We start from the raw sequence: 49,025 nt of genomic DNA, 5'->3' as shown, positions 1-49,025 counted from the left end.
TAGTGAAACCAGTCAAACAATGCGTTTACATGCAGCCTGATGGCTCGTGCTTGATGACAGGTCGTGGTAACTTTGAATGCCCAGTTCATGAAAATGGTGAATGTGGGCTATATGACAAAGAAGAGCACCGAGAACTAGAAGACACTCTTTGATTGGTGTGTTTATTTTTGGTTTGTTGTAAGTAGATTTAAAGCGAGTTTTAAAAAGGATCATGAATTCGCTTTAAATCCCTCTAACTCCTTATAGAATGGCACTTCATTCACTCTCTATTAAAAATAACATTCTAGTTAGTTTTGATTTATCACCCTCAACGCCAGCACAAACAGAAGGGCCATTTTATCCAGTAGTGGACATTCCTCTTCGTCAAAACTTGATTCTGCAATCAGAAGGCTTGGTCGGTGAACCTATCGTGTTACAAGGCAAAGTCGTGGATACAACGGGAAATCCTGTCTCAGGCATCAAAGTAGAAATCTGGCAATGCGATGGGCAGGGGATTTACGATCATCCTAAGCAGCCAAATAATGATAAGTTTGATGCTCACTTTGCAGGCTTTGGCGCTGCAGAAACTCAATCGGATGGTCGCTACTTATTCCAGACTTTGTATCCTGTGCCTTATGCCTCTCGTCCGCCGCACACTCACGTTAAGTTGTGGCAGGATAACCAAGAGCTTCTGACCACTCAGTTGTACTTAAAAGGCAATACTGGTGATGAATGGTGGGGTGGCAAAGCCCGTGATTATTTACAGTTTGAAACTATACGAATCGACGGGCGATTAACGGGCGAATTTAACTTTGTGATTGGTTAGCGAATCCAGTTAAGCCATTAACTCAACCAATTGCGCCAAGCATTCTTTATCCAGTATTGGATGAGGCTCGACGCCCGTGACCAAAACGATATCCACGGAAGGCAGCGATGGCATATCGTCTAAGATCTTGAGATCCTTGCTAACGCTAATACTGCCCATCGCACCGATAGCCATGCCTGAACGTACAATCGCTCGTTGTGCAGAGGCCGTATTGCAACACGCCAGTAGTTGATAAGGAGTGCCACGTTTGGTTAATCCGTCTACCGCTGCTGCGTGGTATTTGCAGTCGGTTTGGAATAGGGCGAGAGGGAGAGGTTGGGCGGCCTCGATGTTAAAATCAGGGTGAGTAATCCACACACCTTTGTCGCTTGCTAGCCAGTAACCTTCTTCACCGTCCGGTGCTCTTGTCACAATAGCGGCGTCTAGCTTTCCTTCATCCAGCTTTTCTCTCAAGGTGATGCTTGGCTCACTGAAAACTTGGATAGAGCATGTCGGTTCAGATTGCTGCAATACGCGGATGACTTTAGGCAGGATATTGTCGTTGTAATCTTCTGGGCAACCTAAGCGAAGAGGGCGCTTGTTTTCATAACGTTTCACTTGTTTCAGCGCTCGATTGTGCAAGCTGACCAATCGCTCGGCGTGAGAGCGTAGTGCTAATCCTGCTTCACTCAATACTAGGTTGCGACCTTCTTTTTCAAACAAACTGACGCTGAGTTCGTCCTCCAGCTTACGCATTTGTGCACTGAACGCTGATTGGGTGCGATTGATCTGCTTGGCTGCACGAGTGAAACTACCCGTTTCTACAAAAGCCAGAAAGCTGCGTAACGCATCGATATCCATATCTAAAACTCATCCATCGTTTTTGTTGAAGTGTTCCATCAAAACTATCCGTTAGTCCCATTAAATACAATCAGATATTGTGAATGGGTACTCAAAACACGAACCGCATGGAGGCGTCATGAAACTGTTTATTGCTAACCAAAACTACTCAAGCTGGTCACTGCGCGCATGGCTGATCTTTTCTCAATTCAAACTGGATGTGAAAGTCACCAAGCTCAAATTATTCACGGAAGATTTTTATAAGACCTTGGAAGATATTACACCAACGGCCAAAGTACCGACCTTGGTGGATGGCGATGCAACCGTGTGGGATTCATTAGCGATTTTGGAATACGTAAACGAGCAATACCTGCAAGGTAAAGCATGGCCAAGCAACTCCGCAGAACGGGCTAAAGCACGCGCCATCGCTTCAGAAATGCACTCGGGTTTCTTTGATTTAAGAAACGAACTCCCAATGAACATTCGCGCGCGCAGAAAAGTCGATCTAACGGATGGCGCACGTAAAGATATTGCGCGTATTGACGCCATTTGGGCAGAGCAAGCCAAGCTGCATCCGAATGGTTGGCTATTTGGAGAATGGTCAATCACCGATGCCATGTATGCACCAGTGGCATTGCGTTTCCAAACTTATGGCATAGAGCTATCGGAAGGTGCCAAAGCCTACCAACAGAAGGTGCTAGCAAGTGAAGCTTTACAGCAATGGCTGGAAGAGGCGAGCCAAGAAACGGATATCGTAGAAGAAGATGAAGCAGGGGTAGAAGCTTAACGGCACTAGAGCCTCACTTGATGGGAGGCTCTATTCAAAAACACCTTATTTACTTTTCATACATTGAAGTACTTCTGTTCGCTCGAAATGATTTTCTTCTGCGTAGCTCCCCATTAAACACCCTGTATAAAAGAGAAAAGCATTTTTCAGAGCGTCTTTACTGTCAAACTTGCCCTTTTGTTTTTTGATTTCTCGCGCCATTAATGACTGGCAGCTCTTGGTATAAGGCTCAAGAGCTTGTTCACATTTACTGGTACTATCGAACCCAAAACAGCGCTGAAAGGCGGTTTCTTTACAAACATAACTAGAACCTTTGCTGAATAAGTTTTGCATGACCAGAGCTTCCTTGATTGAGGTGAGTTCTTTCGGATCATCCATATTGACTAGCTGGAAGGCTTTTTTTGCTACCACGCTATCGCGGTAAAGTATCTCGATTTTCCAACGGCCGGACACCAGCTCGCTTTTATCGCCGAAATACCACATCGCGAGGTTACGATCATGCTTAAACATGGTGTCAGGCCAAGTGGATTCGGTGAACCCTTTGCCCGTTTTAGGATCGACAATCTTTGGATGCGTCATCCGGACGGTAATTGGGAATTTGTTGGTTTTTGCAAGGCTAGGCTCTACTTCACCCTGTGCATTCTGGGGCAACGTAACCGAGTATCGAAAGCCAATGTATTGGCCGAGTTTTGGCATCACCATTTGTGTTGGAGTCACGGTGTACTCATTTCCCTCTTGCGTTATTACACCACCTTCAATAATGCTGACACGAGGAGATAGTAGGTTTGAGATGTTTTTCTCTTCGCTTGCTTGAGAGGTCGTTGTTAGAGCTGCGGCATAAGGTGAACCCTCGACTGAAAACAGATCAAACTCATGACCTTTAGGCAATGTAATATCATAAAGTGGGTTGTTGAATGCTGTGAACTTCTTCAAGGCCAGTTGTTGAGTCAGGTCCAGTTTGGTCAATTTATTATTGTTTAGCTCTAGTGACGTTAAATTTGGGTTTTTACCCAATTGGAATTCGGCTAACTGGTTATAGTCTGCTTTGACTTCTTGCAACTGTGTCTGTTGGCTTAAGTCTAAACTGGTGAGCTTATTATTGCGCACGTTAAGGTGCTTAAGATTCGCATTTTTCGACAAATCAATCTCTTGCAATTGGTTTGATTGAAGAGATACGTGCGAAAGCTTTGGGTTATGGCTTAAGTCGATCGTAGTTAGGCTGCCATTTCCAAGAAAGAGCGTTTTGAGCTCGGAGTTTTGGCTAACGTTAAGTTCTGTCAGTTTATGGGCACTGAATCCAAGGTCACGCAACCGTGATAGGTGGCGTACGTCTATTTCTGCAATAGGCATTTTGTAGGCGTAGAGACTTTTCAGCTGCGAGTTCTTATTGATGTTGAGCTGTGTCAGGTTGTTTTCTGAAATAGTTAGAGTTTCAAGCTCTGGGTTATGAGAGAGGTCGATATCTCTCAATTGGTTGTTCGCCAAGATAAGGCGTTTGAGCTTTGGATTATGTGTAGTATCGACGCTTTTAATATTGTTATTTAAAAGAATCAAGTCTTCTAGTGCAGGGAAATATTTAATTTCTTCCACTGAGGTAATGTTATTGTTGGAGCAGTCGAGTTCGGTCAAAATGCTTGGTGAAGACGCTTCGTAGCCAGAAAAGCAATCAGCAAAGTTTGGGTCGACGAACTGAATGTCACCAATGGTTTCTGGAGTGGAACCATAAGCAAAACCGGATAACGCCAAACCACTCGTTGCCATCACCATTTTACCGGATAACCAGATTTGGTTTACCACTGACGCCTTCATATATGAATCCTTTTCGAAGTATTTTCTTTTTAGTTTTAGGCGCTCAATTGCCTTGCCGTTAGTGAATGCTGTTTCGACAATGAATAGAGCAACAATGAATAGATTTGCAGTAGTTTACGCAATTTCTCAAAATAAAACTGTAGGTAAACTACCGGAACTATTAGCTTTTTTATCTGAATTTTTCGAATGGTGATGAAAGTAACGTCAGTGGGAGGGGTTGTTTCGAAATAGCGGACTCCAGTGATGTATTCACTTAGACCCCTTTATTTCCTCTCTGTCACGGGAAGATTTGACAGTACGCTCATCGTTTTCTGATGGTAAATTAACGTCCCAATCATGCTCCTGCACTTAAACTTTGTGTTCAACGAGATCAAGAGCTATTTATACAAAAATACATCATAATGTTACAGTTTCTCAAAGTTGAGAATGTAATGCGCAAAAAGAAAGCTAGTCTCACATGGTATGTAGAAGTCACGTTATATACTGATATCTATACATTAAATCGCTCCAATAAGTTTGTTGAGTGCTATCACTTCTGAGAAGGCAGGCTGCAAACTAAACATATATCCCATTAACTAGGCCTTTCATGTTTGCAAACAATAAGAAAAATTCAACGAATCTAGTTTTGCTCTCTTTTCTTCCGAGCCTTTTCGCGCTGGCGTTTTTGTATTTCAGCATTGGTCAGTCACTTGATGAATTATCTCAGTTAAAAGCGTCGAGTGTGGTCCAAGAGGTCGATGAGATTCTGGAGTATGGTGAAGAGGCTAACAACCAATCCTTAATGCTTTTGGAGAAGCCCGATAGCTGTGAGGCTCACAGTGTGGCTTTGCGTCATTTAGTTGCGACAGTACCGTATGTACGAAGTGCCAACCTAGCCAAAGATAATGTGATTTACTGTACCTCGATCTGGGGAGACAGCCATTACCAGTACGATCTAGCAGATTACAGCTCCGGGCGTTTACGCTTAATGCATGGCAGTAAAGTCGATGCCAAACATCCTCTTATTGTGGTTCGGTCTGAGTCGGGTGAGGATACCGCATTTAGTGGTATAGACAGCCTGTACTTAAGGCAGTTGTTAGAGCCTCACGACAAGTTGCGCTCATACTTGGCTGTAGGTGAACAGTGGCTCGATAACAAAGACCTTGTGCTTAAAGTTAACCCAGCGGACAAGCTGGTCGCTTGGCATAAAGTGTCATCAGCTAACTTTCCTTACAGTGTGTATTCGGGGTTTGATTACCCTAGTATGATTTCTGCATTTTGGGAGCATGATAATCAATATATTGTTGTTATCTTAATCATTCAGACGCTATTCGCGCTTTACCTTCTGTGGCTATCAAGACGTCCATCAAACCTATATCTAGAGATAGAGAGGGCGATGGAAAACAAAGAGTTTGTCCCTTACGCGCAACCTATTTTGAACAGTGCAAACAGAGAGATTCAGGGAATTGAAATCCTTTTGCGTTGGCAGCACCCAGTCCAAGGAACGGTAAGACCGGATCTTTTCATCCCTAAAGCTGAACGCTCAGGGTTGATCCTTCCGATCACACATCAATTGATGATACATACTGCGAAAGAAATTCGCCTTTGGAAAGACAAGCTACCAAAACCTTTTCATGTTGGTGTGAATATATCACCGCAGCATTGCTCAAAAGGGACGCTTGTTAGCGCTTGCCAAGAGTTCATCGATATTGTTGACTCTAAAGACGTTACCTTGGTCTTAGAACTCACGGAAAGAGAGGCGTTAAATTACTGCGATTTAACCGATGAAATATTCACTCAGATAAAAGGTATGGGCTGTAAAATCGCAATCGATGATTTCGGTACAGGGCATTCTTCTTTGGTCAACTTGCGTAAAGTCGATTTAGATTATCTTAAGATTGATCAAACGTTTGTACGAGATATTGGCGTCGACACGATAACCGGCCACTTACTACAGAATATGATTACTTTGTCTCATGACTTGTCGTTGGATGTGGTTGCTGAAGGGGTAGAAACGGAGTTTCAAGCGGAGTACTTAAAGGAGAGGGGCGTAAGCTATCTACAAGGGTTCTTGTTTGCTAAGCCTATGCCGCTTAAAGAATTTTTGAGTAACGAGTTTGACTCTTAGACTGACCGACGCATTAAGCTAGCGCAACAGCTATGCCATTGCGCTAGTCATTCATTGGTTACATGTTCTGATAACTCGGTCCGCCGCCACCTTCTGGTGCCTTCCAAGTGATGTTTTGCGACGGATCTTTGATGTCACAGGTTTTGCAATGCACACAGTTTGCGGCGTTGATTTGGAATAACTTCTCGCCCTCTACTTCTACTACTTCATATACACCAGCAGGGCAGTAGCGCTGGCTCGGCTCATCAAACTTCTTCAAATGCACTTGAATCGGAATATGAGGATAGGCGAGTTGCAAATGGCATGGCTGGTTTTCTTCGTGCTGTGTTCCGGACAAAAACACCGATGAGGGCTTGTCGAAACTGATGATGCCATCAGGTTTCACGTATTCAATGGGTTGGCATGCGTCAATCGGTTTTAATTGTTCATGATCGAGCGAAGGATCGGTAATTGTCCACGGTATTGGTTTCTTGACTAGTGGTTGCCAGATATTGTGTTCAAATGTCGAAAGTGCACCGCCGAGTAGACTGCCGAACTTATGAATGTTCGCACCAAAGTTACGCGTCTCGCTGAGTTCTTCATACAACCATGAGCTTTCAAATCGGCTTTGGTAATCCGGTTCTGGATTTGTTTGTGTGAATGCTTCGATAATGGCTTCTGCCGCTAGCAAGCCAGATTTCATCGCAGTGTGACTGCCTTTGATTTTGGCGACGTTCAAGGTGCCTGCATCGCAACCAATTAATAGACCGCCGGGGAATTGTTGTCTCGGCAGAGAAGAAAGTCCACCCTTGGCAATAGCCCTTGCTCCGTAAGCGATGCGTTGAGCACCTTTCAAGTGTTTTTCGATCGCAGGGTGGTGCTTAAAGCGTTGAAACTCGTCAAATGGGCTCAAGTAAGGGTTGCTGTAGTTTAAGTCGACAATAAGCCCAACGGCGATTTGATTGTTTTCCATGTGATAAAGAAAACCGCCACCTGTGGTGTTCGATTCGCTCAGTGGATACCCTGCAGAATGAATCACGCTGCCTGATTGATCTTTGGCATCGGCAGGTAACTCCCAAATCTCTTTAAGCCCGAGCGCATAATGTTGCGGTTGCTTATCATCGTTTAAACCAAATCGTTGAATGAGCTCTTTACCAAGATGGCCTCGGCACCCCTCGGCGAATACGGTGTATTTGGCTTTTAACTCAATACCGGCTTCAAAGTTGGGTTTGGCTTCTCCTTTCTTGTCCACACCCATGTCGCTGGTGTTTACCCCTGTAACAGCGCCAAATGCATCGTAGTTAATCGTGGATGCAGCGAAACCGGGATAGACCTCAACGCCAAGCGATTCTGCTTGTTCTGCTAACCAACGACACAAGTTCGCTAAGCTGATGACGTAGTTGCTTTCGTCATTGTGCATTGGGTTGGGAGTAAGAAAGTGGGGAACACGAACATGATTAAGTTCTGTGGTTAGGTACAAGAAGGCATCGTTTTTTACCGCGGCGGAAAGCGGTGCGCCCATGTTTTGCCAATCAGGAAAGAGTTCGCCTAATGCACGTGTTTCGAACACCGCGCCAGATAAGATATGTGCACCAACCTCTGAACCTTTCTCGACCACACAAATAGACAGCGGTTCGCCTTCACGCTCTTGGTTGAGTTGTGCTAAGCGGCATGCTGCACTCAAACCTGCAGGTCCGGCGCCGACAATCACCACATCAAATTCCATGCATTCTCTTTCCATCTTCTTGCTTCCTTTATGCGAAACCTTTCTTTGTGTTTCAGGTGCTTCTTCTATTACGCAGTGCTCGTATAAAGAACTATAGTCCAGTTGACGTAAACGTAAACTAAACTAAGCTCAAATGGTAACGTCATAGGGCGTGATAAAGATTTTGAGTGACAATGTCACAATGCGTTTTTTGTTAGCAAGGTAATGAAAAGGCTGAGCTTTAACACCAATCTTTGTCACGCATGACCCAATTGCTAGGACGCGTATCGCTTTGCGATCTGCTAGGAGGGAATGTGAAAGTACTGGTTGCGATTAAACGTGTAATTGACCCTTACGTTAAAGTAAGAGTCAAATCTGATGGTTCCGGTGTGGAAACCAACAACGTGAAAATGACGATGAACCCATTCTGTGAAATTGCGGTGGAAGAGGCAGTACGCCTTAAAGAAGCTGGGGTAGCAGAGGAGGTGTTGGTGGTGTCGATTGGTGACACCAGTTGTCAGGAACAATTGCGCTCAGCGCTCGCATTAGGTGCGGATCGTGCGATTCATATTGATGTTGAACAGTCACCAGAACCGCTTGCGGTCGCGAAGTTACTCAAAGCTGTGATGGAGCAAGAGCAGGCTCAATTGGTGCTTCTGGGTAAACAGTCAATCGATACGGATAACAACCAAGTCGCGCAAATGATGGCGGCACTGACGAATCGTCCGCAGGGGACATTTGCATCGGAAGTGAAAGTCGAAGGGGAAACGGTTCTTGTTACTCGAGAAATCGACGGTGGTTTAGAAACGCTCAAACTGGATCTGCCTGCGATCATCAGTACGGATTTGCGATTAAATGAACCGCGTTATGCCTCTCTACCGAATATCATGAAAGCGAAGAAGAAGCCGCTATCGGTAATGACGCCAGACTTCTTTGGTGTGAGTGTCGAACGCTCTCAACTCGTACTTGAAGTCATGACACCGCCTGCACGAAAAGCGGGCGAAATGGTAGGCAGTGTGAGCGAGTTAGTCGACAAGCTCAAAAACGAAGCGAAAGTGATTTAGGAGGCATAATCATGGAAAACAAACCGTTAGCAACCTTGGTCATTGTGGAACACGATAACCAATCACTTTCAGTGGACACATTACGCGCATTGAGTGCGGCTTCTGATATTCAACAAGACGGTACACCTTTGCCTGTAACGGCGTTGCTTATCGGCCATCATTGCAGTTCAGTATTGGGTGAGTTGAAGTGTGTACAAGGTATTTCGCAGATCATCGCGATTGATGCTGCCGAATATCAGCATCCGTTGGCAGAAAACCTGTCGACATTAATTGCCGACGTTGGTAAGGATTTTTCTCATATCCTAGCTCCTGCGAGTACTTTTGGTAAAAACCTAATGCCTCGTGTCGCTGCATTGCTGAATGTTGGGCAGCTGTCGGATGTGATTGCGATTGAATCGCCTGATACGGTTGTTCGTCCAATCTATGCCGGTAATGCGTTAGCCAGAGTTCGTTCGGACGATACAGCCAAAGTGATGACGATTCGAAGCTCAGCGTTTGACGCTATTGCTGTGTCTGACTCACCAGTAGCCGAGAATGTCGTGACGTTAGAAACGGTCATTAAGGCAGATCACAGTGAGTTTGTTTCACAGCAAAAAGCGGAAAGCGAAAGACCAGAACTACCGGCGGCAAACGTTGTTGTCTCGGGTGGTCGAGGGTTAGGCAGTAAAGAGAATTTCGCGCTGGTGGAACAGCTTGCCGACAAGCTTGGTGGTGCAATTGGCGCATCACGTGCTGCGGTAGATGCAGGCTTTGTCTCTAACGATTTGCAAGTTGGGCAAACGGGTAAGATTGTTGCGCCTCAGCTGTACATTGCTGTGGGTATTTCTGGGGCGATTCAGCATTTGGCTGGGATGAAAGATTCCAAGGTAATTGTGGCGATCAACAGTGATCCAGAAGCGCCAATCTTCCAAGTCGCAGACTATGGCTTGGTCGGTGATTTGTTTGAGATTATGCCGGAGTTGCTGGAGAAGGTTTAAGTTCGGTATTTCGGGCGTTATTCCCTAGAGTGAAGAATGAGCGAGTAGGGAATCCCTTCATGCTCGCTACTTTAAGTCGTCATTCTGAACAGCGAGGAACGAGCGTGATTCAGAATCTGCTATCAAAGTGCGCTGTGGGTTCATTGCTACGAAAGACCCTCGGTGTTCGGTGTTCGTTGTTCTTAGATTCCTAGTCGCGCTTAGGTTTGCTGGAATGACGCGCTAGAGTTTCCTTCTAAGTATCAGATTGTTACGGTGCTTCTTTTTGAGTACACACCACACAGCGTCATTCGCCAGAACGAAGAATGAGCGATCAGGGAATCTCTTCCTTACTCACTACTTTAAGTCGTCATTTTGAACAGTGAGGAACGAGCGTGATTCAGAATCTGCTATCAAAATGCGCTTTGGGCTCATTGCTACGAAAGCCCTTCGGTGTTCGTTGTTCTTAGATTCCTAGTCGCGCTTAGGCTTGCTGGAATGACGCGCTAGAGTTTCCTTATGAAAATCAGATTCTTGAGGCGATTCTTGTTGAGTGCAGACAAAACAGCGTCATTCCTTAGAATGAAGAATGAAGAATGAAGAATGAACGGGAAGGGGATCTCCTTCTTGCTCACTACTTTAAGTCGTCATTCTGAACAGCGAGGAACGAGCGTGATTCAGAATCTATTGTCAAAGTGCACGGTTGGTATATCGCTATGAAAGCCCTTCAGTGCACTTTGCCATTAGATTCCTAGTCGCGCTTAGGCTTGCTGGAATGACGCGCTAGAATTTCTGTGAAATCAGGTTTTTACGGCGCTTTTTGTTGATTACAGACCAAACAGCGTCATTCCCTAGAGTGAAGAATGAACGAGTAGGGAGTCTCTCTTTAAATTCATCCTCAAAACAAAGGGCTTCCAATCGGAAGCCCTTTTGTTATTCATGGCAAAAGCTGCTTAAACGCTCGGTTTTCTCAAGTGCTCTGCCAGTACTTTTGTGAACCTTGCTGCTTCACCACCAGTACATGCTCGGTGGTCAAACGTAATCGACAGCGGCATGGCTTTCACTGCTACAGCTTGCTCGTCTCGAATTACGACTTTCTCAATGATTCGACCTGCACCGACAATCGCGACTTGTGGTGGCGTGACCACAGGCGTTGCGTAAATGCCTGCAATTGCGCCAAAGTTTGAGAGCGTAATGGTGGCGTGCTGCAACTGCTCACGACCGATCTTACGTTCACGTATGCCTTGTACAGTTTGGTCTAACCAACGACGTACTTCTTGAGGCTCATATTCGTCGGCATGTCGCAGAACAGGCACGTACAAACCGTGTCGACTGTCTACGGCAATACCAATATTCACCGTGCTGTGAACACAACGCGTCATAGTTTCAGCATCGAACCATGCATTCATGGCTGGTTCTTCCTGACACGCATGCACAATGGCTTGGACCAGACGAATACTGATGTCTTCACCTTGCTTCCAGCCATCTAAGACAGCTTCCTCAGTAATGGTCACTGCCGCGACATTGTGATGGGATTCCGCCATGGTTGATACCATGGTTCGGCGTGCGCCTTTAAGTACTTCTGTACCGGGGCGTTGTTTGCCTGCTTCATCGTAGATATCGGCATCGACGATCAAACCATCCGGACCGCTGCCTTTGACCAACTCCAAATCCACACCCAGTTTCTTCGCTAATAGGCGAGCAGAAGGTAGGGCAGTGATGAGGTTATCTGGCGATGGATTGTGTTCGCCACCAATCCAGAAATCGTCGACATTCACGCTGTGCGCATGTTGGGATACATTACCGACCACGGTTGCCGCATCGGCAGTTTGTTTTTTCTCGGAGACGGTTTGCTCTGCACCCGTTTCATCGATTTCCAGAAGTAGAGCACCGATGTTGATTACGTCGCCTTCTTCACCATGGCGACTCACGATGCGACCGCCATAAGGAGCAGGGACGTCCACGGTTGCTTTTGCGGTTTCAACAGTAAGCACCACTTGATCCAGCTTGACCATATCGCCAACACTAATATGCCATTTCACAATTTCTGACTCAGCGAGACCCTCGCCGAGATCGGGTAAGTTAAATGTCTTCATTTCCAATCCTCCACGAGTTCGCGCGCGGCGAGCACAATGTCTTCTTCCTGAATCATGTAATAATCTTCGTTGCGGTAGTACGGCATGATGGTATCCATACCTGTGACGCGTTTTGGTGGCGCTTTGAGTAGGCACATCGCATGTTCTGCGGTTCTGGCTAACAGCTCTGAGCCGACACCACAGGTTTTGCTGGCTTCATGTACCACCAAGAGGCGTCCGGTTTTCTCTAGTGAACGGAAGATGGTCGCGGTATCAATGGGTTTGATGCTGGCTAAATCAATCACCTCAACTTCGATACCTTGATTGGACAGCGTTTGAGCTGCTTGCAGTGATTCGACAACACACGCTCCCCAAGTCACTAACGTAATGTCGCGACCTTTGCGAAGGGTAAAGCAAGTGTCGAGAGGTAGCGCTTCGCCGTTATCCACCACTTCAGATTTCACTGTGCGATAGATACGTTTTGGCTCAAAGAACATTACCGGATCGTTGCTTCGAATAGCTGCTAGAAGCAAACCGTAAGCGCGTTGTGGTGATGAAGGAATCACAACCTTAAAACCTGCAGTATGAGCAAACAATGCTTCGACACTTTCGGAGTGGTGTTCTGGTGCGTGAATACCGCCACCAAAGGGCGCGCGGAACACTGCAGGGCAGGTGAGTCGACCACGAGTACGGTTACGCATTCGCGCCGCGTGGCACATTAAATGTTCTAATGCAGGGAAGACAAAGCCTTGGAATTGAAACTCTGCCACAGGTCGTAGACCTTGCGTTGCCATACCGACAGTGACACCGCCAATAAGCGCTTCAGCAAGAGGTGTGTCTATAACGCGCTTAAGACCGTACTTTTGCTTGAGTCCAACTGTGGTGCGGAATACACCGCCGTTGTCACCCACATCTTCACCTAGGACGATGACATTCGGATCGTGTTCCATTTCATGGTGCAGTGCGAGGTTCACTGCTTCAACTAGCGTGAGTTCAGCCATGTTTCCCTCCCTGCATTCGCATTGCTTTGTTGATTAGCTCATCCCTTTGCGCATGAAGCTCTTGGGGTAGGGATTCATAAAGGAAATCGAAGCCCGTTTCAGGTGCTTGATTTGGCATGTTGAGATAACGTTCAACGGCGAGTTCTACTTGTTCTTTACAGTGGGCTTGCCACTCTTGCTCTTTCTCGTTACTCCAAACGCCTTGATTGGTGAGAAAGGCTTTAAGTCGACGAACTGGTTCATATTGCCAAGCCGTTTGAACCTCGTCCTCGTTTCGATAACGGGTCGCGTCGTCGGCGGTGGTGTGATCGCTCAGGCGGTAACTTATTGCTTCAATTAACGTTGCGCCTTTGCCTTTTCTGGCTCGTTCGAGGGCAGTCATTGTTGCATCAAACACCGCGACGACATCGTTGCCATCCACCGTAATACCGGGGATGCCAGCACCTTTGGCTTTTTCTGAGAGAAATTCCGCAGCACATTGCAAGCTACGTGGCACGGAAATCGCCCATTGGTTGTTGTTCACCACAAAGACTAATGGGATGTTCCATGCGCCCGCACAGTTAATGGATTCAAGGAAGTCGCCTTTGGAAGTGCCGCCATCGCCGCACATCACCAAAGCCGCATCGTGATTGCCTTGGATTTTCAGTGCTGCTGCAACACCAACGGCATGGGTACACTGGGTTGCGATTGGGACACAGAAGGGCAGATCTTTGCTAGGAAAAGGGCTGCCTTCAGGAGCGAAGTCGCTGCCGCGTTCATCGCCTCCCCAGTATTGCAGGTTCTTTTCCATTCCTATGCCACGACACCACATGGCGGGCATGTCGCGATAATAAGGAACAAACACATCACTGGCTTTTAGCGCTCTGCCTACCGCTATCCCAACGGCTTCCGAGCCAAGGTGTGATGGGTAGGTGCCTAATTTACCAGTGCGCTGCAAGGCAACGGCTTTGTTATCGTAGGTGCGAGTTAATATCATGTCTTGATAAAACCCGACCAATATTTCGAGATCAGCCCAGTTGGGTAGTTGGCTGACGAGGTTCCCATCATGGTCGATAAACCGATGCATGGGTAATGCCTGAACGTTCATCTCAAGCTCCTTTTGACGCTGCGGGTCTTTTGGACTGCAGCTGCTCATTGTTTCGATCTCAGCCTGTATGGGTACTCAGGCTTTGATATCAGCGCAAAAGGTCATACCTAGGATTGCAGTTGTTTTGATAGTTATCGACGCTTTTGGTGCTCGTCTCCTAACAAAAGTGTGTTCTGGTAAATCACAAGGCGTCATTTATTACTGCTGTTTACACCGCCTAATCCAGTGATGAATCTTGGTATAACCAGATACAGTAAGTGTAAACAAATTGTTAAATTATGCTTTAATTTGAGTTGTAATCCACAGTAAAGTTTCGCTTACACCGTACTTTTCTAGGATAAAACACTGCTTTCTTGAATTGTACGTTTTCGAAGTTGAAGGGAATCACTGAGTTTGACAGGAAATTTGTAATAAAATTATGCTGTAAAATTCGACAGGTTGAGTGATTTATCAACCATATCCGCGCAGATCCAGTAACACGTTAATCTCTCCGTCACGCTTTGACGATAGATTTGAATTTGTCGCTTCCCTCGAAAGTTGAATGCAGGTAGTGTGGCGACTAATGAAAGTCAGTGATACGCATGGAGAAGTTATGTACCACATTCATGTTTACTTCCCGCTTCAGCAGCAGGATAAAGCTCAAGCCTTGAATGAGATCATTCGTCAAGAACGCCAAGATGTTTTGCGCGTTTTCCCTTTAGTGTGCAAGTTGGTTGGTCCACATAAGATGCCGATGTTTGAGCTGCATGTTGAATCGATAAGTGATGAGTTTATCGCATGGCTTGATACCATTCGTGGCGGTTTTTCGGTTCTGATTCATCCTGTCAGTGACAACGAGCTGCGTGATCATACCGAGCGTGCGATTTGGTTAGGTCGTGAGCTTGGCGTATTTGAAGAAAAGCTCGAAGCATAATTCGTTTGGGTAGACCGTTCCTTTCCCTCCTATTTGGTCTATCCAGATTCAGCAATTCCATCCATCGTGTGCTAAACCTTAATAACGGTAGTGATAAAGTAGTCACTGCCGTTTTGAGTATATTTATGATGTTTAACAATGCATTAAAACAAGATTAAGCACAAAAACAGGGAAGTGCAGTTTACGACCCCAACGCCATTGGCAGTGGAAAAGGACATTTCTGGAGGGGAAAGGGTATGCTTACAATACTCTTAGTAGCACTTGCGCTGTATATTTTCTGGTTGTTGTTTCGTAACGGTCCTGCGTTCGCAGAGCGAGTGCCAAACAAAAAACGTAACTGGGTCGGACCAACGTCAAATCAAAAAGAATGGCAGGGCTATTGCTCCGAAGTCTTTCAGCCATTTAGCTCTCAAACTACCTTTTATGCCATCGCGTATTTTGCCAATTTTGTCGCTGCGGCAAACGCCATTTCCTGGTCGATAGTGTACGAGGGCGATTACTCCGTCATCATCAGTCGCTTTGGCAGCTACTTCATTCTCAACACGCACGATGCCTTGGTAATATCGGGGTTCGTCGCACTGGCGTGTTTCATCATTAATTGGCAAATGGCGGTACACTGCGCGGGGATCATGAGCCAGTATTTGGTGCGAATCTTAATCATCAATCGTACGCGCTTCGTTGCGATCAGTTTGGTGTTCTGCAGTTACTTTGCTTACTTGCTAACTGTCGGCATTTTCTGGTTGTTCCACGACGGATACTCCATTTGGCATGGGCTTACGCTCACTCCGGTATTTCTGCTGTTGGCTTTGTTGCTTGCGGTTGTGTTGCCATCAATGAAGAAAGAACCTGCCGAGAAAGAGTAAGCGCCACTTATTTCATTGAGTTGCGGTAGTAATTCCACTGAGGTTGAGGTAGGATTGCCGACCTTTTTTCGTCAGTGGGAGGACTTATGTATATCGGCTTTGACTACGGCACCGCGAACTGTTCGGTGGCGAAAATGGAACAAGGTGAACCGCAACTTTTAAACCTTGAAGGGAATAGCCCTTACATTCCTTCCACCCTTGCTGCTCCAACGCGTGAGTCGGTGTCTGAACACTTGTTCCGTCATCGCAGCATCAAACCTTTCGATCAGGTTGGTGAGCAGGTTTTGCGTCGCGCGATCAACCTTAATCGTGAAGAAAGCATTGAACTTGAGCCAGAAGACATGGCGTTTGGTCAAGCGGCATTGAATCGCTACTTGGAAGATCCTCGCGATATCTATTACGTGAAGTCACCAAAGTCTTTCCTCGGTGCTTCTGGTCTGCGTGATGTTCAGCTGAGTTTCTTTGAAGATCTGGTTTGCGCCATGATGGACAACATCAAAGCGCAAGCAGAGAACAGTGCGCAGCAAATTATTACTGATGCAGTGATTGGCCGTCCGATCAACTTCCACGGTCGTGGCGGTGAGACGGCGAACATTCAAGCGGAAGGCATTCTTTTAAGAGCAGCAAAACGTGCTGGTTTTCAGAACATCGAATTCCAATTTGAACCGGTAGCGGCAGGTCTGGAATACGAAGCAACGCTAACCGAAGATAAAACCATACTAGTGGTCGATATCGGTGGTGGTACGACAGACTGTTCTTTGATTCAGATGGGACCATCTTGGCGAGGTAAAGCTGACCGTACCGCAAGTCTGTTGGCGCACAGTGGTCAACGTATTGGTGGTAACGATTTGGATATCGCGTTGGCGTTCAAACAACTGATGTTCCCATTCGGTATGGAGAGCAAGATGGAATCGGGCATCATGATGCCAACCACGCAGTTCTGGAACCCAATTGCGATCAACAATGTGGAAGCGCAGAGCGATTTCTACTCACGTGAAAACTTATCGGCATTGAAACTGCTGCACAAGCAAGCGCAAGAGCCAGAGAAGCTGGCTCGTTTGCTAGAGGTTTACCATGAGTCGCTGGGCTACAACATCGTGCGTCGTGCAGAAGAAGCCAAAGTCGCGTTGTCTGACCAAGCGACTTACCGTGCGGGCATTAACTTGTTGTCTGAGTTGATTGAAGTCGATGTTCAACGTGATGAGATGATCGAAGCGATTGAATCACCGAAGAATAAGATGACGGCTTTGGTTACTGAAGCAGTAGAGCAAGCGGGCGTGAAACCGGATGCGATCTTTATGACAGGCGGTTCGGCACGTTCACCTATTTTGCGTGATGCAGTGCAGACAGTATTGCCAAACATTCCTGTGGTGAGTGGCAACTACTTTGGTTCGGTCACCGCAGGTCTTGCGCGCTGGGCAGAGGTTTGCTTTAAGTAAGACTGAGTTAGCTGTGATTAGATTCCTGATCTCGCCTAGGCTCGTCGGAATGACGAGGGTGGAGTTTGGCTAATGTGATGAGAACTAAGCCACTCAAACTTTGACAGAAGATTAAATAGGGTCATTCCCTAGAGCGAGGAACGAGCGAGTAGGGAATCTCTAAAGTGCACATCGGTACAACCAAAGGTGCACACGACTAGAATCATAGGTACCAAAAGCAAAAGAGCCCGCTGAAGTAGCGGGCTCTTTTCGTTTAAGCGATTAGTGATGGTGCGTGTGCTTTTCCATGTGGTCTTTCTTCTCAACTGCCATTTCTACTTCCACTTTACCTGCTTTTTTGAACGTCAAAGTCACAGGGAAACGGTCGCCTTCTTTTAGCGTTTGGGTTGGGTTGAAGATCATTAGATGGAAGCTACCTGGCTTGAACTCCACTTTCTGCTGAGGCTCTACCACGACTTCATCAATCTTAATCATCTTCATCATGCCGTCTTCTTTCGTGTGAGTATGAATCTCCACACGGTCAGCAATCGGTGTTGAAGCCGCAATCAGCGCGTCATCAGCGTCACCTAGGTTGCTTAACTGAAAGAAACCGCCAATCACAGGGGCATTTGGTGGCGCTTCGCGGCTCCAAGGATGATCGATATGAATCTTGCCTGCTTCGTATTCGTGAGCAAGGCTGAGTGGGCTTGCCAATAAAGCGATAAGAGCGATGGCTGTGGTTTTCATCAGTTTGATCATTTGTGTTTTCCTTTTTAAATCTGGCTGTTCTCTATCGGTTCTACGATAGAATTAATACGTTATGTTTATTTACCGACTACTTCGTTGAGTATTTAGGTGTGGAAAACACAAGGCGGAGATTGCTTGGGCGCTACGTATTTGTAAACTTTTCTTCCGCAAGCTGCGAAATGATAGGGAGTGAAAACGTGCTTGGTGCGTCTTAACCAAGAGAGCGTAGTCAGATACAGACCGAACGCGATAGCGATAAAGAATTGCGCCGCTTGTAATAATGGACATTCAAACTGAAAGCCATCGTGCAGGCTAAGATCTTGAACAAATTCAGAATTGGGCAGTGCGTTGGCTTCAATCAGTTCGTTAATATCCACCCATTTAAAGCCATCAGCGGTACACAGCAACACCTTTTCATCTTGAACTTGGTTTAGCCAATTTTCGCTGTGGATTTGCGTAGGGTTCAGTGCCGCAGTCGACGTTAGGTACAGCTGAAACAGCACAGCAATGATGATCATGACTGCGCTTATCGCTTTCTTTCCATGCTGTGTTCTGAGTGTGTCCATACGACTTTTTATTATGAAGCGGAGATACGCCAATTGGCTGTAAGACTATGTTTCGGCGCAGGATAGTAACAAACGAACATCAAATTGTAATCGCGAGTTTATAAAAAGGTGATGTGAGTGTGTTTTATTTGTTTTGCGGTTTTTTATTCTGAGAACACATATCGCAAAGATTTATCGTTCGGAAAGCTTTCAAACCTATTGGTGCGCTGAATGTCGCAAATTGAGCTGGTGATTTTGCGTGCTAGAATCGCACTGATTCAATTCAAACTGATTATCTATTCCTCACTTGTTTTCCATTAACGGAATTATGACAGTAATTTAATAAAGGATACGGTATTCTCCGCACCTTTGTAGTTGCTTGAAGCGCCCGTCACATAAGGGCTGCGGAATCTTAAGAAATTTCTCCAATGAAATACGAACAACAGATCGGATATCGATATCCTAAAGGTCGATTTGCTATGGTGAGCGTGTACGCGTTCACTGGCGCTGCGATTTTAGCATCGACTATTTTTTCTCTTTTACTGTTTTTGTCGATTGACGAAAACCCAATGATGCAGGCGCTATTTGGCGGTCTGGCCATCATCTTCGAAGCGGGTAAGTTTTACGCTTGGTATGAATACGGTGAGCGTCGTGCACACAGAAACTACACCGGGGCCCTCACGGCGTTAGTGTTCTATTTGGTGTTGGCTGCTATTTCTATCGGCGGCAGTATCGGTGGCATCAACAGTGCAACCAACAGTGCTCAAAGCCATATCTCGGTAGAACAAGCGAAAGTCGAAGCGTATAACCGCCAGATTGCGTCCATCGATAAGCAGATTGAGCTAAACAACATGGCGGCGCAAAAGTACATTGAGATGGAGCGCATCGCGACTGGCGTAACGCGCATTCAAGAGCAGAACAAGAAACTACGTGAAGAGCAGCAACGTTTGGCAACAGAGCGAGATAGCTTACCGCCAGTGGCGCAAGGTTCCGTGATTGGTTTGATCGACAGCTTAGCAAAAGCATTTGGAACGACCTCTTCTCAAGCGCAGCTGGGCTTGGTGGTGTTCTTATCTATCTTGTTGGATTTCTTTGCTGCTTTCTTTGTGGGTTTGATTGGTGAAGAGAACCGTTTCCGTCATTTCTTCCGTCGTAACGATGGTATAACGCTAGCAAACGTTCGAGATATTGAGCCGGAGCCAGCAGGATACCTACCTCATATCAAAGAGGAAGCTGAGCCGGAAGCGCAACAAGAGCTTGAGTCAGAAGAGCCAAAAACATTATTAGAGCAGGTGAGTGATGCGTTAAAAGGTCACCAAATCACTTGCACTAAAAAGGCAGTAGCCAAGCAATTCAGACTCTCGGCAGAAGAGGTCGACAAAGTGTTTGAAGAACTAGCCGAACTTGGCTTAGTCGGTAAAAAAGCCAACCACCATTACCATTGGATTGGTCAAACCGAAGCGGCTTAAGCATTCCGAACAAAAAAACAAAGGAGCGTCTAGATGGACGCTCTTTTCATTTACTCTAAATCGATATTTCACCAATCGACTCACTTCAGGCTGACGATTAATCAGTGATGATCTTCTTGGTTGTGTTTTTAATAGGTTTCTTCTCTTTCTCTGGCATTGCAGCGTCGACGGCCTTACCTGCAAGTCCTTCCTCGGGTAGCGCGTCTTTACCGGCTTCCACCGTGCTGTCTTTTAAGGCTTCTTTTGGTGTGCATCGACCACCGACTCCCACTACCGCTTTAGTGGCTGTTGCTTTGGCTGCTTTTTCTGCGTCACAGTCTGGGTCCAATACGCCAGCGTCCGCAGAGGTTGCGCCAAATAGGAGGAGAAGTAGGGCAAGGTTACGTTTGCTCATTACAGTTACCGTATTCATGTAAACATCAATTAAGTGTAACTGAGTGTGGTGAGTTTGCAGGAAAAGAAAAGTGCCGCCGACGCGACACTTGAGAGTTTCTGTTGTAATTTCGGAACTTTAGTCGTTCGCGAGTTCAATTTCTCTTGCGATATTTTGATCGTTAATTACTACGCCATCGACTTCGATCGTCGCACCATCTAATTGCGCTTCTTGTACGCCATCGAGCTGGGTATTGGTATCAATCACCACCGTTTTGGTTTGGAATTCTGGCCCATGATCGTTTTGACAAGCCAGCACGAAAGTTCGGGAGTTTGCGTCGTAACTGTTTACTAAGCCTGTGCACTCAAAAGACTCCAATCGCTCTGGTGTGTTGTCGCTGTTTGCCGCCGCGAAACTGCTTGCTGAAGCACAAGCACCGAAAAGCATAATTAGAGGCAGTGTCATTTTACGCATTGGTAATCCCTCATTTGGTTGTACGTATTTAAAAAGGATAATAGAGATAGCATCAATGCGTACAAACGAAAAAAGCACCACGCGGGTGGTGCTTTGATAGGGATAAATACTAGTCGTCGAGCTCTACTTCGCGAGCAATGTTTTGACCATTAATGATAATACCTTCAACTTCAACTGGAGTGCCGTTGATGTTCTTCTTATCAATATGCTCGAATCGAGTTTGTGTATCGACGATAACTTCATTGTTTGCAATCATTTGTTCTGAATCATTTTCACAGCGAGAAACTTTAAAAGATATGAGCTCGTTGGTTTTTTCGTTATAAATAGCGTTCGAAACGTGACCTTCACACTCAAATTCTTTACCTTGCCAAATGTCATCGTTGTCATCCCAATCTGGTTGGTCGAATTCAACGATAGACGCAATACGTTGACCTGACACGTATTTAGAGGTCACTTCAACTTCCACACCTTGTTTTAGGTTTTTCTTCAGGTTTGAATCACAGCGGTAGTTATCATCTAAGCGGTAACACGTTGATGAATCAGTCGCGAATGAGCCACGGTAGTTTAGACTGAAACTTGGTGTACCTGTATGTAAGTTCTCAACTGAAGTAACAATGCCTTCGATATCGCTGTCTTCAAATGCATCATCGATGTCATAACCATCTAGTTCCACTTCTGTTGCAGTGAAGAAGTCACCTGTTGTGTGGCCTTCAACTTCTACCCACTGACCAACCTTTAAACCACCCATTGGTAGGCGAGCGTTACCGTAATTAACATGAATGTTTGAACCTAGGGCAAACATTTCTTCGTTAGCATCGATACTCGCAATGCGGCCTTCGATTTCATAGTGGTCAGCCAGTGTTGGGTAGTCATCAACCACGTCGATTTCAACAACAGAAAGTACCTTGTAACCGGCATTTGCTGTTGGTAGCGAAGATACAAACACCCAATCACCAACATCGATATCACTTGATAGCGCTGCAAAATCAAGTGTAATGCCATTTACAGCAAATGAGGTGCCGTTGCGGTAAGTAACGAGACCTGCCATTGTTGGTTCTAGAGTGACCGATGCAGAGTTCGCTTTTTCTGCCGTATTCACTTGAACCATCATATTGGCCATGTCTGGTGTGAAAGTGAAGTTTGGTAGAGTATTGTTATTGAAGTTCACACTTTCAACGGTGAATGAACGGCCGTTTACCGTGATTTCGTTTCCGTTAATTTTTTCAATAGACCCTGTCACTGATGCAACTGAAGGTTCAGTTACTGGTGGCGTTACAGAACCACCAGTGTTTCCGCTATTACCATCTCCAGACCCACCACAACCAGATAATGCCAAACCCACTGCCGCTACAAGCGCTAATTTTTTCATGATATCGACCTATTTTTGAAAGCTTATTTATGAATTTGGTTGTATCTTATGACGCGTATCGTGAAGTGATCGTGAAGAAACGTGAGCCTATGAAAATATTAATTGTCGACGATAATCACAATGTTTCAGAAACCATTGCCGATTATCTAGAACTCGAAGGAATGACCATTGATTGCGCTTACCACGGAGAGGCTGCGCTAAATTTAATTCAAGAAAATCATTATGATGTCATCATTATGGACATCATGATGCCAAAACTCGATGGCATTAGTACGGTTGAAAAGCTGCGTCAAGAATTCTTATGTGGAACACCAATTTTATTCTTAACCGCCAAAGATACCTTAGATGATAAAGTGGCTGCCTTTAATGCGGGTGGCGATGACTACTTGATGAAGCCTTTTGCGATGCAAGAGCTCAGCTTGAGAGTTCACGCGCTGGCTAATCGAGGCCCAAGACAAGACATCGGCACGCTGAAGTTTGCTGATATTAGCTTGGATGCTCGCACTGATGAAGTGACGCGGATGGGTAAACACATCAAGCTCAGTCGCATTCAAACCAAAATCCTAAAATTATTATTGAAACGCGCTCCTTCAGCGGTTTCTCGTACTGAAGTGATTGAGAACGTGTGGGGTGATGAGCCGCCGGGAAGTGATGCGTTGAGAAGCCACATTTATGGTTTAAGAACGGCACTCGACAAGGGTTTTGATGATTCCAGATTAGAGACGATTCATGGACAAGGTTACCGACTCAAAGCATAAAGAATACCCAAGCATATATCGCAAGATCCGCTGGGGTTTTGGCTTGATGACCTTTGCGATGTTTACGTTGTTTTGGTCATTGATCTACGTTGCTGAGAACAAACTTGAAGTATTGAGCTTGCACCATTGGTTAGATACAGAAGTTGAGCTTTATAAAGAAAACTACCAAAAACAGGGGTGGGACGCACCATTGCCCAATGTGCTGGAGTTTGATTCTTATTGGAGTGAAGCGCCAACGCCGGATTGGTTATTGTCGTTTAAGTTTCCTGGATTCTACGAGTATCTTTTAGGGGAAGAGGATAAGCACTTCGTGGTGTTTGAGCATCCTTCTGGAAAAGGTTTGATGTACATCGTTTTCCAAGATGACTCAGACGACTATTTGGATGAATACGAAAGCTCGTTGCACCAGTTTACCTTTTTCTTAGGGGGCTTGTTTTCCATTATCATGGTCGGGTATGGCGTATACATGGTGCGGATTTTGTCTCGACCTTTAGCTAAGATCGAAGACAAAATTGGTCACATGCCCCCGGATCAACCGATGTTTAATGTTGATACCAAGTTCAGCGAGACTCGCCATATTGAGCAGACGTTGCTTGACAGCAAAAATGAGATTGCAGGTTACTTCCGCCGTGAACAAGAGTTTAGCCGCTTTGCCTCTCATGAGTTACGCACGCCAATCATGGTAATCAAAGGCTCTGCCGATATTTTAGCTCGTGTGCCGGAGCAGCCTCCGGTGGCTCAAAAGGCGGTGAGACGCATGCAAACGGCTTGTGACGAGATGCGAGTGTTAACTGAAGCGTTCCTCTTGTTGGGCAAAGAGAAAGTTGAAGAGCAACATTACGCGGATCACGCTTTACTGGGGTGCTTGAATCAACAATTAGCGGAACTGGCACCACTATTTGCTAAACAAGGTGCAGAGTACAAACTGGATGAGCTCAATAGCGGTATGGTGCATGCGCCTGAAAGCTTTGTGACGATCGTGATCAACAACCTGATCAAGAACGCATTCAGTTACAGTATCGGAGATATCGAAATTGTCCTTAATGGCACTCAATTGACCATAGCGAACCGTCATGATGGCAATGAGACCTACAACGCCGGCTATGGATGTGGCTTAGTGATCGTTGAACGTATTTGTGAACGCATGAGCTGGCCGTTTGAACTCAATGATGATGGTATGAGGTTTACTGCCAAGGTCGATTTTTATTCCTAAACCTTGTTTACCTGTTTTGAAAGTCAGAGAACATACTCTGGCTTTTTTGTTCCTAACTGCCAGTGAAACAAGAAATAAATTCGATATCGATTAGACTCAAAAGAATCAAAGTGAATTCAGAGGAGTGGTTATGCTCTCATATCAGGTCAATCGAAGTATCGAGATAGAAAAAACACAAAGTGAAATCATCAACTATCTAAAAGATTTTACTCGTTGGCCTGAGTGGTTGCCGTGGATCATTCTCGAGCCAGACTGTGAGTTAACTTACAGTGAAGAGCAAGGTGTGGTAGGAGCAGGGTATCAATGGAACGGAAAACGAATTGGTACTGGCGCCATGGTTCTCGAAAGTACTCAAGAGCATCGATTGGACATGGAACTTCACTTCTTTCGGCCTTTAAAAACTCATGCGAAAGTTACTTTAATCGTGACGCCGTCACAAGCTGGTTGTACCGTCGAGTGGCTAATGCAATCACGTGTACCTTGGTTCTTGTTTTTTCTTAAAAACGTGTTTAAGTCCATGATCGAAATGGATTATGACCGTGGCTTACGTATGTTGAAAAGCAAATTGGAAACAGGGCAAGTGTTATCCCTGCTCACTGATTTGGGCTCCCGAAAACAAAATGAAGTCAGTTACATTGGATTATCCGGTGCGGGTACGATTCCTGATCTCGGCCCCATGATGCAATCGCATGTGGCGCGATTGTATGAGATGGCAGAGCAAGAAAACCTGCCTGTCACTGGTGAGCTATTTTGCTACTACCTATCCATGGATATGAAGCAAGGCTACTTTGAGTTCATTACTTGTTTACCTGTCAAAGCTGGCGTTGTCGCGACAGGTGAGTTTGTTGCCGGAACCATTCCCGAAAGCGACACCTATGTGATTGAACACAAGGGAGAGTATCAATTTTTGGGGAATGCATGGTCGTATGCGATGAATCTTACTCGGCACAATGGCATCAAAGTGAAGACCAAACCGTTGGGCATTGAACGCTACCTTAATAACCCGAATGACACCGACAAAGCAGACTTGTTGACTGAGGTGATTGTGTTCAAGAAATGATGTGCGTTGTAAAACTATGAAGCAACGCCATGTTCCATCCTAAGTGCATGATAGTATTGGCATACAAATTAGAACGATACTCAAGTTGATGTGTGCCTTTATGGTGCCATCGCACTATGTCATGGATGAGATATGAGACTTAAATACTCCCTAATTACCGCGAGCCTCTTGGCTACCCATTCTTATGCAGGTGACGCGCCGAAGAACATCATCTATATGATCGGTGATGGCATGGGGCCTGCCTTTACGACCGCTTATCGTTATTATCACGACGATCCAAACACAGATGATATAGAGCCGACGGTTTTTGATTCTATTTTGGTTGGTATGGCGAAGACGTATCCTGATGATGCGACTTACGTTACTGACAGTGCTGCAAGTGCTACCGCTCTGAGTACCGGTGTCAAAAGCTACAACGGTGCTATCGCAGTGGATACGGATAAGAGGCCGATCAAAACGATGTTAGAGATGGCGAAAGAGAAGGGTATGACCACAGGCTTGGTGGCAACATCGCAAATTAACCACGCAACGCCAGCTAGTTTTGCCGCTCATAATGAATCTCGTCGAAACTATGACGATATCGCCAATGATTACATCGACAATAAAGTGGGTGAGAAATTACCAGTCGATCTACTCTTGGGTGGTGGTGTTCGCTATTTTGAGCGTGAAGATCGTAACTTAGTTGAGGAGTTCAAGCAGCAAGGCTACCAATACGTTGCCTACTTTGGTCAGCTTCCTGCACTACAAACCTTACCCGCCTTAGGTTTGTTCGCGGATAAGGCATTTCCGTTCGCATTGGATGAAAATCCCACTCGTCTAGAAGAGATGACCAACAAAGCGCTTTCTCTATTACAACGCCAAGACAATAGCTTCTTTGTGATGATTGAAGGTAGCCAAATCGACTGGTGTGGGCATGCAAACGACATTGCGTGTGCAATGGCAGAAATGAATGATTTTGCTAGATCCATTGAGTTGGCTAAAGCGTATGTTGATGCTCACCCTGATACTTTATTGGTGATTACCGCGGACCACTCAACTGGTGGCTTAACAATTGGCTCGAATGGGCAGTATCAGTGGGATACTGAGGTGATTAAGGGTGTTCACAAAACAGCATGGCCTTTAGCGATGTCTCTTGCGCAATCCCATGACATGATCGCGACATGGAATGAGTCGGTCGATTGGTCATTATCTAAAGATCAAAGTCGAAAGCTGGCATACGCTAAATTGAGTGAAGAGCCAGCTAAAGCCCTCTATAAGGAGGTGAAAGCGATCATTAATGAGAAGAGCTACACCGGTTGGACGACAAAAGGTCATACTGCCGTTGACGTTCAAGTGTTCGCCTATGGGCAAGGTGCGGATAAGTTTGTTGGTTCGCAAAATAACACTGACATTGCGAAGAAGTTAATCAGCTTTATTCAGTAGGCTCTCAACTCAATAGATTTAAACTGTCCGTTTCTCGTAAGCGAAAAGAAAATGCCTCAGCATGTGCTGAGGCATTTTTTATAGGCCAACTTCTCTTGTTAGAGAATTATTGTGCACGGTATTTACCGCTGTTTAGTTCAATTTTAGACGCTTTTACGCGACTGTCAGCATTTAGGTAATCGCTAATGCTCAGAAGATCTTGGCCTTCGGCTGCTTTGAACACGGCTGATTCACCCTGTGCAAAGACGACGTCAAGTTTGAGCTCTTTAGCTACTGCCTTAGCATCCGCTGGGCTTTTCACCGTAACAAAGATAAGGCCCGTTGCTTTAGATACGTTACTAAACGCATTCTTAAACACCTCATCACCAGCGTGTAGCTCTGCCGCTTCGGCAAGGCTATCAACAGAAAGTTTTCGGTAATCTTGGCCGTTAATTTGTACGGCATCAGATGCGACAAAGAGTTCAGGTGTAGGTTGCTGAGCTAATTGTTGCTCTGCTTGTACAGCCGCTGCCATTGTCGATAGAGCCAGAATAGAAAATGTCATAAATTTCATGTGAATGACTCCTTAGTGACCGAAGATACGCATAGACCAGTTTTTGATAACACCTGGTTTTGCGTTGTTAGCCATCGGTACATCATAGATAGCTGAAGAATTGAAATATGCAATGAATGAGAACACTTCATCGCCGTTGGTATCGATCGCTCGTAGTGTCCATTCGCCTTTCGCGTTTTCACCGTAGAATTGGTTAGAAAGCATCAACTGGTTTTCATAACCCGCTACTGTTGGATCAAGAGATTGACCAACGAGACCATTACGCGGTGTTTGCAAAACTGAACGTGTACCTGATGGAGAAATCAGCTCAATTGCCAAATCTGGTAGACGCGAGTGTTCAAGTGTTAGTTTCACTTGTACTGACTCAACAGTAATGTCATCGGTAACAGCAATCGCTGAAGAACCACCTGCCAAGCTTGCGTCTGGAACACTCACTGCCGTCCCATTGCTTGCCCAAGGTGTAATAACTTGTGCAGGTAGAACATTGTTTGTCATACGAGCACGTTTCATAGCTTCATCTAGGTTAACTGCGCCAAAACCGTAGAAGGTATGGAAGTCAACGCCAGCTGCGTTTGTCTGCCATGGTGAAATCGCTTCGTAGCTTACCAAGTCTCCTTGGCTATTAACGAACTCAAGTTGAACACCTGGGTGGTCTTTGTCGGTTACGCTTGCTGTTTCTGCTAGTAACGCACGGACATCACGAGCGGTCAGCGCATGGTTGGTTGACATAATCGCCGCAATTGCACCAGAAGTGTTTGGCGCCGCTGAAGACGTACCATTCATTGTGCTGGTGTAGTTACAGTTCGGATCTTGCTCAGTACCGCCGTGAAGGCCGTTAATACCTAAATCTGCACTGGTGTTTTGACCTTCTTCACAGCCTACTAGGTCTGTCGTTACCATTGCTGGGAAGTCTTGACCGTATTCACCCGCTGGTGCCGCGACCCACACGTTTGAACCTACAGATGAGTAGCTTGCGAGAGTTCCGTCAGCACGAAGTGCGCTGGTTACAAGGTTGTAGTAACTCGCATTGTCGTAAGACTGTGCCGAGTTATGCATTGGTAGGCCTTTGTTGCCACCGCCTGCGAAAAAGTCGCTAGGAAGCACGAAAAAACGGCCAGTGTTGAAGTAGCGATAACCGTTACCGGCAGATTTAACGAAGACAGCACCACGACCCCAAGCATTACCTTCGCTGACGTCTTTCATTACATCCATTTCAAGCTTGAACTGCGGATCGTTCTCGTCGAATGGAATAGGGTAGATTGGGCTAAAACCATAACTTTGGTTGAAAACGCGAACATCGCTGGTTGCAGCGTCCACGCCGTGAGAAATCAACCAGCCTTCCAGCGTTTGGTTTGCGAGCCAGTTAAAGCCCATTAGAGAAGAGCGAGAAGCTACGCCGCGAACGCCCTCACCGTTGTTACCAACTGCACTGATTAGGCCAGCAACAGCGGTACCGTGGCCATTTGTATCAACTGGGTAATCGGCTGGGAAAGAAGAGTCTTCAACGAAGTTTCTACTACCTGTGACTACGTTACCTGCAAGGTCTGGGTGATCGATCTGTACGCCAGAGTCAATAACGGCAACTTTTACACCAACACCAGCAATGCCCATCGCTTGTGTCAGTTTGGTGTTCAAGTCATTACCCGCAACGGCAGGGTTTGCTGCAAATGCAGTTTGGCCTGTGTTGTCTAGGTGCCATTGCTCTGAGTAGAGCGGATCATAAGCCGAGACGGCAGGAGAAAGGCCTACTGCTAACATTGCAGCGAATAGGCGATTAATGCGTGTTTCCATTTGTGACCTCATGTCTTTGTTTGGAATTTTTGTCCCTGTTCGATACTCCTTTAAACAGGTCTAAACAAAGCTAGCGGCTTAGAATGGAAACGAAAACTGTTTACATCTTATTTACTTTTGTTTTTCGACGCACGACATTTTCTTGACGATAAGTGCTTGAAGTCACATTGGAATCTAGATATTTGCAGGAAAGATTGCATATTTAAAAAGCAGAAAAACTAGAGAATTTTTCTGCTTTTTATGGAATGGGATGATTTATATGGCAGGTTGTATTGTTGCCGCAGGTTCTGTAGGGGCTTGTTCTTTACGAGACAGCAGACCGTCAACCACTTTTTCTACATAAAACTTCTTATACTCCTTATCACACCAACGCTTGTTCAAACCGCGACGGTTGAATTCGGCACCTATTGCCACGCGGGTTTGATTTGATGCGCGGTTGTAATACAGGGTTTCACATAACTGCATGTTGCTCATCTGCTGAGCGTACACATTAACACTGCTGCTTCTCATTCCTAATTGCGCGGCTTGCTGATTGCTGCACGCGGCCAATACTAAGGGCGACAGTGCAGCGAGAATCCATGTTTTTTTCATTGTGTTTTTCTATGACGTCGAGTGAATTTGGTACTGGTTTCGACCAGATTGTTTGGCATCGTACAGAGCTTGGTCAGCGGCAAAGAACCATTGATCCCACTCCTGTTTGATGCTTTGCGCACTTAACTCGTTAACTGCGCCGAGTGAGATTGTCGCGCCTAGTGATTCAGAGTCAACCTCGAGGTTGTTGTTTTCAACTGCAAGTCTCAAACGATCTAACGTTTTTGCACAGTCATCAGCGTGTCTAATTTCGAACAGCAGCACAAACTCCTCGCCACCCCAACGGACGAGTAAGTCTCCGGCGCGCGTAGCCTCGTCGAGAACGTGTGCAACGTGCAACAGCATTTTATCGCCTAGATCATGGCCATACTGGTCATTGAAGGCTTTGAAGTGGTCAATATCAATAACGGCAAGGGCAAACTTACGATCAGGGCTTCGACGCGCCATTTGATCCAGCCAACTAGGCAGATAGCGACGATTATGTACCTTCGTTAGCGGGTCAGTGGTATTTTGCTGCGCCAACTCTTCGTTGATCTTGTTCATTTGGCGAATGTAACGGAAAAGCCAAAAACCGATAGCGGCAACAATAAGGAAGTAGAAGATTTCGCGATAGCGTTGGGATTCAAGCTCAGAAGCTTGGAGCGCATTCTTCGCTTCGAGAAGGGTCAATTCTTTCTGAGCCAGCTTCGCCTCTAAGTCGAGTTTGATATTGATCATCTCATCGCCATGAACATGGCTATCAAAGCTTTTTTCTAAGTTACGTAAACGACCCAAATTATCGAATGCTTTTTCAAAATGTTTTAATTCTTGGTTGGCGCGCACGAGCACTAAATACAGGTCCATTTGCTGCTTAGTCTCTGCACTTGCCGTTTCACTTAGGCCTTCTAATGCAGTTTTTGCACTCTCAATTGCTTGCTCATACTTCCCATCCTTAAGGTAGGCTTCGGCAAAAGCTTCGTGGCAGGCGGCTTTTAGGCCTTTTAAGTTTTGCGGGTTTGGAAGTTCTAAACATGTCTGCGCAAGTTGATAAGATTCTTCCATCTTACCTAGTGTGCTAAGGAGTTGGGATAAGTTAGAAACGGAGTTATGCTTAATTCTGACTGAGCCGGTTGCCATGGAAAGTTGGGCAGCTTGCTCAAAGTAGCGTTCTGATTCTTCGTACTTTTCCATGCCATAGTTAATGACGCTTAAGTTTGCATACATGATGGCAAGGAACAAGCTGTTGTCATACTTATCGTCGCTGTTTAAGTAGCCGTTAATTGCTTGGTCGAGATAGGTTTTTGCCCGATCCCAATCCGACAGTTCCATATAAAGTGAAGCGATGTTATTGAGTGTCATCGCAATCTGGATTTCAAACTCAGATCCTTCAAGCAAATCATAAGCGGTTCGATAATGCTTTAATCCGGTTTGAACTTGAGCGCGTTGAACCTCTGCATTTCCAAGCCAGCGGTAAGCTCGACCTTGAAGAGAGTTATAGCCAATCTGGCGAGATATATTGATGACATCGTGCAGAAGAAGCTCGCCTTGCCAAACTTCATCTGCTTCTATCAGTTCGACGGCTTGGTTTAACTTTGCTTCAGCAATCACCCAAGGCAAATCATGTTGTTTGCCGAATTCAACGAGGTCAGGGAGCTCTGGAATTGGAACGCCTTCGTAACGCTCAAGATAAATACGTGCGAAGTAATAAAGTGCTTGTGAATCTGGAGACGCGTCCGCGGGTAATGTGAAATCGCTTGATTTGATTGAGCGAGGCTTACCGATAGAGTCGAAATAAAATTCCAACATCGGGTCGTCTTTTATCGAGATATGGTGTCTGAGGTAACTTTCTTTGTTCGCGTGGTCTGCAGAGAAACTACTGGTTGAACACATCGCGCCAAACACAATCGGAAATAGATACCGTAACGTTTTAAACGGTATAAGCTTTAGACGGTTGATAAAAGCGAACTCTTTAAAGTGAAACACGCAAGAAGTCTATCATTTCTCATCTATGAATAACCACAGATTTAGTTGTTTTATCTGTACATTAAAAGTAACTGTTCAATGAGTGAAAATAGGCCACTGAAATACCGGCGTTTTTAATACAAAATGCTCAAAAGTACTCGGTTGGACGGATGTCTTTCAGCTTTTCTCGTTAGAGGCTGTTGCCATAAGAATCTTAACAATAGAGTAGGGGAAAGATGAGTAGGTAACTCTGTTCATAAAGAGGATAAACGATGGGGTAACAGCTCGTAAAAAAACTTCGATCCCTAAAATTTCATTTGGCTGTCATAAATATTTAATATTGGTATGTCTTGTGAAAAAACATCTTTTTAGACATAGTGTTATTAAGCCATGAAAAACTGGCTGTTCCAACAAAAAAGGAGATTGCCTATGCACAACGAAATGATTCAACCTTCTCGCTTCGGCATTATCGGTCGTACCTGCATCGCTTCAGTACTTATGATCGCAGGTGTTTTCACTCTTATGTAATAAGACGGTAGTTCATCAGTACTGCTAAGAAAACATAGCAAAATTCAGGGAATTACCTTAACAAAAAATAAGGTATTCCCCTGAAAATCCTATCTAAGTCTCTATTCTTAACTCAACAAGCTAAAAACCAACGCACTTACTGCGATAACTCCCGTCATAAGTACAAAGTAGGTCGATGCTTTTCCACGATACTTCTGCAGGCCTTTTACTTTGTATACCGCTAGCATTGGCATAATGAACAAGATCATTGCGATGACAGGTCCCGACAGGGCTTCCATCATCCCCAAGATGCTAGGGTTCATGATCGCAGCAATCCAAATAGACACAAACAGTACAACAACACTGATGCGATCTACGCGTCGTTTTGGCATATCAGAATGCTTAGTGATCAAACCATTCAAGCTTTCACGTGCACCAAGGAAGTGACCAAGAAAAGAAGAGGTGATCGCGACAAATGCGACAAGTGGACCTAACGTTGCAATAAAAGGATTGTCCGTAGCGTTTGCTAAGTAAGACAACACAGATACGTTTTGTTCTTTTGCTTCTGCCAGCTGCTCCGGAGATAGCGCAAGCACGCAAGAGAAGACAAACAACAGCACAAAAGCGATCAGCATGATGCTAGTGCGGCGTAAAATAAGCTCAGACTTCGCATCCGCTGCCTCACCGTAGTGACGACGTTGAACATTGGCAAAGCTTGAGATTGCTGCCGCGTGGCTGAAAGAAAAAATGACGACAGGAATCGCCAACCACATGGTGCTTGCAAAAGACGACATTTCTGGCGCGTCCATTACTGGCATGCTCCAGTTTGGCATTAAGTAGAATGATAGAAACGCCAGAATCGCCACCAACGGATAAACCATGATGGCAAAGGCACGCAGCATTACTTTTTCACCCGCCATCATGATAGCAATTAAGCTAAACACTAATACGCCAGACAGTAGGGCACGCGGTAATGGCTCCATACCCGCTTGGTTGACCATAAAGCTGTCAACGGTGTTGGTAATACCTACGCCATAGATAAGAAGAATCGGGAAGATAGAAAGAAAATACAGCAGCGAAATTAAACGACCCGCTTTCGCGCCAAAGTGTTCTTCTACCACATCGGTAAAATCAGCGTTCTTAATCTTTGAGGACAGGACAAATCGGGCAAGACCACGGTGAGCTAAGTAAGTCATTGGGTATGCAAGAACGGCCATCACAACTAGAGGCCAAAAGCCGCCAATACCAAGGTTAATCGGCAAAAATAGAATACCTGCACCAACAGCAGTACCAAACAAGCTTAATAGCCAGTGTGTATCGTGCTTTGCCCAAGTATTTGTGGTGTTTAATTCACTAAAATTTAACGTATCTCGAGATTCTTTCACTTAAAACTCGCTTTTATAAAAATAATAATCGCGCGGATGGTATATGTTTTAGTGATTGTTATCACATCGAGTTTGTGGTGAATCGTGCTAGTGAAAAGGCGGTGGTGTAAACTATCGAACCATGAAAATTTGAAAAAAGCGAGATATAGTTTCATTTTTATGTGCCTTCATTGAAATAATGTCGCGAAATTTTCTGATTTTTTGGTTTTAGATGTCGTGGTTAAGCTTTGTTCGATAACATTGTAAGGTGTTCAGAGAGCGGAATCGGTTTAGAAACGCCAAACCCTTGAGCAAACTGGATATTTAATGCTCTTAATGTCTTTATATGAGCTTCTTAAGCTCAAAAGGAAACGTTTTAATGAAGATTACCTCAGCAGGAAAACAGGATTTGGCGTCAGTACACGCACTTGAACACGTATTGTTTGGTCATCACGCTTACCCTCAGTTTTTCTTTCGACAAGCATTTGATTGCTGGCCGCAAGGTTTGTTGATTGCCAAAGAAGAAGATCAAATTACGGGTTATGTACTGATGGCGACAAGCGATGAACAAAACACCCATTGGATCTTGTCACTTGCGGTAGATAGTCAGCATCGAGGAAAGGGGATTGCTCGTTCGCTGGTGGAGAATGTAATCGCAAAGGCAAGCTTAGGTTCTATCGTTAAGTTAACTGTCGATCCAAACAATGCGCCGGCTTACAAGTTGTACACTTCGTTAGGCTTTAAGGTTCTGGAAAAAGAAGAAGATTATTTTGGTGATGGAGAGCCGAGACTGGTCATGGCACTAGCCCGTTAATCTTGCACTTCTGTGATTCAAACTCGCACCTAATCAGTGCATTGTCAATTAGAAAGTGAAAGCTTGTTTTGTTAAGTTATTGAAATATAGGGAAATATAAAATTGGCATTGGGTTTGCAATTTAGATTATGTTCATCGTTAACTCGATGCGCCGCTTTCCCTTAGCAGGCGGTGAAGCGGATAGGGTATTACTTTTTGAGCTTTTATAGGCAATGCAGCCTCTCTCGTTTCGGGAGAGGTTTTTTTTCGCTTGTAGCTCAGTATTTTAAGAGGACGCCTGCTATTAAATAGTTCGTTCACGAATCAAGGAAGGCGGACTGTAAGATTAAAAGGTAGCGGTCACTGTATGTTTGGGTACGGAGGTTAAGAAGCATTGATTGTGATGGGAGAAGTTGTCAAACTGCGCGAACAACTAATAGAAACCGTACAGTCAGTGACGGAATACGAGGGAATATGAACAGTATTTTGGAGTGTATCAGAACAGTCGGTCGGGGCGAGCGTGGTAGAAAACCACTGAACTTTGACCAAGCGTTTCGAGTTATGGATGAATACCTAAACGGAGAGTGCGACGACGATCAGATGGCGATGTTATTGATGCTGATCCGCGTACAAAACGAGACTCAACAAGAAATCGCAGGCTTTGTGACAGCATTCCAATCCCGCATGCCTGCTATTGGTGCAGACATTGACTGGCCATGTTATGCAGGCAAACGTGAAGCGGCAGGTCAGCCTTGGCACCTGTTGGCAGCGAAGATCCTCGCCGATAATGGTCATAAAGTGCTGATGCACGGCTATCACGACCGTCAATCCGGTCGTTTACACGCAGAAGATTACCTCGACAAGTTTGATATCAACAAAGCGGAATCAGCAGAAGACGCGAAGCGTGTATTAGAAACACAAAACATTGTGTATCTGCCGCTGAGTGCGTTTGCACCTCAAGCAGAAACCATGATTGGTTGGAAAAATCGTTACGGGCTTAGAACGCCGATTAATACTGTGGTTCGAGCACTGAACCCAGGGCAGGCGACCGTCGGTATTCGTGGTAGCTTCCATCCTGGATTCCAACAACTTCATGCTGAAGTCGAATATGAGATTGGTCAAACCGCTCACGCCGTTGTGTCATTCAAAGGACAATCGGGTGAGTCAGAATACAACCCGAAAGTAAGCCAAACGGTATGGTTAAGCCGAACAAGCGGCGTGACATCGCACTACTGGACGGAGCAAATGCTGTCTGAGGTGCCAATGCCTGCGAACTGCCCATTTGGGACGTCACAAGATGACATGAACCAAATGGCGAATACGGTTTTAGCGACGATGACAGTGATTCTATTTGCACAAGTGCACGACAGAGAAAAAGCATTCGAACGCGCCTTCTCTTACTGGCAAGCCTATTGCGGCTAGCAATAACGTACTATTGTCAATGAATGCAAAACCATCGACGCAAAGTTGTTGAATCTGAATCCATTATCTATTGTTTGAAGAAGGTAAAAGATCCTAGCTCGCCAATGTGTGTTTCACCGCTGCGTTCCTTATCAGGGTGAAACCACCGTTCAAGAATCAGTCGCGTTCAACTTCGTTTCGCCGCTGAGAGTTTGAAATAAACATATGGTAAGACGTAGAGGACATGGATAATGGTTCTAAAGCATACCCCTCCCAAGCAAAAGGTTTCTCATCCGATCCCGCAAGAAGCCTTCGATTGGTACGACGAATACGCCCACGGAAAAATCTCGCGCCGTGAGTTTCTTAATAGGCTAGGTGGTCTTGCTGTGCTTGGCTTTAGCATGACAGCTCTGGTCGATGCGTTAACTCCGAATTACGCACTGGCAGAACAAGTTTCATTTAACGATCCTGACATCAAAGCAACCTACGAAACCTTCCCATCCCCAAACGGGCATGGGGAAGGGCGTGGCTATTTGGTGATGCCACAGAAGAAGACCTTAAAATCACCGACGGTGTTAGTGGTTCACGAAAATCGTGGGTTGAACCCTTATATCAAAGACGTGGCTAGGCGACTCGCGAAAGACGGCTTTATTGCTTTGGCCCCAGATGCCCTATACCCACTTGGTGGTTATCCGGGGAATGATGATGAGGGTCGCGCCATGCAGAAAGAGATGGACAGAGCTAAGATCGAGCAAGACTTTATTGCGGCGGCCAATTTCATCAAACAGCATGAGGATGGGAACGGTAAGTTGGGGGCGGTCGGGTTCTGCTTCGGAGGTTACATTGTCAATATGCTTGCAGCAGTAATGCCCGATGAGCTTGATGCAGGCGTACCTTTCTATGGAACACCTGCGGCGCAAGAGATCCAAAAGCAAGTCAAAGGGCCGTTGATGATTCACTTTGCAGGGCTCGATAAGCGTGTTAACGACACTTGGCCCGCTTATGAGCAGCAATTGATAGCGACCGATGCACAATATCAAGTGTTAATGTATGAGAACGTCAATCACGGCTTCCATAACGACTCAACAGCACGCTACGCACCAGAAGAAGCTGCGCTCGCTTGGGAACGCACACTAGGCTTCTTCAAAGAACATCTCGCCTCAAGCTAAAACGCTTCAACTTTAGTTGGCACATTCCGTATATATCTTAGTAAGCAAGAAACGAATAAAGCTCCAAAGACCAAACAGTATGGCTCTGGAGCTTTTTACTATTTGGAAGGATCCACTTGTAGTTCGGTATAGCCAGTCGAGTCGTCCATCGCTCTAGTGAACTCAAGTTCTGAGTAAGAATGGATGATCAATTCTGCGGTAGTATCAATCACTGTGCCTTCCAACAAATGCCCACCCCAAACTCGTCCTTCACGATCAGACACCGAGATATGAACGTGTTGATGTTCAGCCGTTAGGGTTCCCATCACAGAGACAATTTCAAATGGCTCTTGTTTGGTTAACGTACTCTCTGCTCCTGCCAAACGAAGGTTGAGGTCAGAGATACAGCCAACGCATGAGGCAATCGAACCTGCTTTGATATCGTACTGCTCGACCAATTTCGCTAGGCTCAGCTTTAAGTCCATGCCTTTGGTAAGACGTACTGCTATCACTTCAATCGACATGTTATTTCCTAATCAAAACTAACAAGCAGGAAAGCGCCGTATCCAAGTCGGCATAACGTTTGGCTTTGCCAAGCACGCGCATACCTTGCATGTTGTTGAGAACAAAACGAGCGAGTTCTTCTGGTTTAAGCGTTTTCGGCACTAATGTTTCTTTTTGCGCATTGGTCAGCGCATCTGCAATGATGTCGATAAGATGGTCAAATAAGAAATGCCCTTTACGCAGTACGTCATCGTCTTCACCTGCATGCTCAATCAACGCATTTTGAATAAAACACCCACAGTTGCGTTTGCGCTGCAGCTCAGCAAAAGATTTAAGGAACGATTCCAACTCAGGTAAAGACGCGTCGTCTTTTTCCAAATCATTCAGTGAGGGTAGCGAGACCTTTTTCAAGTAAGTATCGAGTGCTTCGTAGTAGAGCTGTTGCTTGTCACCATAGGTGTTGTAAAGACTGAAGCGGTTGATGTTCAACTCGTCGGTGAGATCCGAGATAGACGTGTTCGCAAAGCCCTTGCGCCAAAACACATCCATAGCCACGAGAAGCTTTTCATCTCGGTCGAAGTTGGCTTTTCTTGCCATAAATTACCTGCCTGGGTCTGCTTATTGGGTAATTGAATTGCTTTGGAGGGATGGTACAGAGAACCTCTAGCGTTCGAACTGAACCAATATGATGAATACCCATCTATTCTTGGGTATCAGCCCCCAAATTCATGTGAACTCACAAACGGCATCAAAAATCTCGCTCAGCAAACAGACCCACAACTGTTTGAAAATTTTTGATAGTGAAGTTCTTGACTGATCGTTTATAAACTGGCTACAGTATATCCTAACCAATCGGTTAGAAAAAGATAAAAGGATGTGAAATGAAGCTCTATGAAACCGCAATGACTCCAAGTTGTAAGCGAGTTAGCATTTTTCTAAAGGAAATCGGTGGCGAGGTTGAGCGAATTGCGCTGAACGTTCGTGAGGGCGATAACCTATCTGAACCGTTTAAATCGAAAAGCGTGAACGGCAAAGTGCCCCTACTGGAACTGGATGATGGCACGACGATCTGCGAAAGCGTGGCGATTTGTCGCTACCTAGATGAAGCGTTTGAAAATGATCTGGCGCTGTTTGGTGCTAATCAGCTTGAACGTGCTCAGGTGGAAATGTGGCATCGCGTTGTCGAATTCCAAGGCTTGTACACGGCTTTTCAGGCGTTTCGCAATATCACAGCAATTTACCAAGATCGTGAAAACTGTGTTGCTGCGTGGGGTGACGAGTCGAAATCTCGCGTGTTGGAATTCCTGCCGACGTTAGATAAGCGTTTGTCAGAGAGTGAGCATATCGCCACGGACAACTTCACCATCGTAGACATTACCGGCTACATTTTTGTTGGTTTTGCCGTAAATGGTTTGAGTATTGAAGTGTTCGAAACCTACCCAAATATTACACGTTGGTTTGAACAAGTATCGGTGCGTGAAGCGTTTCAAGGTTAACTTCTAACGTGATTTTTCTAAGCAGCAAGGCTTTTGTAGACTTGCTGCTTTTTGTCGTTTTAAGCGCAAAGATCTTCAATTTGTTCAGGTTTTCTCTTCTTTTTCTGCCTTTCTCCTATAATTAACTCTGTTAATGAAACAACATCAATTGGCTCTCACGGCGTTTTGGAACCTTGAGTTCTTAGTTTGTAGACGTCCCAATCATTATTGGACTTCACCAAGTAATGAAGGACACCAAGCGACAAGGAGAGGTTATGCGTGTTCGAAGTAAAACCATCAATGGCGTGTTGTGTATGCTGCTCGTAGCGTCTGTGTGCGGACTCGTTGCCATGTATCAAAACCACAGTCAGCAGCATCAACAAATCGAGTTGCTGCGTGGGCAATTGATGGAAAAAGAAAACCAAATCGTCATCTCGAATGAGGCGTTGTCTTACACTCGTTATCAACATCAACTTTTAGCGGAAGATTACAGCCGTTTCAGAGATGCGCAATCCATGAGTAGCGTGCTGCAATAGAACAAACAGGCAAGGAGAGGTATGAAGTCCATATTGTTGGTTGACGACAGCAAAACGGTCCTGCTCTACATGACCAGTGCATTGCAAAAGCAAGGGTACGAGGTCATTGCCGTTGAAGATGGTGAGTCTGCGTTAGAAGTGCTGGCTCACCGAACTGACATTCAGTTTGTCCTCAGTGATTTGATGATGCCGGGCATCAGTGGCATTGAGCTTTGCCGTGAGCTTAAATCGTCGCCGTTTTCTCGTTATATCTTCTTTGTGCTTCTCTCTTCCCGTAACGATCAAGAATCCATCATCAAAGGCATGGATGCTGGCGCCGATGACTTTGTCGACAAGAAAACGTCTGTAGAGGAACTACAAGCGCGCATCCGAGCGGGCTTTCGTACCTTAGAGCTGCACAACACGCTCACGACAAAAAAACAAGAGCTCGATTTAGCGTATCAAACCATTCAGCAGGATTTGGATTCTGCTGGAGAGTTAATGGGGCAACTGTTGCCCGTGGAAGAACAAATTCACACGGCACAATTTAGCTTCACTTATGTCCCTTGTACCAAGATTGGTGGGGACATGTTGGGCTATGTCGAGCTTGATGAGTCACACGTTGCGTTTTATGTCTTCGATGTTTCCGGGCACGGTATTTCTTCGGCGTTAATGGCGTTCTCGATTCAACAAACTTTGTCACAACGTAACAAATCGGAGTCGATAACGTTAGACTGGAGCGACAACGAATACCGCATCAGTGAGCCTGCTGCTGTGATTGAAAGGCTTAATCGACGTTACCAGCAAACGCAAAACAGCAAGCTTTACTTCACTATCGAATACGCCGTGTTGAACACCGAAACCGGTGAACTGAATTATTGCACTGCAGGACATCCTAAATTTGTTTGGCAACAGACGGAACAAAACCGCTTGGAACTTGTTGGTGACAACAACTTCATCGTCGGGGCATTGGAGCCGATGATGTACCAAGGTGGGAGTATCCAACTTAAGCCTAATGACGCGCTTTGGTTTTTCTCCGATGGCTTATTGGAAGCCAAGCAAGGCGAGGAGCTTTACGGCATTGACCGACTGCTAGCTAACATCGAAGGGAGTAAAGCGATGCCAGAAAAGGCACAAACTAATGCTGTTTTAAAGCAGGTGCAAAACTGGCAAGGAAAACCAGAAATCGACGATGACGTGAGCTTGTTGAAGGTGCAATGGTTGGGCTGTGCACAATCGCAAGCCGTTAAGTCGACAAGTTCGGTATTCCAGAAATCCTATCAAGCGTCTTTAGAAGTTTCGCGCCCAGCGAGTCTCGAATTGGTTGAGTTCCTTCAACAACATTCGGTTTCTTCTCATGTCGCGCAGACTCTAGAGTTGTGTGTGGTTGAGTTGATGAACAATGCGTTTATTCATGCCTACCAAGAACAAGCAGGAAAAACGGTTGAGTTAGAATGCGAAGTGACTCGAGGGGAAAAAACAAAAATTGAACTGCGTGTGGCTGATTACGGAAACGGTATTGATGAAGATACGATCAAAGATCACATCTCTAAGCAGATTGAAGCGCCCAACTTGTTCGATGAAAACAGTTGGCTGCCTTCTGGTCGAGGGCTTATATTGATCGCTCAAATGACAGATGGGTTCTCGGTGTGCAGCAAAGCCGGAAGGAACGAGTTTACAGTGACTAAATCGTCTTAGTTCGATAAAAACTCACCCCGCAAAGGCGAGGTGAGTTGTATTTGATTACAGTGTGTTTTTAAAGATCTGACCATCTTTCATGATGAGATCCATTTCTGTTAGGTGAGAGCCGTCTGGTTTCGCATCGTTGGTAAACCAAGTCTCACGTCCGTCGACTAAGGTAGTGTCTTCTAGCGGGTTACCATCAATCAGTAAGATATCTGCGTAAGCACCAACCTCAATCACACCGATTTTGCCGTCTGAATATGGGTTAATCCAATCTTCCATCAACTCTGCTGGGATTCGACCGCCGACCGAAGTCATTGCTTTAAGTGCATTGTAGTTTCCAAAGAACTTCGCGTTTAGGTAAAACTCATGCGCAATTTGTTTTGCACAGGTCGATGCAACGCCAACACAGTCGGTATTAAACGCGCGGTAGTCTGGGTTCACCTCATTGACGTTATCAACGTAAGAGTCGAAAGCTTTTTGCGCTGAATGCAGCGTCGCTTGGATCATTGGATATTGCACCACAGGCGTCTTCGCAAGTTCTGGAGAAAACGCAGTTAGGTTTGTCACCAAGAATGCACCTTCTTCTTTAAAGCGTTTATGGTGCGTAGGTGAATACATAAAGCCGTGCTCAATGGTCTTCACACCTGTTTCTAGCGCTTGGTTAATCGCTTTTTCTGAATAAGCGTGTGTCGATACATAAGATCCGTATGAGTTTGCGATATCTACAGCTGCTTTTAGCTCCGAATCCAACAATGACTGGTATTGCCACGGGTCGAACTTAGACGACACTCCTCCAGATTGGAACGCCTACAAAAACTGAGCACCCTGACGGAAATTGTATCTACCTTGTTCATGGATGGCATCCACGCCAGCAGGTGTCGACATGATATTCAGAATTTCAAGGTTTTGAGGTGAGTCTGTTAAGCGACGAGATTGCAAGCCTACGTCTGAGTGACCACCGACAGGAGCTATTGGCGCTCCGGAAACAAAAGTACGAGGGAAGGCGTTTAAGCGGCCGTCGCGTTCCATGTCTGTCCATGAGCCTTCAGCACCACGACATCACGAATTGTTGAGAAGCCCTTATTTATGTACATCTCACCAAAACCTTGAGCATGAACCGCGATTTCCGACCAACGCATATCGTTTGTGCCCAATAAGCCTTTTGGCAATGCAAGGTGCATGTGTGATTCCACCAAGCCCGGCATTAAGGTTCTGCCTTCGCCATCAATGACTTTAGCATCAGCAGGTGTGCCGGCATTCCCATCAGTGATCGCAGTGATTTTATTTCCCTTTACAACAACTTAGTGATTTTTATATAACTTGTTATCTGTGCCATTGAAGATGTTTACGTTAGTAAACACGCTAACTTGTGGGTGTTCAACAATACATCGGTAGCCACATTAACATAAAAGCCAGCGATAACATGCTGGCATAATTCCTTTCTAGCTTGTCATATCTACTTGAATTAGCTCGATAATGCTTAATTCTCGCGAAGGCATTTTCGACCAAGTGACGATACTTGTATAGACACGAATCCATACTGTCTTTGTCTATATCTTGTCCGTAATTACGTTTAGCTATTACCGTTTCTCCGCCACGTTCCTTAACAAAAGTACGGAAAGGTTCGCTGTCATATCCTTTATCACAAACGATGGTATTAACTTCATCTAGTTGTTCAACTAAGCTTTCGGCATGCACTATATCGTGGCGTTGGCCTTCCGATAAATCAAAGCAAACCGGCAGGCCACCACTATCCACAGCTAAGTGAATTTTGGTTGAATTGCCCCCACGACTTTTTCCTATTTGCTCTGAGCTTTCAGTAGCTGCACCTGTGCTATGCTGATGCGCTCGAACTATAGAGCCATCAAGAAAGACCCATTCAAAATCAGCCATGCGAGATAAGCTTTTGAAAAGCTTATCCAAAATTCCTTTCTTTGACCAAAGATTAAATCGTCTGTAGACGGAACTCCACTCTCCGAACTCAGAGGGTAGATCTCGCCAAGGAATACCTGTTCTCATTCGATAAAGTATTCCCTCAAATGTCATTCGATGTTCAGTTTTATCGTAAATACGGCCACCATGTGGGGGACGAGGTTATCTCGATAATTGCAGATGCAATGAAAAAAGTCTTTAGAGTTTCGGATTACCTGATTCGGACTGGTGGTGATGAGTTTATGCGATTCTCCCTGATTGCAGTGAGAACAAGTCGCTAATGCTGGCCAAGAAACTACGTTCAGTGGTGAAGGAGAACCGTTTAAAGAGCTTAGATATCGCCGTTAGCGTAAGTACTGGTATCGCCATGAGCACCGAGCACGAGACGCTGAACGATGTCATCATGCGGGCTGATGAGGATTTGTACGAATGTAAGCGCAAGCGATGCTAAATGAAGACAGTGTCTTATGTCTGCAAATTGTATTAAATGACTTAAATATCAGTAAGCAATGATATAAGAGTTTGATAAACTTGACTAAAACGTGACTTTGGTCTTCTATAGTAAAGCAGCCTATACAAAGGCTGCTTTCTTTGTATTTGGCTGAAGGTAATTATAAAAATCACAATGTTAATCTTTGATTCTATTTGGTAACCGTGCTGTGAATAAAGAGCTAGACCTAAACCTCCTCAAAATACTGGTGCTGCTAGAGCGACATCGCCAACTTAAACCTGTTGCGAAAGCGCTAGGTAAAAGCGAAGCATCTATCAGTAAATACCTCACTCGTTTGCGAACACAATTGGAAGATGAGCTTTTCATTCGTCAAGCTCATCACTTTGAACCGACAGACTATTTGAAACGAAAACTACCAGAAATCACAGAGGTCCTTGACCAGCTTGAGTCTTGCCTCGTGAGGCGAGAGTTTGATCCTCTGTCTTATGACAAGAGCATCACCATCTGCTTACCGCAAACTGCGCAACAATCTTTTGGTCACTTGCTTTTAGGTGACTTAATGGATTTGTTTCCTAATGCCTACGTGAATGTGGCAAGCAACACCGACAATACGATTGACGATATTCTCGAAGACAAAGTAGACATGCAACTGCACTATTTTAATGAAGAATACCCCAAATCCATTCATCAACAGTTTATCGGTTACGCGCCAGCCGTTATTGTCGTGCCTGAAGAACTGGGCATTACCGATTTAGAAAAAGCGTGTGAGCTTAAGTTCATTTTGCTTGAGCTCTCAGGTTGGAAGGATAGGGAACAAATCACCAAGCGAGCGCTTGAGCAGGGCGGACTGAATATTGACCGGGTTGCGACTATTGGAAACATTACCAGCCTACTCAAGGTGATCAGAACAAGGGCGGCAGCGACAATTTTGCTAGATCATCAAAAACCGATTGATGGTTTTCATTTTATTCCTGTACCTGAGACCTTCTACCCTGAAGGGCGCCCAAAAGTGGTGGTACAAATGAAACAAACTCATCGCTACAACTCGATGCACCAGCTATTAACTGATGCTATCTCGAGATACGTAATTACTTAACCTGATGACTGGTAAGCGGAACTAACAACAAAGGCTGCCACACTCTTCTTGAGGAAGGGTGTTGAGAAGTTCTACGACAGACTCAGCATGATACTTCTTCAAGATTCGAGTTTTGTATGTACTGATGGTTTTAGCACTCAGTGACAGTTGCTCAGATATCTTCTTATTTGAGTAACCTTGGGCAAGGTAATGGAACACCATTGCTTCACGATTAGATAAAGCGACGTTACCCGATGATTGGTTATGCGTCGCTTTAAACATCGAATATCCACGTGTCACACTGACGATGGCATCCATAATGGTGGCTTTCGCTTCATTCTTATTTAAAAAGCCGTGTGTACCCATTTCAAATGCGGCTTTAGACAAACTTGAATAATCACGAGAAGAAATAAACAAGATTTTGCCTTGGTAACCTGTCGCTAATATGTTCTTAGCCAAGCGCATGCCATCTCGATCGCCTAGCACGACGTCTAAAATAACCAAATCTACAGGTTGGTTGCGAATGATTCCCATAACTTCAGCGCTGTCTGTTGACTCCACGACGTTAACATATTGGAAAGCGGTTTGAACAAGAGAAGCGAGTGCTTCGCTATATAACGGTTGGTCGTCGATAATAAGAACGTTATTCATATTTGTGCCTCACCTTATATTTCAATTTACTTGCCGCTTCCTTTCAGCACTTATTTAATGAGGTAGGATTGTAGGAAAAATCCGTGAGGAGTGGGTGAAAATGACAATTTCATTATTTGAAAAGGTGTGTCTCATATGTGAGAAAGTGTTGCGCTAAAAATAATAGAATCAATTAGATAGCAAGTGAGAGAATGACGGTCTTACATTGACGTATCGGACAAATCGCGATCCACAATTTTTCTCTCAATCTATGGATGCATTAAAATTCGCCCATCAAGAAGCCAAAAAGCAGGCTGAAAGTGCCTTCGATCCAGAGCGTAAAACTCGATTTGAAAAAGTGACTTCTGAATTGGTTCGCTACATGGAAAATCTAAATGACGTTTCTCGATTAATGAAAGAGCGAGATCTAAAGGTTGCCGAGCTTGTCTCTTTTCAAAAGCAAGTGGAATCAAAGTTAGAAAGACGTCTTTCTGAATCGCCCGATGTAACGCAATATCGTGCGGAGCTTGCTGATGCCACCTTGGTGTTTAAAGCGCTAACCCAAGAAGCGACAGAATACCTATTGACCAATAATGAACGAGACTATCAGCAGTTTGAAGCAAAGCTCGACGAATGGAAATTGTATTTGAGAAGTTGAGTTGCGGTGAAATCTCTGCAGAGCAGCAACAAGTGAAGGGGAGTGATGAGGTGGCAGAAATGCTTGATGCCTTACATCACATGGAAGAGCCGTTGTATAAAACCGTTTCTGAGGTCATTTCATGCTGTGATCTTCTTGCTTCCGCTTCGGAAGAACTATCAGCCGTAAACTCTGAGATAATAAGCAATGCACAATCGCAGCAAATGGAAACAGACCAAGTCGCGACGGCGGTTAACGAGATGACGGTGGCGATCACTGAAGTTGCACAAAATGCGAATGGCGCGTCCGGTGAGGCCGAAGTGGCGTCGGAGGTGTCTGAGCAGGGACAAGTTATCATGCAAAGTGCGACTGAGCAAGTCGGCGGGCTAGCAAGTCAAATGGGCACAATGAGCCAGAAAGTGGCGACATTGTCCAATGGTACAGCCGAAGTAGCAGACATCAGTCAAGTCATTCAAACCATCGCTGAGCAAACCAACTTACTTGCACTAAACGCAGCGATTGAGGCAGCAAGGGCTGGTGACCAAGGACGTGGATTTGCAGTCGTTGCGGATGAAGTGCGTCAGTTGGCTCAAGAAACTCAAAAAGCAGTAGAAAAAATTGGAGATCGAATTCATACGTTGCAGCAGAACACGACCCAAGTGGTGGATTCTATCGATGCGGGGCAGCAGATGCTTGAGCAGACGGTTCATCAATCTGCATCTGCGAACGATGCCTTTATTAGTATCTCTACCAATATTGAACAAACGAACGCTCTGAACACACAAATTGCAGCGGCAACAGAAGAGCAGAGTGCGACAGCGGAAATGATCAACCAAAGTGTCGTATCGGTAAGAGACCAAGTCGATCAGACGGTTAACATGATTCAAGACAGCAATCAGGCCGCTGACGAATTGGCAAGAATGTCGATTAACCTTTCAGACCAAATACGTTTTTTCAAACTTCAATAATAAGACGGCCAGACACGATTTTGTGTCTGGCTTTGTATTTACGCTTGCAGGTGAGGTCTGAATCGGTAAGATCGCGTTTTTTCCATCTTTTGAGTCCGTTATGAACCAATCTTCTTTTGAATCTATTGTTCAATCTCGCCGTTCAGTCAGAAAATACGACGCGAGCGCTGAGTTTAACCATGATGATGTTGCCAAGGCCCTTGAGCTAACCACATTAAGTCCTAACAGCAGCAACATGCAGATGTGGGAATTCCATCGTGTGATCTCAGAAGATAAAAAAGCAGCGCTTGCTGAGCTTTGTATGGGGCAAAATGCCGCTAAGACAGCTAACGAATTGGTGGTGTTTGTTGCCACGACTCATAACTGGAAAGAGCGCGCAAAGCGCAACGCAGAGACTGTGCGCCAAGCTTTTGAAGGCCGTGACGACGCTGCGGCCAAGCGCGCTCTAAAGTACTACGAAAAACTCATCCCGATGGTTTATAACAACGATGCATTTGGTGTTCGTGGAGTCGTTCGTAAGCTCTACAGCTGGTGGTTAGGGCGTAATAAACCCATGGTGCGTGAGGTGAGTAAAGCGGATGTTCGCGTATGCTTGCACAAAAGTGTTTCTCTTGCCGCCATGACTTTTATGTATGCCATGAGAGATAAGGGATATGACACTTGCCCGATGGAAGGATTTGATTCGAAGCGTGTGAAAGCTTTGCTTGGCTTACGTGACAGTGACCAAATCACCATGGTCATCAGCTGCGGTGTTCGCACGGAAGAAGGCGTATACGGTGAGCGTCACCGAGTTTCGAATGAGTCGGTTATTAAAACACACTAATAAATCGCTAAACTTTTTCTATTGGCTGCCGCTATCTAAACAGACGTCTTTTCTATATCGAACTCATGGCTGAGTTTTGTTCAAAAATGAGACGAAATTTCATCATTTGATATAGAAGTGTGCGGTCAGCATCCTTTTGATTATTTACAAATTCTGTCTCAAAGACTACAAAAGGACTCTTGGATTTTTACGCCTGTGAAGTGATTCTCTGTGGCATTGCATCAAGCCTTTTCTTGATGCGTATTTTGGATAATTGGGTTTATGAGTAACGTAACCAGTACTATTCTGACTGAAAGTGGCACCAATGAGCTTGAAATCATTGAGTTCCATCTAGAAAAACAATTGCCAGATGGCAGCACAAAAACATGTTATTACGGTATTAACGTCGCTAAAGTGCGTGAAGTGATTCGCGTGCCGGAGACTACTGATTATCCGAATGCACAACCTCATATGATCGGCGTATTTTCGTCGCGTGAAGTGTTAACGCCATTGGTTGACCTTGCTGGTTGGCTTGGTGTTCCTACGCGTCGTGATCTTGAACGTAAGTTTGTTATTGTTACCGACTTTAACAAGATGACGAATGGCTTCTTGATCGACAGTATTTCGCGTATCCACCGTATTTCATGGAACGATGTAGAATCCCCAAGCCAATTCTTAGAAGCGGGTGAGCAGGACTGTGTTGTTGCGGTAGTTCGTAAAGACGGCAATCTGATCATGATCTTAGACTTCGAGAAGATCATTGCAGACATCAACCCAGAACTGAGTATGGAAAAGTACGATGTGACGGGCGATAAGTCGGTTGATCTGAACCAGCGCATGGTCGGTAAGCGTAACGCAAAAACCATCATGGTTGTGGATGACTCTGCGTTTATTCGTTCACTGATTCAAGATACTTTGGCTTCTGCGGGCTATAACGTGATCACCTGTAAAGATGGTGGCGAGGCGTATGAAAAGCTAATGAGCTTGATCGAAGTAGCGAAAGAAGAAAACTTGCCAGTTCGTGAGTTACTCGATGCCGTTGTTACCGACGTAGAAATGCCTCGTATGGATGGTATGCACTTAGTGAAGCGACTACGTGATACGGAAGCCTACAGTCAAACCCCAATCGTGATGTTCTCTTCTTTGATGAGTGAAGACAACCGTGCGAAAGCGTTATCTCTTGGTGCAAATGACACCATCACTAAGCCTGAGATTGGGCGTATGGTGAACATGATGGATAAGCACGTTTTTAGCTTCGCGTAATTTTCTACAGATATAAAAAAGGCTGCCGATTGGCCTGTCTCTTGATCACAAGTCTAGTGATCAAGAGACATTGCGAGTTCGTAGCCTTCAAGGATGGTTTGCAGTTTAAACCATCCTTCCCAAAGCACCTTTATTGAAGCTCTACCCGTCCTCTTGGTATCTTTCCAACCGCCTAATTTA

General features: G+C 45.3%; 46 protein-coding genes and 2 pseudogenes. 25 read left to right on the top strand and 23 right to left on the bottom strand.

Going from position 1 to position 49,025, the window contains the following annotated elements; all coding sequences use genetic code 11:
- Positions 1–247 precede the first annotated feature (247 nt).
- Positions 248–805 (top strand): protocatechuate 3,4-dioxygenase, encoded by a 558-nt coding sequence (locus QTO06_RS20280; RefSeq protein ID WP_331409547.1) that lies wholly within the window; start codon positions 248–250, stop codon positions 803–805.
- Between the two features lie 9 nt (positions 806–814).
- Here the strand turns inward: QTO06_RS20280 and QTO06_RS20275 are convergent, their stop codons facing one another.
- Positions 815–1,645 carry a LysR family transcriptional regulator gene (locus QTO06_RS20275; RefSeq protein WP_331409545.1) on the bottom strand — a complete coding sequence of 277 codons (831 nt, stop codon included), beginning with the start codon at positions 1,643–1,645 and terminating at the stop codon, positions 815–817.
- 118 nt (positions 1,646–1,763) lie between these two features.
- On the opposite strand from QTO06_RS20275, the gene QTO06_RS20270 reads away from it, so the two are divergent.
- Complete coding sequence (locus tag QTO06_RS20270) at positions 1,764–2,411, top strand: glutathione S-transferase family protein (protein ID WP_331409543.1); 648 nt, start codon at positions 1,764–1,766, stop codon at positions 2,409–2,411.
- A gap of 45 nt (positions 2,412–2,456) precedes the next feature.
- Here QTO06_RS20270 and QTO06_RS20265 read toward each other — a convergent pair whose 3' ends face one another.
- Entirely contained in the window at positions 2,457–4,220 is a 1,764-nt protein-coding gene (locus QTO06_RS20265) for a leucine-rich repeat domain-containing protein (protein WP_331409541.1), read from the bottom strand.
- 586 nt (positions 4,221–4,806) lie between these two features.
- Between QTO06_RS20265 and QTO06_RS20260 the strand changes: the two genes are divergently transcribed.
- Positions 4,807–6,327 carry an EAL domain-containing protein gene (locus QTO06_RS20260; protein ID WP_331409540.1) on the top strand — a complete coding sequence of 507 codons (1,521 nt, stop codon included), beginning with the start codon at positions 4,807–4,809 and terminating at the stop codon, positions 6,325–6,327.
- A 58-nt stretch (positions 6,328–6,385) separates the two neighbouring features.
- Here the strand turns inward: QTO06_RS20260 and QTO06_RS20255 are convergent, their stop codons facing one another.
- Positions 6,386–8,047 carry an electron transfer flavoprotein-ubiquinone oxidoreductase gene (locus QTO06_RS20255; RefSeq protein WP_331409538.1) on the bottom strand — a complete coding sequence of 554 codons (1,662 nt, stop codon included), beginning with the start codon at positions 8,045–8,047 and terminating at the stop codon, positions 6,386–6,388.
- Positions 8,048–8,325: 278 nt separating this feature from the next.
- On the opposite strand from QTO06_RS20255, the gene QTO06_RS20250 reads away from it, so the two are divergent.
- Positions 8,326–9,075 carry an electron transfer flavoprotein subunit beta/FixA family protein gene (locus QTO06_RS20250; RefSeq protein ID WP_331409536.1) on the top strand — a complete coding sequence of 250 codons (750 nt, stop codon included), beginning with the start codon at positions 8,326–8,328 and terminating at the stop codon, positions 9,073–9,075.
- An 11-nt stretch (positions 9,076–9,086) separates the two neighbouring features.
- A complete protein-coding gene (locus QTO06_RS20245) occupies positions 9,087–10,052 on the top strand; it encodes an electron transfer flavoprotein subunit alpha/FixB family protein (protein WP_331409535.1) in 966 nt (321 codons plus the stop codon).
- Positions 10,053–10,984: 932 nt separating this feature from the next.
- Here QTO06_RS20245 and QTO06_RS20240 read toward each other — a convergent pair.
- The 3 genes from QTO06_RS20240 to pdhA are packed head-to-tail and all read right to left on the bottom strand — an operon-like array spanning position 10,985 to position 14,194.
- Positions 10,985–12,127, bottom strand: a complete 1,143-nt coding sequence (locus QTO06_RS20240) for a dihydrolipoamide acetyltransferase family protein (RefSeq protein WP_331409534.1) — start codon at positions 12,125–12,127, stop codon at positions 10,985–10,987.
- Complete coding sequence (locus QTO06_RS20235; RefSeq protein ID WP_050924385.1) at positions 12,124–13,107, bottom strand: alpha-ketoacid dehydrogenase subunit beta; 984 nt, start codon at positions 13,105–13,107, stop codon at positions 12,124–12,126. Before QTO06_RS20235 ends, QTO06_RS20240 begins: the two co-directional genes overlap by 4 nt.
- Positions 13,100–14,194 carry a pyruvate dehydrogenase (acetyl-transferring) E1 component subunit alpha gene (gene pdhA, locus QTO06_RS20230; protein ID WP_061011046.1) on the bottom strand — a complete coding sequence of 365 codons (1,095 nt, stop codon included), beginning with the start codon at positions 14,192–14,194 and terminating at the stop codon, positions 13,100–13,102. Before pdhA ends, QTO06_RS20235 begins: the two co-directional genes overlap by 8 nt.
- 592 nt (positions 14,195–14,786) lie before the next feature.
- On the opposite strand from pdhA, the gene QTO06_RS20225 reads away from it, so the two are divergent.
- The 3 genes from QTO06_RS20225 (at position 14,787) to yegD (ending at position 17,409) form a co-directional block, all read left to right on the top strand.
- The gene (locus QTO06_RS20225; protein ID WP_005450131.1) at positions 14,787–15,107 is read left to right on the top strand and encodes a DOPA 4,5-dioxygenase family protein; all 321 of its coding nucleotides are present in this window, start codon (positions 14,787–14,789) and stop codon (positions 15,105–15,107) included.
- A gap of 236 nt (positions 15,108–15,343) precedes the next feature.
- A complete protein-coding gene (locus tag QTO06_RS20220; RefSeq protein ID WP_009696323.1) occupies positions 15,344–15,970 on the top strand; it encodes a hypothetical protein in 627 nt (208 codons plus the stop codon).
- Between the two features lie 86 nt (positions 15,971–16,056).
- Positions 16,057–17,409 carry a molecular chaperone gene (yegD, locus tag QTO06_RS20215; RefSeq protein ID WP_050925077.1) on the top strand — a complete coding sequence of 451 codons (1,353 nt, stop codon included), beginning with the start codon at positions 16,057–16,059 and terminating at the stop codon, positions 17,407–17,409.
- 261 nt (positions 17,410–17,670) lie between these two features.
- Here yegD and QTO06_RS20210 read toward each other — a convergent pair whose 3' ends face one another.
- Both QTO06_RS20210 and QTO06_RS20205 read right to left on the bottom strand, forming a co-directional pair.
- Positions 17,671–18,147, bottom strand: coding sequence for a copper chaperone PCu(A)C (locus QTO06_RS20210; RefSeq protein WP_038893699.1), 477 nt, complete (start codon positions 18,145–18,147; stop codon positions 17,671–17,673).
- 92 nt (positions 18,148–18,239) lie between these two features.
- Positions 18,240–18,701 carry a hypothetical protein gene (locus QTO06_RS20205; protein ID WP_331409532.1) on the bottom strand — a complete coding sequence of 154 codons (462 nt, stop codon included), beginning with the start codon at positions 18,699–18,701 and terminating at the stop codon, positions 18,240–18,242.
- 407 nt (positions 18,702–19,108) lie between these two features.
- Here QTO06_RS20205 and QTO06_RS20200 point away from each other — a divergent pair, with 407 nt between their 5' ends.
- On the top strand, positions 19,109–20,149 hold the full coding sequence (locus QTO06_RS20200) for a Preprotein translocase subunit SecY (RefSeq protein WP_331409531.1): 1,041 nt from the start codon (positions 19,109–19,111) through the stop codon (positions 20,147–20,149).
- 97 nt (positions 20,150–20,246) lie between these two features.
- On the opposite strand, the gene QTO06_RS20195 is transcribed toward QTO06_RS20200, so the two are convergent.
- The 3 genes from QTO06_RS20195 to QTO06_RS20185 all read right to left on the bottom strand — a co-directional run bounded on the left by QTO06_RS20195 (position 20,247) and on the right by QTO06_RS20185 (position 22,365).
- Positions 20,247–20,543 (bottom strand): hypothetical protein, encoded by a 297-nt coding sequence (locus tag QTO06_RS20195; RefSeq protein WP_045487290.1) that lies wholly within the window; start codon positions 20,541–20,543, stop codon positions 20,247–20,249.
- Positions 20,544–20,660: 117 nt separating this feature from the next.
- On the bottom strand, positions 20,661–20,996 hold the full coding sequence (locus QTO06_RS20190) for a hypothetical protein (protein WP_199436880.1): 336 nt from the start codon (positions 20,994–20,996) through the stop codon (positions 20,661–20,663).
- A gap of 109 nt (positions 20,997–21,105) precedes the next feature.
- Positions 21,106–22,365, bottom strand: a complete 1,260-nt coding sequence (locus QTO06_RS20185) for a DUF5666 domain-containing protein (protein ID WP_331409529.1) — start codon at positions 22,363–22,365, stop codon at positions 21,106–21,108.
- Between the two features lie 89 nt (positions 22,366–22,454).
- On the opposite strand from QTO06_RS20185, the gene QTO06_RS20180 reads away from it, so the two are divergent.
- The 4 genes from QTO06_RS20180 (at position 22,455) to QTO06_RS20165 (ending at position 26,818) form a co-directional block, all read left to right on the top strand.
- A complete protein-coding gene (locus QTO06_RS20180; protein WP_045382664.1) occupies positions 22,455–23,123 on the top strand; it encodes a response regulator transcription factor in 669 nt (222 codons plus the stop codon).
- Positions 23,095–24,336, top strand: coding sequence for a sensor histidine kinase (locus tag QTO06_RS20175; protein ID WP_331409526.1), 1,242 nt, complete (start codon positions 23,095–23,097; stop codon positions 24,334–24,336). Before QTO06_RS20180 ends, QTO06_RS20175 begins: the two co-directional genes overlap by 29 nt.
- A gap of 130 nt (positions 24,337–24,466) precedes the next feature.
- A complete protein-coding gene (locus QTO06_RS20170; RefSeq protein ID WP_331409525.1) occupies positions 24,467–25,396 on the top strand; it encodes an SRPBCC family protein in 930 nt (309 codons plus the stop codon).
- Positions 25,397–25,528: 132 nt separating this feature from the next.
- On the top strand, positions 25,529–26,818 hold the full coding sequence (locus tag QTO06_RS20165) for an alkaline phosphatase (protein WP_331409524.1): 1,290 nt from the start codon (positions 25,529–25,531) through the stop codon (positions 26,816–26,818).
- A gap of 106 nt (positions 26,819–26,924) precedes the next feature.
- Here QTO06_RS20165 and QTO06_RS20160 read toward each other — a convergent pair whose 3' ends face one another.
- The 5 genes from QTO06_RS20160 to QTO06_RS20140 form a co-directional block, all read right to left on the bottom strand.
- A complete protein-coding gene (locus QTO06_RS20160; protein ID WP_331409523.1) occupies positions 26,925–27,371 on the bottom strand; it encodes a hypothetical protein in 447 nt (148 codons plus the stop codon).
- Positions 27,372–27,383: 12 nt separating this feature from the next.
- The gene (locus tag QTO06_RS20155; RefSeq protein WP_331409522.1) at positions 27,384–29,162 is read right to left on the bottom strand and encodes a S8 family peptidase; all 1,779 of its coding nucleotides are present in this window, start codon (positions 29,160–29,162) and stop codon (positions 27,384–27,386) included.
- A 255-nt stretch (positions 29,163–29,417) separates the two neighbouring features.
- Positions 29,418–29,753 carry a hypothetical protein gene (locus tag QTO06_RS20150; protein WP_012129209.1) on the bottom strand — a complete coding sequence of 112 codons (336 nt, stop codon included), beginning with the start codon at positions 29,751–29,753 and terminating at the stop codon, positions 29,418–29,420.
- 9 nt (positions 29,754–29,762) lie between these two features.
- Positions 29,763–31,538 (bottom strand): tetratricopeptide repeat-containing diguanylate cyclase, encoded by a 1,776-nt coding sequence (locus QTO06_RS20145; protein ID WP_331409521.1) that lies wholly within the window; start codon positions 31,536–31,538, stop codon positions 29,763–29,765.
- A 791-nt stretch (positions 31,539–32,329) separates the two neighbouring features.
- Complete coding sequence (locus tag QTO06_RS20140; RefSeq protein WP_331409520.1) at positions 32,330–33,586, bottom strand: aromatic amino acid transport family protein; 1,257 nt, start codon at positions 33,584–33,586, stop codon at positions 32,330–32,332.
- Positions 33,587–33,944: 358 nt separating this feature from the next.
- On the opposite strand from QTO06_RS20140, the gene QTO06_RS20135 reads away from it, so the two are divergent.
- From QTO06_RS20135 to QTO06_RS20125, 3 genes are all read left to right on the top strand, one after another.
- On the top strand, positions 33,945–34,379 hold the full coding sequence (locus tag QTO06_RS20135) for a GNAT family N-acetyltransferase (RefSeq protein ID WP_331409519.1): 435 nt from the start codon (positions 33,945–33,947) through the stop codon (positions 34,377–34,379).
- A 453-nt stretch (positions 34,380–34,832) separates the two neighbouring features.
- Complete coding sequence (locus QTO06_RS20130) at positions 34,833–35,780, top strand: glycosyl transferase family protein (protein WP_331409518.1); 948 nt, start codon at positions 34,833–34,835, stop codon at positions 35,778–35,780.
- A gap of 230 nt (positions 35,781–36,010) precedes the next feature.
- On the top strand, positions 36,011–36,928 hold the full coding sequence (locus QTO06_RS20125) for a dienelactone hydrolase family protein (protein ID WP_331409517.1): 918 nt from the start codon (positions 36,011–36,013) through the stop codon (positions 36,926–36,928).
- A 98-nt stretch (positions 36,929–37,026) separates the two neighbouring features.
- On the opposite strand, the gene QTO06_RS20120 is transcribed toward QTO06_RS20125, so the two are convergent.
- The gene (locus tag QTO06_RS20120; protein WP_331409515.1) at positions 37,027–37,431 is read right to left on the bottom strand and encodes a PPC domain-containing DNA-binding protein; all 405 of its coding nucleotides are present in this window, start codon (positions 37,429–37,431) and stop codon (positions 37,027–37,029) included.
- Between the two features lies 1 nt (position 37,432).
- On the bottom strand, positions 37,433–38,008 hold the full coding sequence (locus QTO06_RS20115; RefSeq protein ID WP_005375904.1) for a TetR/AcrR family transcriptional regulator: 576 nt from the start codon (positions 38,006–38,008) through the stop codon (positions 37,433–37,435).
- Positions 38,009–38,292: 284 nt separating this feature from the next.
- On the opposite strand from QTO06_RS20115, the gene QTO06_RS20110 reads away from it, so the two are divergent.
- From QTO06_RS20110 to QTO06_RS20100, 3 genes are all read left to right on the top strand, one after another.
- Positions 38,293–38,907: a glutathione S-transferase gene (locus QTO06_RS20110; RefSeq protein WP_331409514.1), complete on the top strand. Its 615-nt coding sequence runs from the start codon at positions 38,293–38,295 to the stop codon at positions 38,905–38,907.
- Between the two features lie 254 nt (positions 38,908–39,161).
- Positions 39,162–39,422, top strand: coding sequence for a hypothetical protein (locus QTO06_RS20105; RefSeq protein WP_182025132.1), 261 nt, complete (start codon positions 39,162–39,164; stop codon positions 39,420–39,422).
- Between the two features lie 21 nt (positions 39,423–39,443).
- Positions 39,444–41,099: a SpoIIE family protein phosphatase gene (locus QTO06_RS20100; RefSeq protein WP_331409511.1), complete on the top strand. Its 1,656-nt coding sequence runs from the start codon at positions 39,444–39,446 to the stop codon at positions 41,097–41,099.
- 45 nt (positions 41,100–41,144) lie between these two features.
- On the opposite strand, the gene QTO06_RS20095 is transcribed toward QTO06_RS20100, so the two are convergent.
- The 4 genes and pseudogenes from QTO06_RS20095 to QTO06_RS20080 form a co-directional block, all read right to left on the bottom strand.
- Positions 41,145–41,876, bottom strand: a complete 732-nt coding sequence (locus QTO06_RS20095) for a hypothetical protein (protein ID WP_331409510.1) — start codon at positions 41,874–41,876, stop codon at positions 41,145–41,147.
- 18 nt (positions 41,877–41,894) lie between these two features.
- Positions 41,895–42,116: a hypothetical protein gene (locus tag QTO06_RS20090; protein WP_331409509.1), complete on the bottom strand. Its 222-nt coding sequence runs from the start codon at positions 42,114–42,116 to the stop codon at positions 41,895–41,897.
- Positions 42,095–42,268, bottom strand: coding sequence for a hypothetical protein (locus QTO06_RS20085; protein ID WP_331409508.1), 174 nt, complete (start codon positions 42,266–42,268; stop codon positions 42,095–42,097). Before QTO06_RS20085 ends, QTO06_RS20090 begins: the two co-directional genes overlap by 22 nt.
- A gap of 196 nt (positions 42,269–42,464) precedes the next feature.
- A pseudogene (locus tag QTO06_RS20080) lies at positions 42,465–43,163 on the bottom strand (IS5 family transposase); the annotation flags it as partial.
- Here QTO06_RS20080 and QTO06_RS20075 point away from each other — a divergent pair.
- Together QTO06_RS20075 and QTO06_RS20070 are read left to right on the top strand one after the other, a co-directional pair.
- A pseudogene (locus tag QTO06_RS20075) lies at positions 43,154–43,470 on the top strand (GGDEF domain-containing protein); the annotation flags it as partial. The pseudogenes QTO06_RS20080 and QTO06_RS20075 sit on opposite strands and share 10 nt — an antisense overlap.
- A gap of 208 nt (positions 43,471–43,678) precedes the next feature.
- Positions 43,679–44,566 carry a LysR family transcriptional regulator gene (locus QTO06_RS20070; RefSeq protein ID WP_331409507.1) on the top strand — a complete coding sequence of 296 codons (888 nt, stop codon included), beginning with the start codon at positions 43,679–43,681 and terminating at the stop codon, positions 44,564–44,566.
- A gap of 21 nt (positions 44,567–44,587) precedes the next feature.
- Here the strand turns inward: QTO06_RS20070 and QTO06_RS20065 are convergent, their stop codons facing one another.
- Positions 44,588–45,196, bottom strand: coding sequence for a response regulator transcription factor (locus tag QTO06_RS20065; protein ID WP_331409506.1), 609 nt, complete (start codon positions 45,194–45,196; stop codon positions 44,588–44,590).
- A gap of 205 nt (positions 45,197–45,401) precedes the next feature.
- On the opposite strand from QTO06_RS20065, the gene QTO06_RS20060 reads away from it, so the two are divergent.
- The 4 genes from QTO06_RS20060 (at position 45,402) to QTO06_RS20045 (ending at position 48,845) form a co-directional block, all read left to right on the top strand.
- Complete coding sequence (locus QTO06_RS20060; RefSeq protein ID WP_331409504.1) at positions 45,402–45,833, top strand: hypothetical protein; 432 nt, start codon at positions 45,402–45,404, stop codon at positions 45,831–45,833.
- Entirely contained in the window at positions 45,809–46,780 is a 972-nt protein-coding gene (locus tag QTO06_RS20055) for a methyl-accepting chemotaxis protein (protein WP_331409502.1), read from the top strand. Before QTO06_RS20060 ends, QTO06_RS20055 begins: the two co-directional genes overlap by 25 nt.
- Before the next feature lie 100 nt (positions 46,781–46,880).
- A complete protein-coding gene (locus tag QTO06_RS20050) occupies positions 46,881–47,603 on the top strand; it encodes a nitroreductase family protein (protein WP_331409500.1) in 723 nt (240 codons plus the stop codon).
- Between the two features lie 261 nt (positions 47,604–47,864).
- The gene (locus QTO06_RS20045) at positions 47,865–48,845 is read left to right on the top strand and encodes a chemotaxis protein (RefSeq protein WP_005441315.1); all 981 of its coding nucleotides are present in this window, start codon (positions 47,865–47,867) and stop codon (positions 48,843–48,845) included.
- Positions 48,846–49,025: the final 180 nt, after the last annotated feature.

The sequence above is a fragment of the Vibrio sp. M260121 genome, assembly GCF_036533715.1.
Taxonomy (GTDB): Bacteria; Pseudomonadota; Gammaproteobacteria; order Enterobacterales; family Vibrionaceae; genus Vibrio.
This window is presented reverse-complemented; position numbering and strand designations above follow the sequence as displayed.

What these genes read in the sequence shown, in the direction of transcription:
- QTO06_RS20280 (WP_331409547.1), top strand. Translation starts at nt 248, where the DNA reads ATGGCACTTCATTCACTCTCTATTAAAAATAACATTCTAGTTAGTTTT.
- QTO06_RS20275 (WP_331409545.1), bottom strand. Translation starts at nt 1,645, where the DNA reads ATGGATATCGATGCGTTACGCAGCTTTCTGGCTTTTGTAGAAACGGGT.
- QTO06_RS20270 (WP_331409543.1), top strand. Translation starts at nt 1,764, where the DNA reads ATGAAACTGTTTATTGCTAACCAAAACTACTCAAGCTGGTCACTGCGC.
- QTO06_RS20265 (WP_331409541.1), bottom strand. Translation starts at nt 4,220, where the DNA reads ATGAAGGCGTCAGTGGTAAACCAAATCTGGTTATCCGGTAAAATGGTG.
- QTO06_RS20260 (WP_331409540.1), top strand. Translation starts at nt 4,807, where the DNA reads ATGTTTGCAAACAATAAGAAAAATTCAACGAATCTAGTTTTGCTCTCT.
- QTO06_RS20255 (WP_331409538.1), bottom strand. Translation starts at nt 8,047, where the DNA reads ATGGAAAGAGAATGCATGGAATTTGATGTGGTGATTGTCGGCGCCGGA.
- QTO06_RS20245 (WP_331409535.1), top strand. Translation starts at nt 9,087, where the DNA reads ATGGAAAACAAACCGTTAGCAACCTTGGTCATTGTGGAACACGATAAC.
- QTO06_RS20240 (WP_331409534.1), bottom strand. Translation starts at nt 12,127, where the DNA reads ATGAAGACATTTAACTTACCCGATCTCGGCGAGGGTCTCGCTGAGTCA.
- QTO06_RS20235 (WP_050924385.1), bottom strand. Translation starts at nt 13,107, where the DNA reads ATGGCTGAACTCACGCTAGTTGAAGCAGTGAACCTCGCACTGCACCAT.
- pdhA (WP_061011046.1), bottom strand. Translation starts at nt 14,194, where the DNA reads ATGAACGTTCAGGCATTACCCATGCATCGGTTTATCGACCATGATGGG.
- QTO06_RS20225 (WP_005450131.1), top strand. Translation starts at nt 14,787, where the DNA reads ATGTACCACATTCATGTTTACTTCCCGCTTCAGCAGCAGGATAAAGCT.
- QTO06_RS20220 (WP_009696323.1), top strand. Translation starts at nt 15,344, where the DNA reads ATGCTTACAATACTCTTAGTAGCACTTGCGCTGTATATTTTCTGGTTG.
- yegD (WP_050925077.1), top strand. Translation starts at nt 16,057, where the DNA reads ATGTATATCGGCTTTGACTACGGCACCGCGAACTGTTCGGTGGCGAAA.
- QTO06_RS20210 (WP_038893699.1), bottom strand. Translation starts at nt 18,147, where the DNA reads ATGATCAAACTGATGAAAACCACAGCCATCGCTCTTATCGCTTTATTG.
- QTO06_RS20205 (WP_331409532.1), bottom strand. Translation starts at nt 18,701, where the DNA reads ATGGACACACTCAGAACACAGCATGGAAAGAAAGCGATAAGCGCAGTC.
- QTO06_RS20200 (WP_331409531.1), top strand. Translation starts at nt 19,109, where the DNA reads ATGAAATACGAACAACAGATCGGATATCGATATCCTAAAGGTCGATTT.
- QTO06_RS20195 (WP_045487290.1), bottom strand. Translation starts at nt 20,543, where the DNA reads ATGAGCAAACGTAACCTTGCCCTACTTCTCCTCCTATTTGGCGCAACC.
- QTO06_RS20190 (WP_199436880.1), bottom strand. Translation starts at nt 20,996, where the DNA reads ATGCGTAAAATGACACTGCCTCTAATTATGCTTTTCGGTGCTTGTGCT.
- QTO06_RS20185 (WP_331409529.1), bottom strand. Translation starts at nt 22,365, where the DNA reads ATGAAAAAATTAGCGCTTGTAGCGGCAGTGGGTTTGGCATTATCTGGT.
- QTO06_RS20180 (WP_045382664.1), top strand. Translation starts at nt 22,455, where the DNA reads ATGAAAATATTAATTGTCGACGATAATCACAATGTTTCAGAAACCATT.
- QTO06_RS20175 (WP_331409526.1), top strand. Translation starts at nt 23,095, where the DNA reads ATGGACAAGGTTACCGACTCAAAGCATAAAGAATACCCAAGCATATAT.
- QTO06_RS20170 (WP_331409525.1), top strand. Translation starts at nt 24,467, where the DNA reads ATGCTCTCATATCAGGTCAATCGAAGTATCGAGATAGAAAAAACACAA.
- QTO06_RS20165 (WP_331409524.1), top strand. Translation starts at nt 25,529, where the DNA reads ATGAGACTTAAATACTCCCTAATTACCGCGAGCCTCTTGGCTACCCAT.
- QTO06_RS20160 (WP_331409523.1), bottom strand. Translation starts at nt 27,371, where the DNA reads ATGAAATTTATGACATTTTCTATTCTGGCTCTATCGACAATGGCAGCG.
- QTO06_RS20155 (WP_331409522.1), bottom strand. Translation starts at nt 29,162, where the DNA reads ATGGAAACACGCATTAATCGCCTATTCGCTGCAATGTTAGCAGTAGGC.
- QTO06_RS20150 (WP_012129209.1), bottom strand. Translation starts at nt 29,753, where the DNA reads ATGAAAAAAACATGGATTCTCGCTGCACTGTCGCCCTTAGTATTGGCC.
- QTO06_RS20145 (WP_331409521.1), bottom strand. Translation starts at nt 31,538, where the DNA reads ATGTTGGAATTTTATTTCGACTCTATCGGTAAGCCTCGCTCAATCAAA.
- QTO06_RS20135 (WP_331409519.1), top strand. Translation starts at nt 33,945, where the DNA reads ATGAAGATTACCTCAGCAGGAAAACAGGATTTGGCGTCAGTACACGCA.
- QTO06_RS20130 (WP_331409518.1), top strand. Translation starts at nt 34,833, where the DNA reads ATGAACAGTATTTTGGAGTGTATCAGAACAGTCGGTCGGGGCGAGCGT.
- QTO06_RS20125 (WP_331409517.1), top strand. Translation starts at nt 36,011, where the DNA reads ATGGTTCTAAAGCATACCCCTCCCAAGCAAAAGGTTTCTCATCCGATC.
- QTO06_RS20120 (WP_331409515.1), bottom strand. Translation starts at nt 37,431, where the DNA reads ATGTCGATTGAAGTGATAGCAGTACGTCTTACCAAAGGCATGGACTTA.
- QTO06_RS20115 (WP_005375904.1), bottom strand. Translation starts at nt 38,008, where the DNA reads ATGGCAAGAAAAGCCAACTTCGACCGAGATGAAAAGCTTCTCGTGGCT.
- QTO06_RS20110 (WP_331409514.1), top strand. Translation starts at nt 38,293, where the DNA reads ATGAAGCTCTATGAAACCGCAATGACTCCAAGTTGTAAGCGAGTTAGC.
- QTO06_RS20105 (WP_182025132.1), top strand. Translation starts at nt 39,162, where the DNA reads ATGCGTGTTCGAAGTAAAACCATCAATGGCGTGTTGTGTATGCTGCTC.
- QTO06_RS20100 (WP_331409511.1), top strand. Translation starts at nt 39,444, where the DNA reads ATGAAGTCCATATTGTTGGTTGACGACAGCAAAACGGTCCTGCTCTAC.
- QTO06_RS20090 (WP_331409509.1), bottom strand. Translation starts at nt 42,116, where the DNA reads ATGGAACGCGACGGCCGCTTAAACGCCTTCCCTCGTACTTTTGTTTCC.
- QTO06_RS20085 (WP_331409508.1), bottom strand. Translation starts at nt 42,268, where the DNA reads ATGCACCTTGCATTGCCAAAAGGCTTATTGGGCACAAACGATATGCGT.
- QTO06_RS20065 (WP_331409506.1), bottom strand. Translation starts at nt 45,196, where the DNA reads ATGAATAACGTTCTTATTATCGACGACCAACCGTTATATAGCGAAGCA.
- QTO06_RS20055 (WP_331409502.1), top strand. Translation starts at nt 45,809, where the DNA reads ATGGAAATTGTATTTGAGAAGTTGAGTTGCGGTGAAATCTCTGCAGAG.
- QTO06_RS20050 (WP_331409500.1), top strand. Translation starts at nt 46,881, where the DNA reads ATGAACCAATCTTCTTTTGAATCTATTGTTCAATCTCGCCGTTCAGTC.
- QTO06_RS20045 (WP_005441315.1), top strand. Translation starts at nt 47,865, where the DNA reads ATGAGTAACGTAACCAGTACTATTCTGACTGAAAGTGGCACCAATGAG.